Source organism: Undibacterium sp. 5I1 (assembly GCF_034314085.1).
GTDB lineage: Bacteria > Pseudomonadota > Gammaproteobacteria > Burkholderiales > Burkholderiaceae_D > Undibacterium.
In genome coordinates, this window is record NZ_JAVIWI010000001.1 from 3056591 (window position 1) to 3114089 (window position 57499).

The following is a 57499-nucleotide window of genomic DNA, read 5'->3' on the forward strand; positions in this document are numbered from 1 at the left end:
GCGCTGTGCCATTTCAAACAAGGCAGTGCCAGCGACCGAACCCACCGCCATTTGACGAATAAAATCACGGCGCGATTCAAAAATAGAGCGAGGTGTGATTTCGGATGAAAATGGCAAGTCGATGCCGTTTGGACTACGTTTGATCAACATGGTGACTCCCTATGCGACGAGATGAAAATGCAAGAACAACAATTTTTTATTACTGGTTTGAGTCTTTAGATTGCGAATAGTTTCTCATGAGTCGCCAGAGTCTGCTGAACCTTACATTTTTTACATAAACAAAGAAAAAAAGCCTCGCAAAATCAGTTTGCGAGGCTTTGAATTTGTGTAAGAGCTTTAGAAGCGAATTGTGCTCGTGGATTTATAAAGTTCCGTAAGAATGCAAGCCAGACAAAAACATATTCACACCGAGGAAAGCAAACGTCGTTACCAGCAAGCCAATCAAAGCCCACCATGCGGCAATCTGGCCACGCAAGCCTTTCATCAGGCGCATATGCAACCAGGCGGCATAGTTCAGCCATACAATCAGCGCCCAAGTTTCTTTCGGGTCCCAAGACCAGTAACCACCCCATGCTTCTGCTGCCCACAACGCGCCTAAAATCGTCGCAATTGTGAAGAAAGCAAAACCAACCGTAATAGCTTTATACATCACGTCGTCCAGCACTTCCAAAGAGGGCAAGCGGTCTTGCAAATAACCTTTAGATTTCAACAAATACGCCACCCCAACCATCGCTGCCAGCGAGAATGTACCGTAGCCGATAAAGTTGGCGGGTACGTGGATTTTCATCCACCAGCTTTGTAGCGCCGGAACCAGCGGCTGAATCTCTGCGGCGTCACGCTTAACCGTGTACCACAACAAAAATCCGACTGCCGCCGAAATCACGATCAATACAAACGGCCCCAACTGACGGGTTTTATATTGCTGCTCGTAATACAGGTAAAACAAAGCTGTGATCATCGAAAATAAAATGAACACTTCATACAAATTGGATACGGGAATATGGCCAATATCTGCACCGATCAGATACGACTCATACCAGCGCACCAGCATACCAGTAAACCCCATAATCACGGCAGCCCAACACAAACTCGAGCCAATGGAAGATCCAAAATCAGAGCGGGCAATCAAACCACCCCAATAAAATAGTGTCGATAAGAAGAACAAAGTGCTCATCCACAAAATCGCGGATTGACTAGAAAACAGATATTTGAGGAAAAACTTTTGATTCGCCATCTCCAGCGAACCTGCGTACAGGTGAATAGCAAACAGAGAAATCGCCGTCAGCACAACGAGCAGCCAGCGCACGGGCTTCCAATGCCAGCCTAGCCATGCAAATGCGGGCACGGCAAAGAGTAAAATCCCTTTTTCATAGCCATCCATATACATGCCAAAACGACTTAATGCGAATAAAGCACCTACGCTAAGAGCCAGGGCATAGAACCAGTCGATTGCACTTAGCCGCTTAAAGAAGCCTTGGTAGGGCGTATAGTTTTGTGTCATTTCCATCATATTTCCGATATCTAAACAATCTGCTGCTAAAGCACTTCAAAGAACAGTGTAGTCGATTACAACTGCGAAGGTTGATCGTTTGCTGGTTTAGTTACTTTTGGCAATTCTGCCTTCAACTGATCAAACTCTTTCTCAAAATCGAGGGTTTTGCGCTGAGAACTGAGGGCAATTAATATTTTGGTTGCTGGCTTGCCCCCAGGATCAGCACCAACATCGGCATCTTTCAACCAAATCCAAAGACGGCGTTCACGAATATAAAACATCGAAAACACACCAATCACTAAAAACAGGCAGCCCAGATAGACGATGTTTTTTCCGGGTGAGCGAGTCACTTGTAAGATAGAAGCTTTTACCTCGTCAAAACCGCTCAATTGTAAATAAAATGGAGCGCCATAGAAAAACGAATCCGACAAAGCACTGGTCGCCAATTGCAAAAACTTTACATGCTTTTCATTTAGCTCAATATCTGGCTGTCCCGCTTTTTCGCGCGCAACTTGCCACAGATCCCACATGCTGCCATTTAAAATTTTCATAAATACATCGGCAGCCTTGGCTTGCTCAGCCGCAGGAATTTGTTCCAAAAATTGAGAAATAGCGACAAACCCCGACGGTTGATTTGATTTCTGATTTACTTTACCAGCGTCACCAGGTTGGCCTGCAAAAATCGATAAGCCTTTGAAGGCAGACATACCTAGTTGCTCTTGTAACTTTGCGTCATTATTGGGCAAAGCGCGTTTAGCATAGCGCTGTGCCGCTATTTGGCGCCATTCAGGATTGGCCAATGCTGCCCGCAAACGCATCCACTCAATGACGGTGTCATCATCATCCGCTGGAATCCGCAGGTAGCGAAAAGCATCATCAGGATTATCACGCATGCCTGCTAAAAAAATCGACGCGCCATCCAACTCTACCGGTTGCATATAGTTGGAGAACTCTTTAGCCTGACCATTTTTATCGCGCAATTTGTATTGCACACTAGGACCAACATTTTTCAGATTTTTGCTGTTGGCACTTTTTCCTGCTGATCCAGTATGTTTATCCAGATCGGAGGCCAGTTGCTGATTAAAACTCTGATTCAAATTGACGGCACGGACGTCCTGCGCGTTGTTAGCCATATTCTCTACATTAGCCACGCGAAAACCAGTCCACTCTACTGTGTAGTCATTACCGCTGGCAGATGGCAAAGGTGTCGTGCCATTGACATCACCAGATATGGCAATACTCGTCATTGCATCACCGGACATGGGATATGCGGCCAGCGACAAATGACTACCGCCGTCCTCAATACCGGACTGGTAAACCGCAACGCCTTTATAAATCAGCGGCTCATTCACTTTGATGGTGGCTGAAAAAGTTTTACCTGTCTCATGATCTTTTACCATCACTTCGCTGGCAAAAAGTTTGGGCATGCCCGTTGAGTAGTAGTCGATGATGAATTTATTCAGTTTGATCGTAAGTGGCAAATCCTGAATCAGTACACCTGTTTGTTGCTGAATAATTGCAGTACTGCTTGTAGCGCCTTCTGGAATAGTGGTATTACCGCGGAAGGTGGGAGTGCCTAGCGCCAGTCGGTGTTGTGCCGGAATTTTGGCAATGATGCCACTGCCATCAAAAGGAACTTTGCCCATAAACCATTGCTGATAACGGATAGATAAATCAGAATCAAGTAAGCCACCCACCATGATGATCACGATTGCACTGTGCGCAAAAATATATCCCCACTTATTTGCTGCACCTTGTTTAGCTGCGATCAAAGTCGCATGATCTTTTTCTACTACTTTGAACTTGTAGCCAAGGCGAGTGATATGCGCCGTTACTTGTTGCACAGTTAAAGGTCGCGTATTGGTCGCTTGCCATTCTGCCTTGTGATGAAAATTACGCAGAGATTGCTCGCGTACATTCTCGCGCCAGCTACGCATGTCTTTTAGCATCTTCGGCGCATTACGAATTAAGCATAAGCTGGTGGACAGTACCAAAAACGCCATAATCAATAAAAACCACCAAGCGGAATATAGCGAATACATGCCCATTTTATGAAACACGTCAAACCAGAACGGTCCGAATTGATTCACATAATTCGGCATAGGCTCGTTTTGCTTTAATACCGTACCGATAATAGAAGTGACTGCAATCAATACCAACAAACTAATGGCAAATCGCATAGATGAGAGCAATTCTATGCTATCGGCTAACCAGCGGCGCTCGGTCTGGAGTTGCAATCCGGCGGTATCAGTTTCCACAATTATTTCCATAATTAATTTGTTCTAAAAATAAAAAAGGGGATGGCTTTTGCCACCCCCTCCGTTTATTCTTTAATTTGTTTCTTTTGTTGTATCTCTGTATTTATTTCAGGCCAGCGATGTAATCAGAAACTGCTTTCATTTCATCATCTGACATACGTTTGGCGATGGTTGTCATTTGTATGCCGTTTTTACGTGTACCAGTACGGAAATTAGTCAACTGGGCAACCGTGTAGTCCTGATGCTGACCCGCAATACGTGGGAATTGCGCAGGTATACCAGCGCCGTTAGGGCTATGGCAACCAGCACAGGCGGGTACGTTTTTCTCAGCGATACCGCCACGATAAATTTGTTTACCGAGCTCGACGATGTCTTTATTTTTGGCCGCGCCTGGTTTTGGTTTCTGTGCGCTTAAGTAGGCCGCGACGTTTTTCATATCGTCTTCTGTCATTGCTTTTGCAAATGTGGTCATGACTGGATTATTGCGGTCTGGACCAGTGAAATTTGACAACTGCTTAGCGATGTAAGCCTCATGTTGTCCAGCTAACTTTGGATTGACCGAAATAGTCGAATTACCCGCTGCGCCGTGGCAAGATACGCAAGCGACAATCCCACGTGCTGCATCACCGTTCGTAAAAAGCGCCTCACCTTTGGCTGCGTCCGCTTTTGCAGGCGCCTTCGCTTCTTGGTTGGCATATGCCACAGAGGTGATTGCAGACATCGCTAACATGGCGACGCAGATGGACTTTAAAAAAGGTAAAAAAGCACGGTTCATTCAAACACCTTGAGACTAATTTATGGAATCTGCCCTATTGGCAACGCACGTTTGCTACGCCTAAAACCCAGATCAAACCTAAGTCAAGCGCACAAGCAAAACACAGGTAAAACAATAAGCACAAAATACAGGATTGGAAACATGCAGCCCAATACCTAACCCCTTATTGTACAATAGCTTTAAGCGATTCTCTTTCTTCTGTTGCATTTTTCCATGCAATTTCCATGTACCGAGCACGTAGGCATGTAAGCACCTAAGCAATAATTAAGCACTTATTTAGTACTTATCAAGCACTCACTCACCTTTACAAGCAACTTCTATGTCTATCCTTTGGCAAGCCCGTTTTTTTACAACGGTCAATCATTTACGCGATTTGCCCAATTCATCCGTGCCGGAAATCGCCTTTGCAGGCCGTTCCAACGCAGGCAAATCAACTGCCATTAACATTCTGTGTAATCAGAAAAAATTATGCTTTGCTTCTAAAACACCAGGGCGTACACAGCATATTAATTACTTCTCCATCGGTGGTGCGCATGTCGGCCAACACCGTAAGGATGAAACCCGTGCCGATGAAATCCGCGCCATGATGGTCGATCTGCCGGGTTACGGCTATGCCGAGGTACCTGGCGCAGCCAAGCATCACTGGAACCAGCTGTTGGGATCCTATGTGCAAAACCGCGACCAGTTATCTGCACTAGTTTTGATTATGGATGCGCGCCGCCCTTTTACTGATCTGGATACGCAAATGCTGCAATGGTTCGCACCGACCGGCCGTCCTGTGCATTGCCTGCTGACGAAAGCCGATAAACTCAATCGCAACGATTCCACCAACGCCTTGCGTCTGACACAAACCGTGCTGGCTAGCTACACCGATGCGGAAGGTAAGCCCTTCCCGTTTACTGCACAACTATTCTCGTCGTTAAAACGCACTGGCATTGAAGAAGCGGACGCAAAACTGCAATCTTTATTAGGTTTGGATTTGCCTTATACGCCACCATCGCGTCTTGCTAATGACAACGATAATAATGAGGGTGACGATGGTAGCGTCTCGGCTCAGCAACATCAGTCACAACAGTCATAATAAGTACACGAATAAAAAAGCCCCGGCAGAACTAAATCATGCCGAGGCAATAACGCCCGTCATATAGGACAACAGGCGCCCGCTCAGGGATGAGAAGCGGTAAGCTGAAGATGAGTTTGACGCTGGGATTTACAATTTTAATTACACTTTCAAATTAAAATTGAACATCCCAGAGCAGAACACAATTTACAACCTGCTTGTCTGAGCCTGCATCTGGCGAAAAGTTTCACTAACCTGAATATAAATTTTGGTGACCATCATGCCTAATTCAATCAAACCGTTCCAATTTCCCGCTGTTCGTATGCGTCGCATGCGTAAAGATGTGTTCTCCCGCGCACTGATGCGCGAAAACAGTGTGACGGTATCCGATTTAATTTATCCCGTGTTTGTGATTGAAGGCACTAATCAATCAGAAAAAGTTGCATCGATGCCCGGTGTCGAACGCGTTACAGTCGATGTATTACTTGGTGTAGCAGAGGATTGCGTAGCGCTTGGCATCCCCGTATTAGCATTGTTTCCAGCGATCAGCCCAAGTTTAAAAACCGCTGACGGCATTGAAGCGACTAATCCCAAAGGTTTAATTCCGCGCGCTATCCGCGAATTAAAAAGCCGCTTTCCTGAATTGGGCATTTTGACCGACGTCGCGCTCGATCCCTATACCAGCCATGGTCAAGATGGTTTGCTGGATGCGAATGGTTATGTACTCAATGATGAAACCACCACGATGCTTGTACGCCAGGCCTTGACTCAGGCGGAGGCCGGAGCCGATATCGTCGCACCAAGCGACATGATGGATGGCCGTATTGGCGCCATCCGTCAGGCGCTGGAATCGAATGGCTACATCCATACCCGCATCATGGCCTACTCAGCCAAATATGCGTCAGCATTTTATGGCCCTTTCCGCGACGCGGTTGGCTCAGCCAGCAATCTGGGGAAAAGTGATAAAGCCAATTATCAGATGGACCCCGCAAATAGCGACGAAGCCTTACGTGAAGTCGCTCTCGATTTAGCCGAAGGTGCCGACATGGTGATGGTCAAACCCGGCATGCCTTACCTGGACATCGTCCGTCGTGTCAAAGATGAATTTAAAGTCCCTACTTTCGCCTATCAGGTCAGCGGTGAGTACGCGATGATCAAAGCTGCCGCACAAAATGGCTGGCTCGATCACAACAAAACCATGATGGAAACCATGCTGTCTTTCAAGCGCGCTGGTGCTGATGGGATTCTCACTTACTTTGCCCGTGACGTTGCCCGTCTGCTCAAGCACAATGCATAAAGTCTTATGCTGAAGCTGTCTCTCATCGTCCTTGCCGCAGCGCTAGCCATATTTGGCGCTGCGGAACAAATTACAGGCCAAACAGACCATCTGATCTGGCTGCACTATGCGTTTAAACCGCTCACCACTTTACTGATTTTTTGGGTCGCTTTTGGTGTCCGGCATTTTAATGTCAGATACCGCAAAGCGATTTTGATCGGCATCCTCTTTTCACTCATGGGTGATGTTTTTCTGATGCTGCCACTGACGCTGTTCAAGTCTGGATTTTTACTCGGTCTGGCCAGCTTCTTATTAGCGCATCTATGTTTTTTACGGGCGTTTATCAGCGACACACGGCTGGTATCACGGCCCTGGATTTTTTTAGTCATCGGCATGATCGGTGTAATTAATCTCATTATTTTATGGCCAGGTATTCCGGGTGAGTTACGCGTCCCCGTGGTCGTCTATGTTGTCTGCTTGCTCTGCATGACATCGCAAGCACTGGCGCGGCATTTGGTCTTAAAAACCAAGGCCAGTAAGCTTGCTATGGCTGGCGGTCTGGCATTTATGTTGTCTGACACGCTGTTGGCATACAATAAGTTTAATGCCCCGTTGCCGCATGCCGCCCTACTGATACTGGCGACCTATTATCTGGCGCTTTACCTGATCGCACGCTCGGTTAAAACTTACTAAATCCTGCATCAAACTAAAACTACCTGCAAACTACCTACCATCATGCAAGAAAAAATCATTACCTTTGCGAGTCCTGTTTTTTTCTTGCTAATCGCAATTGAATTTATCGTCGCACGACGCCGGCAACGACACCTGTACCGTATTAATGATGCGATCAATAGTCTGAGTCTGGGCGTGATGAGCCAAATCATCGGTGTGTTTTTAAAAGTCCTGGCAATCGGCATTTATGCCTGGGTAGCGCAACATTTTGCACTTTTTGACTTATCCGATAACAGTGTATGGGTGTGGGTTTCTGGCCTGCTACTGTATGACTTTTTGTACTACTGGCTACACAGAATGGGACACGAAACCAATCTACTCTGGGCCGCACATGTGGTACACCATCAAAGCGAATCCTACAATCTGACGACCGCGCTGCGGCAAACCAGTAGTGGCGCTTTATTTGGCTGGATTTTTTATTTGCCGATGGCTGTACTCGGTTTTCCTGTTCATGTATTTATCATCATTGCGCTGATCGATTTGTTATACCAATTTTGGATACATACCGAGCAAATCGATAAGATGGGCTGGTTTGATCGAGTGTTCGTGTCACCATCCAATCACCGCGCACATCACGGTGTGAACGATCTGTATCTGGATAAAAACTATGGTGGTATTTTAATTTTATGGGATCGCTTGTTCGGTACATTTATTGAAGAACAAGATGCACATCCTGTCGTCTTTGGTACCCGTAGCCCGCTGCGTAGCTGGAATCCTTTATGGGCAAATGTAGAGGTGTACAAAGCCGTCGCCTCAGATGCGTGGCATACACAAAATTGGTGGGATAAATGTCGCATCTGGTTTATGCCACCCGGCTGGCGTCCCGCCGATATTGTCGCAACATCACCTGCCAAATCATTCGACCTGCAACGCCCTGAATTTAACCCGCCGTTGACTGGCACAAAGATGTGGTATTGCCTGGTGCAGTTTGTTATTACGCTGCAAGCAGGTACACATTTTTTGACGATTGCTCCCAACACAGCATTTAGTAGCTTGCTACCGTATGCGATCTGGCTGGTCGCTGGATTATGGATCGTTGGTGGTTTAATGGAGCAGCAAAAACTCTATATCAAACTGGAAGCGGTTCGCCTTCTGGCGACGCTGCTGATGGTACTCATTGGCGGTACTTGGTTTGCGCTTGTCAGCTTAACTTTCATTGCGCAAATAGCGATAGCATCGACCTGTATTATTTCTCTTGCCGCGCTGTGGCTGATTTTTAAAAAGTAATCATTCGTATGGATATTTTTCACATCAATGACACGCAAGTTTTACTTAATCCTGATGCCTCCATTAAGCCGGCAGGATTTGTCTGGCTAGATGCGACGCATGATGAAGTGAACCTTGATCCCGAAGCCTGGCGCGAAGAAGTCACTCGCATCACCGGCACGCAAATTTATGATTTGCATTTAAAAGACGCTGTCAACCTGACGCATCCGTCCTACTTCGATGCGACACAAGATTATGAGATGGTGGTATTCCGCAAACTTGCACTGAATGGTGAAGCAGCAGCAATCCCTAACGCAGAAACAAACGAGATTCAAAAGCGAAAAATCCCTGCTGTACTCAACAAGCTATTGACGGTGCCAGTATCGTTTTTTTGATGGGAAATGCCTTGGTCACCGTGCGCTCAGTCAAAAGTCGCACCATCGACAATGCCCGTAGCCGTTTGCTTAATTACAAACATAAGGCAGAAGGTAATGGTCACTCCAGCCGCCTGCCTTGCTCGCCAGAAGATTTAATGCTGCGCATACTCAATGCGATGGTTGATCAATATCTGGAACTGCGTCAACCGCTGACCCAACAGCTTGACCGCTGGCAGCATGCCTTGCTCGATCCGCGCCGGCCTTTTAAGAATTGGTTTGCCTTGTTGGATTCACGCATTGAATTGCGCAAGCTCGACAGCCTGTACGAGGAGCAGCGTGACGCCCTGCAAGAGCTGCGCGATCACATTGTAGATACGCATGACGGCAGCGATAGTGGCGACGGTCGTGCCAAAGATTTGCTACTGGTGCGCACCAACGACGTGATGGAACACATCAGCCGTGTTCTGAACCATGCGCGGCGGCTGGAGGCATCTTTAGAGTCAGCAGTGCAAATCCACTTCTCGGCAATGGCCCACCGCACCAGCGAAATCATGCGCACGCTGACCGTCATCACCGCCTTGTTTATGCCGTTGACCTTAATCACCGGCATTTTTGGGATGAACTTTGTTGAGATGCCTTTGCTGAAACATGCTGCAGGATTCTGGATCACCATGGGTATGATGCTAGCGATTGTGATTATTTTATTGCTGTATTTCCGTAGCCAGCGCTACCTGGAAGACAAAGCCAGCAAACGGCGAGATTAATCCAATTGGCGTACTATAGCCATATACTGGGTAGGTGTACATCGATAATATGCTCTATTGTCCAGACTTTCTCTGGACAATAAAATATACTCCCCTTATTTTTAATTTTTGTTTACATTTTTTGTACAGATAAAAACGACCAATGCAAGAAACCACCTTCCTCTGGCACGATTACGAAACCTTTGGCGCGCAAGCAAGGCGTGATCGTCCTGCCCAATTTGCCGCAATCCGCACCGATGCTGAGTTGAACGAAATTGGTCAGCCCATGATGTGGTACTGCCAGCCAGCGAATGATTTTTTACCCGACCCGCAGTCCTGCCTGATCACTCATATCACCCCGCAAACCTGTCTGGAACGCGGCATCCCTGAATACGAGTTTGCAGCAAAAATAGAGGCAGAACTCGCGCACACTGGCACCATCGGTGTTGGCTATAACACGATCCGTTTTGATGACGAGATCACGCGCTTTATGTTCTGGCGCAATCTGATCGATCCTTATGCGCGGGAATGGCAAAACCAGTGCGGGCGCTGGGACATTATGGATATGCTGCGCACGACCTATGCGCTGCGACCAGAGGGCATACATTGGCCGACGAATGACGATGGCAAGCCGAGTTTCCGCTTAGAACACCTGACCGCTGCGAATGGCATTGCGCATGAATCAGCGCATGATGCCTTATCCGATGTGCGTGCAACCATTGCCCTCGCCCGCCTGGTGCGCCAGCATCAGCCTAAGTTATTTGAGTTTTGTCTGGCGCTGCATAAAAAAGAAAAAGCGGCGAATGAGATCGGCGTACCGCTGCTAGGCAAACCTTTTCTGCACGTATCCGGCATGTTTCCTACCGAGCGCGGTTGCCTTGCTGTGATGTGGCCGTTAACGATCCATCCCAAAAATAAAAATGAAGTGATCGCCTGGGATCTGGCGCATGATCCGTCTGAATTGGCGACGCTCGATGCAGCCAGCATACAACTACGCATGTTCAGCAAAACTGACGATCTGCCTGAGGGCGTCACACGCTTGCCAGTCAAGACAATTCACCTGAACAAATCCCCCATCGTGATCGGCAACTTAAAAACTTTATCCGCGCCAATGGCAGAGCGCTGGCAAATCGATCTGACGCAAGTCCACCAGCATGCACAAAAAGCGGCTACGTTAATGGCAGATCAAGCTGATGCCATGCGTACGCTGTGGGAGCAAGTCTATGCACGCCCACAGCACGAGGCGGCGGATGTTGATGAGGATCTTTATGGCGGATTTATAGGCGCGGGTGACAGGCGCCTGCTGAATGAACTACGTAATATGAGTCCTGCACAACTCGCTAAGACACATCCTGATTTTCAAGATAGTCGTTTAGCAGAATTAGTATTTCGTTATCGCGCCCGCAATTTCCCGGATAGCTTAAGCGAAGCTGAACAAGCACAGTGGGAAGAACACCGCATCGCCCGTATGTTAGACGGTGCTGGCAAAGCACGGACGGTGGATGATTTTTTCAATCAGATTGATCAGTTGTCCGACACTGCTAGTGAAAGTGATGAAGAAATTCTAGGTGCCTTATACGATTACGCGGAGATGGTTGTGCCAGTAAGATAGTAGCGCTATCAGCGCAAACCACTATAAAAAATGCCCCGCAATAACGGGGCATTTTCGTTGAGAGTATCGACACAATTACTTATTCGGCTGCGGCGTAATCCGTAAATACGGCACTGGCGATGTGTATCCTTTTGGATATTTTTGCTTAATCACTTCTTCATCTTTAATCGATAAAGGGATGATGACATCATCGCCGTCACGCCAATTACCAGGCGTTGCTACGGTATAGCCATCAGTCAATTGCAAGGCATCAATCACACGCAAAACTTCGTCAAAGTTGCGACCCGTCGTCAGCGGATAGGTGATGATCAGACGAACTTTTTTCTTAGGATCGATGACGAACAATGAGCGCACAGTGACCGTTTCAGATTGATTCGGATGAATCATGTCGTATAGCGCCGCAACTTTGCGATCCGCATCGGCAACGATAGGAAAGCCGACGACCGTCTTTTGCGTCTCTTCAATATCCTTGATCCATTTCAAATGAGATTCTGCGCCATCTACTGATAAGGCAATCGCTTTTACGTTGCGCTTATCAAACTCAGGCTTCAGCTTGGCGGTTAGTCCTAGTTCGGTAGTGCAGACAGGGGTGAAATCGGCAGGGTGTGAAAAAAGTACCACCCAAGAATCACCTGCCCAGGCATGGAAATTCAATTTCCCTATCGAAGAATCTTGCTCAAAATCGGGAGCGGTATCACCTAAACGTAAAGTCATTTCATTCTCCATTCAACTGTTAAGTTAAAGACTATAGAACTTGTACGCTCCCGTTTCAAGGACAGAGTAGTTGCTTGCTTATATCTTAGCTGTTATATCGACGTTATATCGCCGTTATTCAAAGGCATTACCTTGCTCTAAAGACTTAACGCGATGCTTCAAAAGCAGTAATCGATTTTAGAAATTTCTCAGCATTCTGGTAACCAATCACACGTCCACCAGTAATTTCTTCTCCGCGCTGATTAAAGAAAATAATCCCAGGCGGACCAAACAAACCAAAGCGTTTCAGTAATACTTTGTCATCTGCATTATTGGCGGTGACGTCGACTTGCAGCAATAACATCTGGTCCATTTTTGCCTTCACTTTATCATCGGTGAAAGTCAATTTTTCCATCTCTTTACAAGAGACGCACCAGTCAGCATAAAAATCTAATAGCGCCGCTTTACCTTTTGATTGCGCCAGGGCAGCATCTAATTCTGCGACAGAGCGCACACGGGTGAAAGTCACGCCATGCTTTTCGCTACCGGTCAAATGCGACAATGGCGCAAACACGTCACGACCACCTGTGAGCACACCAACCAACTGAATTAGCCCCAGAACAGCAAAGATCACAGCGAATCCTTTGGAATACAAATTACCTTTGTGCAAGAACAATAGGAAAATTGCATAGCCAAGCACCAGCACCGCCCACGCAATCATCTGCACCCATACTGGGATCACAGGCGAAACCATCCACAATGCCATCGCCAGCATCAGCACGCCGAAGAAACGCTTGATGCTTTCCATCCACGCACCCGCGCGTGGCAATAAACTACCTGCGGATAAGCCAACAAGCAATAGTGGGACACTCATACCAATTGCCATTGCAAACAGAGCAAAACCGCCCACCACGACGTCGCGGGTCTGGCTAATATAAACCAAGGCACCTGCCAGCGGCGCAGCCACACAAGGGCCAACGATCAATGCAGAAATTGCCCCCATGACGAATACACCAAATAACTTACCGTTACGCTGACCCTCAGAAGCAACGGTGAGCTTGGTTTGTAAAGCCGCCGGTACTTGCAATTGATAAACCCCAAACATCGACAAAGACAAAACTACCATCAGCAATGCAAACGTACCTAGCACCCAAGGATTCTGCAGTGTTGCCGCAAGACCTTCGCCTACCAAACCAGCACCAATACCTAATGCGGTGTAAACCAGAGCCATCCCCAATGAATACACTAAGGATAGCAAAAAGCCACGGCTGCGGCGGACTGAGGTACCCTCGCCGACAATAATGAACGACAAAATTGGCACCATAGGCAATACGCAAGGCGTAAATGAGAGACCAAGCCCAAGTAATAAAAATAAAGGAAGGATAACGATCAGCTTGCCACTTTTTAATGCTGCACTAATGCTGTGGATTTCAGTATCAGCGCTATGATCATCTGCGGTATTTGCGACGTCCGATTTGGCTGGAGCATCGGCGATCGACAACTTAATTAAAGCATCTTGCGGTGGATAACACAGACCTTGGTCAGCACAACCTTGGCTAGTGACTTTGAGTGTGAAGTCACCTGAAGCTTGTACGGGAACTTTGACGACTAAGCTATGACGATAAGTTTCAACCTCTTTTTGAAAGGTCTCATCAAACTTAACTTTACCTTTAGGTATCACGACATCGCCCAGCTTTGCATTATCCGACGCAAACTTGAAGCGTTCGCGGTACAGGTAATATCCATCAGCAATGTTGAAGTTGATTTCTGCTACGCCAGGCTCGATCATCTTACCGCTGACTTTGAAGGCGACTTCGGGATCTAAAAAATCATCCGCAACCGCAACAGATGAAAAACCAAAGAAAAGCAATATCATCGCCGCAACACAAGCAAATTGAATACGTAACTGATTAAGATAGCGATTGAACGTGTTTTTCTCGTTGGAATATTGAATCTTCATGCAAGTCCTATTTCTTGGATGATCCGTCGCACACAAACAGGTGATTCGTGCGCAATTGAAGGTGGTGATAATTTGCGGTATTTCCTGCTGATGCGATCTTTAAATAATCGCTAATAACTCATCGCAATCTGCATTGGTTAATTTGATCAAAAATCCAAACACAATGGATAATTGTTGTGCCAAATACTGACGATGTCCAAATAGTATTTTTGATATGAGGTTCACAGATACTACCTTCATATTTATAAACACAAAATATTTGGTGTTACCGCTCTCTCATCAAAAACTGGGTAATCACCAGCAAGACGATCGTTTCTATTTCTCAAAATAAAAATTAGTCTTGCATTTTAACAAGCAATGAGAATATCTGCCCAAATCGATAGAGACAATAAAAAAGCCAGGCTTAGCCTGGCTTTCTATATTTTGATGCAAACAACAAATTATTCTGCTGTTGGAGCTGCATCTACGTCCGTGACTTCTGGACGATCTAACAATTCTACGTAGGCCATAGGCGCGTTGTCGCCAACACGGAAACCCATTTTCAAAATACGCAGATAGCCACCATTACGATTTGCATAACGTGGGCCTAATTCAGCAAACAATTTCAAGACCATTTCGCGATCGCGCAAACGAGAAAACGCCAGACGCTTGTTCGCTAATGTATCTGTTTTACCCAAAGTCAGAATCGGCTCGATAACGCGGCGCAGTTCTTTTGCTTTTGGCAAAGTTGTTTTGATGGCTTCGTGGCGCAGCAACGATACTGTCATGTTGCGCAACATAGCCAAACGGTGGGAAGAAGTACGATTCAGCTTACGTAAGCCGTGACGATGACGCATGATATTTCCTTTCAGATTTTTAAAAAAATTCCAGCTCTTCTATCACTGCATTGTGCAGCGCGGGCCGGTAATTGCTTGGCACTTCAAATTACAAAAACTATCTATTACAGTTAGTCTACTAATACGACTGCGCGGCAAAATATTAATTAAACATTTGCCACACAGCCGTTACAACCAATTATTTTTCCAAGCCAGCAGGTGGCCAGTTTTCCAGCTTCATTCCTAAAGACAAGCCACGAGACGCCAATACTTCTTTGATTTCGTTCAAAGATTTGCGACCCAGATTTGGCGTCTTCAACAGTTCGTTTTCGCTACGTTGGATCAAATCGCCAATGTAGTAAATATTTTCTGCTTTAAGGCAATTTGCTGAACGAACCGTCAATTCCAAATCATCAACTGGGCGCAACAATACTGGATCAACAGCCGGCGCACGGGATGGCGCTTCAGCAGCAGCTTCGGTACCTTCCAGAGCTGCGAATACATTCAATTGGTCAACCAGAACACGTGCAGACTGACGAATCGCTTCTTCAGGTGTAATGACACCGTTGGTCTCAATGTTAATGACCAGTTTATCCAAATCGGTACGCTGCTCAACACGAGCTGACTCTACTGCGTAAGAAACGCGGCGCACTGGCGAAAACGATGCGTCCAGAATCATACGACCAATTGTTTTATTCGCATCTTCGGACAAACGGCGAACGTTACCTGGCACATAACCACGGCCTTTTTCAACTTTGATTTGCATCTCTAACTTGCCACCGGCAGTCAGGTTCGCAATAACGTGATCTGGATTAATCAGCTCTACATCATGTGGCAAATCGATATCCGAAGCCAATACAGCGCCTTCAGTATCCTTCTTTAATGTCAGCGTAACTTCATCACGATTATGCAATTTGAAGACGATACCCTTCAAATTCAACAACATATCAACTACGTCTTCTTGAACGCCATCCAAAGATGAATATTCATGAACTACGCCAGCGATAGTTACTTCAGTTGGGGCATAACCAACCATAGAAGATAACAAAACACGACGCAATGAATTACCCAATGTATGACCATAACCACGTTCAAACGGCTCCATAGTCACTTTTGCATGACCAGCGCCCAACATTTCCACATCAATAATACGTGGCTTCAACAGATTGTTTTGCATTGCAATGTCCTTGTCAATACCCTCGGCTCGTTACACCGATAAGGCTGATGGCATTAAAGAAAAAAGCCTGCCTATCAAAAATAGGCAGGCAGTGAAACTTGAATATTAGCGTGAATACAATTCAACGATCAAAGATTCATTAACGTCGTGAGCGATGTCGCTACGATCTGGCATGGACTTGAAAGTGCCTTCCATTTTCTTGGAATCAACCGCAACCCAAGAAGGCATAGTATTTTGTTCTGCTAAAGACAAAGCTTCGGCAATACGCACTTGCTTTTTCGCTTTTTCACGAACAGCAACAACGTCACCAGCTTTAACTTGATAAGAAGCAATGTTAACGACGATATTATTAACAGTGAATGCTTTATGGCTGACCAATTGACGCGCTTCAGCACGGGTAGAACCAAAACCCATACGATAAGCGACGTTATCCAAGCGAGACTCCAGCAACTTAAGCAGAGTTTCACCAGTGTTACCTTTTTGACGGTCAGCTTCAGCGAAGTAACGGCGGAACTGACGTTCCAAAATACCGTACATACGTTTAACTTTTTGCTTTTCACGCAATTGATTACCGTAGTCAGAGGTACGAGCACCAGAAGTGCGACCATGTTGACCTGGTTTTGCGTCTAACTTACATTTTGAATCCAAAGAGCGACGAGCGCTTTTAAGAAACAAATCCGTACCTTCACGGCGGGATAATTTTGCTTTTGGTCCGATGTAACGTGCCACGGTAATTTCCTTTGTTTAATGACGCAGAGCAGAGACATTACTCCGCTGCGCTAGTCTGATCTGCTGACAACCAGACGGTGGTCTTAAAATAATAATCGATACAACACAAAACCCACCAATTTCATTGGCGGGCTGTATTTTAACGGCTAAACCGATAAAAAGCTAGCAGCGATATCTTTCGATATCTTAGCTATTAGATGCGACGACGTTTAGGAGGACGGCAACCATTGTGTGGGACTGGTGTAACGTCTTGAATCAAGGAAATTTTAATTCCAAGGTTATTCAAAGCGCGTACTGAAGATTCACGTCCTGGACCAGGGCCCTTGATACGAACTTCCAGATTTTTGATACCGCATTCAACAGCGACTTTACCAGCTGCTTCCGCTGCAACCTGAGCTGCAAACGGTGTAGATTTACGCGAACCTTTAAAACCCGCACCACCAGCAGTTGCCCAAGAAAGCGCATTGCCTTGACGATCAGTGATCGTGATGATTGTATTATTAAAAGAGGCGTGCACGTGAGCTATACCCTCTGCAACGTTCTTTTTAACTTTTTTACGAGCGCGGGCTGCGGCTGCGTTATTTTGTGCTTTTGCCATAATATTTCCTTGAATCTAGTTTCCTAGATTATTTCTTCAAAGATTGCGCTGCTTTACGTGGACCCTTACGTGTACGAGCATTCGTACGTGTACGTTGACCACGGCAAGGCAAGCCCTTACGATGACGCAGGCCGCGGTAGCAACCTAAGTCCATCAAACGCTTGATATTCATCGAGAGTTCACGACGTAAGTCACCCTCTACGACGAATTTTGCAATTTCGTCACGGAGTTTCTCTAGTTCGTTGTCGTCCAGATCTTTAACCTTTTTACTGGTCAAAACACCGGTAGCCACACAAATATCTTGTGCGCGCGGGCGGCCAATACCATAGATAGCAGTTAAGCCAATTACGGTATGTTGATGATTTGGGATATTAACCCCTGCGATACGTGCCATTCGTTATTCCTCGTCAAATAACGTCAATTAACCTTGACGCTGTTTATGGCGTGGTTCTGTGCAAATCACACGAACTACACCTTTGCGCTTGATGATCTTGCAGTTGCGGCAAATCCGCTTTACTGATGCGAGAACTTTCATTTTTGCCCTCTTTCCTTCTAGTTACTTGTTTACTTAGTACGGAACACTATTCGCGCCCGGCTCAAATCATAAGGCGTCAATTCTACTGTCACCTTATCGCCAGGCAAGATGCGAATATAATTCATACGCATTTTTCCTGAGATATGGCCAAGTACAACATGCCCGTTTTCCAACTTAACTCGAAATGTTGCATTTGGAAGATTCTCTAAAATCTCACCCTGCATTTGTATAACGTCGTCTTTTGCCATTCGATCTGCTGTTCCTCTGGGCGTTACCTAGAAGGAATTCCGCCCTTGAAATTTGCTTTACGAAGAAGCGATTCGTATTGCTGTGACATCACATAGTTTTGTACTTGAGCCATAAAATCCATCGTAACTACTACGATAATTAATAAGGATGTACCACCAAACGAAAATGGTACTTTCCAACGCGCTATTAAAAATTCTGGTAACAAGCATACTAAAGTAATGTAAACCGCCCCAGCTAAAGTCAAGCGCATCAAAATCTTATCGATATAACGAGCAGTCTGATCACCTGGACGTATACCCGGCACAAACGCACCACTCTTTTTCAGGTTATCTGCTGTTTCTTTACTGTTGAAAACTAGAGCAGTATAGAAAAAACAAAAGAAGATAATAGCTACTGCGTACAACAATGCATGAATAGGTTCGCCAGGTGCCATTGAAGCTGACAAATCTTTCAAAAAGCGTATGAAACCACTCTCTGAAGAATCCATACCCTTAGTGAACCAGCTAGTAATCGTTGCCGGGAATAAGATGATAGAAGAAGCAAATATTGGAGGAATAACCCCTGCCATATTCAACTTCAAAGGCAGATGACTACTCTGCCCACCGTAAACTTTATTTCCAACCTGACGCTTAGCATAATTGACTAATATCTTACGTTGACCACGCTCGATAAAAACAACAAGAAAAGTAACAGCGCCTGCGATTAAGCATATCAGCATAGCGGATACATAATGCATTGATCCAGTACGAACTAATTCAAATAGACTAGCCACCGCATTTGGCAATCCAGAGGCAATACCAGCAAAAATAATAATTGATATACCGTTGCCGAGTCCACGTTCAGTAATCTGCTCACCCAACCACATCAAAAACATGGTTCCAGTAACCAAAGTCACTGTAGTAGTGAATCGAAATGCCATTCCAGGATCAATTACCAACCCAGGTTGTGCCTCTAATCCAAAAGCGATGAAGTATGCCTGTATCGTTGCTAACAACAAAGTACCATAACGTGTATATTGTGTAATCTTCCGACGTCCAGATTCGCCTTCTTTTTTCAAGGCCTCTAGCTGTGGTGAAACTATTGACATTAACTGCATAATGATCGATGCAGAAATATACGGCATGATGCCTAAGGCAAATATCGTAAAACGTGATAAAGCCCCACCGGAGAACATATTAAACATTCCAAGAATACCACCTTGGTTTTGTTTAAACAATTCAGCCAGAGACGTTGGATCTATACCAGGGACTGGTATGTGAGCGCCAACCCTATATACGACAAGTGCACCTAGTAAAAACCATAGTCTTCCCCAAGGAAAACCGCTAGCTGCACTTTTAGCCTGCTGTGGAGATGTTGCCAATTATTGCTCCAGTGTCCGCACTGATTAAGCGACTGTGCCGCCAGCAGCTTCGATTGCGGCTCTTGCGCCTTTAGTGGCGATCAAACCGTTCAAAGTTACTTTTTTAGTGATTGTTCCCGCCATAATCACGCGAACTACGCGTGCGAGCTCAGAAACTACACCGGCTTGTTTCAAAGCTAGGATATCGATCTCAGAAACTGGTAAATTCTCCAGATCTGTCAATCTAACTTCCGCCTTATATGGAGTAGCCAAGGATTTAAAACCACGCTTAGGCAATCGACGTTGCAAAGGCATTTGACCGCCTTCGAAGCCAACTTTGTGAAAACCGCCTGAACGAGATTTTTGACCTTTATGACCACGGCCTGCTGTCTTACCCAAACCAGAACCGATACCACGACCCACACGACGTTTGTAGTGTTTAGCGCCATCAGCCGGCTGTATTGTATTTAATTCCATAATTTGCTCCGATCATAAGCCTGAGAGCTTACGATACAACCTTCACAAGATACGAGACTTTGTTGATCATGCCGCGTACTGATGGTGTATCTTGTAATTCAGAAACTGAATTCACACGACGCAAGCCCAAACCGCGAACTGTAGCACGATGGGACTCACGAGTCCCGATCAGACCTTTGACTAAAGTTATTTTTACTGTATTTGTCATTTCAATCACCTTAGCCCAGAATTTCTTCTAGGGTCTTGCCACGTTTAGCAGCAATTTCTGATGGCGTGCTCATCTTGGACAAACCATCCAAAGTTGCACGAACCATATTATAGGGATTAGTAGAGCCGTTGGATTTAGCAACAACATTTACTACACCTAACACTTCAAAAATCGCGCGCATTGGACCACCAGCAATCACGCCAGTACCCTCTTTAGCAGGCATGATCATCACTTTCGACGCACCATGCTGTCCAGTGACAGCGTGCTGCAATGTGCCATTTTTGAGAGTGACTTTTATCATTTTACGGCGAGCTTCTTCCATCGCTTTTTGTACGGCTACAGGAACTTCTTTCGATTTTCCTTTACCCATACCGATACGGCCATCACCATCGCCAACTACTGTCAGTGCAGCGAAACCCATGATACGACCACCTTTAACCACTTTGGTTACTCGGTTAATCGCGATCATTTTTTCGCGCATGCCATCATCGGGCTTATCAGCCGCCATCTTCGCTTGCATTTTTGCCATGACGAATTTTCCTTAGAACTTCAAGCCAGCTTCACGCGCAGCTTCCGCCAACGCCTTGATGCGACCATGGTAACGGAAACCGGAGCGATCAAACGCGACTTCGGTAACCCCTGCTTTTAACGCTTTTTCTGCAACACGCTTACCAACCAAAGTTGCAGCTGCTGCGTTACCGCCATTGCCAGATACTGCTGCCAACTCTGCGCGCACTTCAGCCTCTAAAGTAGATGCCGATGCTAACACCTTGGCATCAGGGCCAATGATGTTCGCATAGATATGCAGATTTGTGCGATGCACTGCAAGGCGAATAACCTTGAGCTCTGCGATCTTGGCACGGGTTTGAGTCGCGCGGCGCAGACGTGATTGTTTCTTATCCATCGTCAACCCCTATTACTTCTTCTTGGTTTCTTTAATCACAACCACTTCGTCCGCGTAGCGGACACCCTTGCCTTTGTACGGCTCTGGGCTGCGGTATGCACGGACTTCAGCTGCCACTTGACCTACCTGTTGCTTATTAACCCCTTTAATCAGGATTTCGGTAGGCGTTGGTGTAGCACACGTTACGCCTTCTGGCATTTGGTGCACAACTGGATGAGAAAACCCCAAGGACAAATTTAATTTATCGCCTTGTGCTTGGGCTTTATAACCAACTCCAACCAGGTTGAGTTTTCTTTCAAATCCTTTAGTAACGCCGCTGACCATGTTGTTGACTAGAGCACGCAAAGTACCCGTCATTGCATTGGCTTCACGACCGTCATTAGCGGGTGAAAAACTCAAAGTTCCGTTGTCATTAACTACTTTCACCAAACCGTTTAAGTTCTGTGTAAGCGCACCCATCGGGCCTTTTACTATAATCTGCTCTGCTGAAATCTTAACTTCAGATCCTGCTGGCAAAGCGATTGGCATTTTACCTACTCGAGACATCTTGCACTCCTTAGGCGACGTAGCAAATAACTTCGCCACCGACACCGGTTGCGCGTGCTTTGCGGTCAGTCATAACGCCTTTTGGTGTCGAAACAATCGCCACCCCCAAACCGTTCATAACACTTGGAATCTCGTCTTTACCCTTGTAAATACGAAGACCAGGGCGAGAAACACGCTCCAAGCGCTCAATAACAGGACGTCCTGCGTAATATTTCAAACCGATTTTTAATTCGGACTTACCCGCAGCTTCAATAACTGCGAAATCCTCAATGTAACCTTCATCTTTAAGTACGCTTGCTATTGCAATCTTTACTTTGGAAGATGGCATAGCAACTGCAGTTTTTTGAACAACTTGCGCGTTACGGATGCGGGTCAGCATATCGGCGATAGGATCGCTCATACTCATTGCATATTCTCCTATTACCAGCTGGCTTTAGTCATACCCGGAATTTCGCCACGCATAGCGAACTCACGGATCTTAATACGGCCCAAACCGAATTTACGGAATGTGCCACGTGGGCGACCTGTCAAGGCGCAGCGATTGCGCTGACGAGTCGGATTAGAGTTACGTGGCAATGCCTGCAATTTAAGGCGAGCTTCATACCGCTCTTCCTCAGATTTTGATTGGTCATCAATGATGGCCTTCAATTCGGCGCGTTTACCAGCAAATTTCTTCACAAGGTCTGCACGCTTTTGCTCACGATTAATCAGTGCCAATTTTGCCATGGCGACCTCAGTTTCTGAACGGAAATTTAAATGCGGCGAGAAGAGCTTTCGCTTCTTCGTCGGTCTTTGCTGTCGTCGTGATACTAATATTCATACCACGCAGCACGTCGATCTTGTCGTACTCAATCTCAGGGAAAATAATTTGCTCCTTGACACCGATATTATAATTACCACGACCATCAAACGCACGACCAGACACACCACGGAAATCACGTACACGCGGCAAAGCCACAGTTACGAAACGATCTAGGAATTCATACATTTGAGCGCCACGCAAGGTCACCATACAACCGATTGGATAACCTTCGCGAATTTTAAAACCAGCTATCGCTTTACGCGCCTTAGTTACCACTGGCTTTTGACCAGCAATCTTAGTCAAATCACCAACAGCGTGCTCAATAATCTTTTTATCAGCAATTGCTTCTGATAAACCCATATTTAGGGTGATTTTTAATATCCGAGGCACTTCCATTGGAGACTTGTAAGAAAACTTCTCTGTCAAATCTGCAACAACTTTTTCTTTATAAAATGCTTGTAGACGAGCCATGATGTTACGCCTTCACAACTTCACCGGTAGACTTATAGATACGGATTTTTTTACCATCCACTACCTTGAAGCCTACACGATCTGCTTTACCAGATGCCGCATTAAATACTGCAACATTGGAAACATGAATCGGCATCAATTTATCAACGATGCCACCAACTGCCCCAGTCATTGGATTATGCTTAGTCGCTTTTTTTGCAACATTGACACCTGCCACAACTATGTAATTCGCGTCTACGCATTGCTGCACTTGACCGCGCTTACCTTTGTCTTTACCTGTCAAGACAATGACTTCATCGTTTTTACGAATTTTGTTCATCACAACCCCTTACAGCACTTCTGGAGCTAGCGAAACGATTTTCATAAAGCGCTCAGTACGCAATTCACGTGTCACTGGGCCGAAAATACGAGTTCCTATAGGCTCTAACTTTGCATTTAACAAAACTGCAGCATTGCTATCGAACTTAACCAAGGAACCATCTTGACGACGAACACCCTTAGCAGTTCTCACAACAACAGCATTGTAAATTTCACCTTTTTTTACACGACCACGAGGCGCAGCAGATTTAACAGTGACTTTAATTACATCACCTATACCCGCATAACGACGCTTAGAGCCACCCAATACCTTAATGCACAAAACTTCGCGCGCACCAGTATTATCAGCCACTTCAAGCCGGCTTTCTGTTTGAATCATAATGTTCTCTTTCCCAACTTAATCCACACAATCCGCACGATGCAAATCTGTAGTCAGTTTTGGTCCTGCCAGCCAACCCAATACACAACAAACAATGCACGAGCCAACTGATTAGGTGGACGAATTTTTAATTACTCTCACAAACGTTTTTCATTCTGCGAAAGGCATTTAGGCTGCCACATACATAATTTGCAAATGACAGCCAACTATTATTACATCAAAAAACAAATTGTGCAATAACTTTATAAAACTTGTGCGACTTGAACCACACGCGTCACAGTCCAAGCTTTAGTCTTGGAAATAGGACGACCCTCTTGAATTTCAACGGTATCCCCAGCCTTAGCTTGGTTTGCTTCATCATGAGCGTGGTACTTGTTAGTACGAACGATGATTTTACCGTACAAAGGATGTTTGACATGACGTTCAACGACTACTGTTACAGTCTTGTCCATCTTGTCAGAAACAACCTTACCAATCAATGTGCGCTTCAATGCCACTTTTGTTTGAACACTAACTTGATCGTTCATTATTTGGCATCCTTCTGATTCATGACAGTTTTTACGCGTGCGATATCGCGGCGAACCTTTTTGAGCTGAGAAGTATTGTTCAATTGCTGCGTTGCAATTTGCATACGCAGACTAAATTGAGCTTTCAACAGTTCATTCAGTTCTTTTGCCAACGCCGCCGGATCTTTACCTTGGAGTTCAGATACTTTCATTTACAACCCCTATTATTGGCCGACTTGACGCACGACGAACGTAGTCAATAACGGCAGTTTAGCTGCAGCTAAGCGGAACGCTTCGCGTGCGAGCGCTTCATCAACGCCATCCATTTCGTACAACATTTTACCTGGTTGAATCTCGGCAACATAGTACTCAGGATTACCCTTACCATTACCCATACGAACTTCTGCAGGCTTCTGAGAGATTGGCTTATCTGGGAAAATACGGATCCAGATACGGCCACCACGTTTAATGTGACGAGTCATAGCACGACGTGCTGCTTCGATTTGTCGAGCAGTAATACGACCACGACCTATTGCCTTAAGACCAAACTCACCAAAAGAAACAGCAGTACCACGGGAATGAGAAATCCCCTTGTTACGACCTTTTTGTTCTTTACGGTACTTTCTACGTGCTGGTTGCAGCATGATTATTCTCCTGCTTTCTCAGCCGGTGCCGCAACTGTTGCGCCATTTACTTTCGTGCGAGCACGCTTGGCTGCAGGTGCTGCTGCGATACCGGTTGTTTGACCTTCTGGACGCTTAGTGCGAGGACGGCTACTTGGCTTGCCATCGTCACGGCGAGGACCACGACGCTTCTTATCGTCTTCTGGAGTAGATTCTATAACTGGCGCATCACCATTAGCTAAGCGATCACCTTTATAAACCCAAACCTTAACACCGATGATTCCGTAAGTAGTAGATGCTTCGCTAAAACCGTAATCGATGTCGGCACGCAATGTGTGCAGCGGCACGCGGCCTTCACGATACCATTCCTTACGAGCAATTTCGATACCGTTCAAGCGACCACTAGACATAATCTTAATGCCTTTAGCGCCTAAACGCATCGCATTTTGCATAGCACGTTTCATCGCGCGACGAAACATAATACGTTTTTCAAGTTGCTGAGCAATAGAATCGGAAATTAATTGCGCGTCAATCTCTGGCTTACGAATTTCCTCGATATTGACATGAACTGGCACGCCCATCAACTTGGCCAAATCCGCCTTCAACAGTTCAATATCTTCACCTTTTTTACCGATTACAACACCCGGACGGGAGCTATAAATGGTAATACGGGCATTTTTTGCTGGACGCTCAATAGTAATACGACCTACTGATGCATTCTTCAGTTTTTTCTTCAGATACGCACGTACTTTAAGATCTTCCCCAAGCATAGAAGCAAAATTACCATTGCCTGCATACCAACGAGATGACCAGTTACGCGTTACCGCAAGACGAAAACCGGTTGGATGTATCTTCTGTCCCATCGCGACTCCTTAATTACCGACAGTCACGTATATGTGACAGGATTGTTTAGAGATACGATCGCCACGACCTTTTGCACGCGCTGTAAAACGCTTCAAAATCGTGCCTTTTTCAACATAGATAGTCTTTACTTTCAACTCATCGATATCAGCGCCATCATTATGCTCAGCATTTGCAATTGCAGATTCCAAGACTTTTTTAATGATTGTTGCACCTTTTTTCGGGCTGAAAGCCAAGATATTCAATGCCTGATCTACTTTTTTACCGCGAATCAGATCTGCCACTAGGCGACCTTTTTGCTCAGACAGACGCACACCGCGCAGAATTGCTTTAGTTTCCATCATTGCACCTATCTCTTAGCCTTTTTATCGGCGGCGTGACCTTTGAACGTACGAGTCAACGCAAATTCGCCAAGTTTATGACCGACCATATTTTCGGACACATAAACTGGTACGTGCTGCTTACCGTTATGCACCGCGATTGTCAGGCCAATAAAGTCCGGCATAATTGTCGAACGACGTGACCATGTTTTAATTGGCTTTTTGTCTTTAATTGCTTGCGCAGTTTCAACTTTTTTCACCAAGTGGGCGTCGCAAAACGGCCCTTTTTTCGCTGAACGTGTCATGTATTACCCCTTATTTCTTGCCGCGGCGTGAGACGATCATCGAGGTCGTGCGCTTGTTGCGACGAGTCTTTTTACCCTTGGTTTGCTGACCCCATGGAGATACTGGATGACGACCTGCTGCTGTTTTACCCTCACCACCACCATGCGGGTGATCAACAGGATTCATAACAACACCGCGAACGGTAGGTCGAACACCACGCCAACGCATAGCACCAGCCTTACCAATCTTACGCAGATTGTGCTCTCCATTACCAACTTCACCGATTGTTGCACGACATTCAATATGGATACGGCGAACTTCACCTGAACGCAAACGAACCTGCGCATAAGTACCATCACGCGCCATCAGAACGACACCAGCACCAGCAGTACGAGCGATTTGAGCGCCCTTACCAGGCAACATTTCGACGCAATGCATTGTCGTACCTACCGGAATATTGCGAATAGGCAAACAATTACCGGATTTAATCGGCGCTTGGGAACCATTCATTAACTGATCACCAACGGCCATTCCCTTAGTAGCAATAATATATTGACGCTCACCATCTGCATAACACAACAACGCGATGTGTGCAGTACGATTAGGATCGTATTCAATACGCTCTACTTTTGCAGGAATACCGTCTTTATTACGCTTGAAATCAACTAAACGATAATGCTGTTTGTGACCACCACCGATGTGACGAGTAGTGATATGGCCATTATTATTACGGCCAGCAGTTTTAGATTTCTTTTCCAACAATGCGGCAAACGGACGACCTTTATAAAGACCCTCTGTTACCACTTTTACCATACCACGACGACCTGGCGAGGTTGGCTTCATCTTAACGAGTGCCATGCTTATGCCCCTTCAGTGAAGTTGATTTCTTGGCCTGGCTTTAAACACACAAAAGCTCGTTTTGTATGATTTCTGCGACCATTAAATCTACCAGTACGTTTTTGTTTACCTAGACGATTTGCTACTTGAACAGATTCAACCTGAACCTTAAACAGCAATTCTACGGCAGCTTTAATTTCTGGCTTTGTAGCATCTGGCATAACCAAAAATACTACCTGCTCATTTTTCTCAGCAACCATAGTCGCCTTTTCCGAAATCACAGGAGCCAGCAACACCTTCATCAGGCGCTCTTCGCTATGTTTAACTAATGCGTTCATGCCAGCATCTCCTCAATCTTGATCAATGCAGACTTGGTAATCAATACTTTCTTGTAGAAAACCAAAGAAACTGGATCAGCATAACGAGGCTCTACAACCAAAACATTTACCAAGTTGCGAGCAGCAAGCATCAAGTTTTCATTGAATTCTTCAGTAATAATTAACACTGAATCCAAACATCCCATTGTCTTCAACTTTTCAGACAGCAATTTCGTTTTCGGCGCATCAACAGCAATACTATCTACAATACTCAGGCGACCCTCACGAGCCAACTGAGACAATATCGAGCAAATACCAGCGCGATACATCTTTTTGTTAACCTTGTGTGAAAAATTTTCATCCGGTGAGTTTGGAAATATACGACCACCACCACGCCAGAGTGGCGAAGATGACATACCAGCACGAGCACGGCCAGTACCTTTTTGACGCCAAGGCTTCTTCGTAGTGTGATGAACTTCTTCACGATCTTTTTGCTTGCGATTACCGCTACGCGCATTTGCCTGAAAAGCAACGACGACTTGGTGAATCAAAGCCTCGTTATAGTCACGAGCAAAAATAGTATCCGGAGCAACAACATTAGAAGCAGATTGACCATCTGCATTTAGGAGCTTCAGTTCCATAATTAAGCTCCGTTCTTCGTTTTAACTTTAATAGCCGGCAATACAATTACCTGACCATTTTTTGCGCCTGGCACGGCACCCTTAACAATCAATAATTGACGATCAGCATCTACACGTGCGATCACCAAATTTTGCACCGTACGATTATCATCACCAAGATGACCCGTCATACGTTTACCAGGAAACACACGACCTGGATCTTGCGCCATACCGATTGAACCAGGAACATTATGGGAACGCGAGTTACCATGTGTTGCACGACCGGAAGAGAAATGATAGCGCTTGATAACGCCGGCATAACCCTTACCAATTGTCACACCCTGAACGTCGACCTTCTGACCAACCTCAAACAATCCAACAGGCACAACATCGCCCGCCTTCATCTCAGAAGCTTTAACAGCATCAACACGGAATTCTTTTAATACAGTACCAGCTTCAACACCCGCTTTTGCAAGATGACCGGCAGCCGCCTTAGTTACACGGGATGCGCGGCGCTGGCCGAAAGTTACCTGAACAGCGGAATAACCATCTGTTTCAGGAGTTTTAATTTGTGTCACGCGGTTGTTGGATACGTCTAGCACAGTAACTGGAATTGAATCACCATCATCTGTAAAAATACGCATCATGCCAACCTTGCGACCTACAAGGCCCAAGCTCATTTTTTTCTCCATTCTCACCTACGATTGGGTGAGGCTGACTATTAAAAAACTTAAACAAATAGATCGACACATGTCGATCTACAGCTAAGCCTTCGATTATAGCTTGCTAAATTTTATTTCACAAGACTATTTATTTGAAAATGCTAAAAATTATGGTATGTAGCATTTTCTATTTGCGACTATAAAATTTATTGCAACTTGATTTCTACATCCACACCAGCTGGCAAGTCTAACTTCATCAAGGCATCAACCGTTTTATCAGTTGGATCAACGATGTCCATCAGGCGTTGATGAGTACGGATTTCAAATTGATCGCGAGAAGTTTTGTTCACGTGTGGCGAGCGCAAAACGTCAAAACGCTGAATCCGTGTTGGCAAAGGCACTGGCCCTTTAACAACAGCGCCAGTACGTTTAGCTGTTTCCACGATTTCAAGAGCAGACTGATCGATCAATTTGTAATCGAAAGCCTTTAGACGAATACGGATTTTTTGATTAGTAGACATAACATTTCCTAAAAAGAACGAGCCACGGATATTAAATTCATATCCGTAGCATTTTTTCAAACAAAGAACAAAATTACGATTAGGTCAAAACAAGTTCATGCTTAATGAAGTCACGAACTCTGACTGAATTAATCGGCCAAGATTTTAGCAACAACACCCGCACCAACTGTACGACCGCCTTCGCGAATCGCGAAGCGCAAGCCTTCTTCCATCGCAATCGGGTTGATCAGCTTGACTGTAATAGAGACGTTGTCACCTGGCATGACCATTTCTTTATCCTTCGGCAACTCGATCGAGCCAGTTACGTCCGTTGTGCGGAAGTAGAACTGTGGACGGTAGTTGTTGAAGAATGGTGTGTGACGACCACCTTCGTCCTTGGACAAGACGTAGATTTCACCTGTGAAGTGGGCGTGCGGCTTAATGGAACCTGGCTTTGCCAACACTTGACCGCGTTGTACGTCTTCACGCTTAGTGCCGCGCAACAATACACCAACGTTGTCGCCTGCTTGACCTTGGTCGAGCAATTTGCGGAACATTTCAACGCCTGTGCAAGTTGTAACTGCAGTGTCGCTGATGCCGATGATTTCTAATGATTCGCCAACTTTGACGATACCGCGTTCGATACGGCCTGTTACGACAGTACCGCGACCGGAGATGGAGAAGACGTCTTCTACTGGCAACAGGAAGGCGCCGTCAACAGCACGTTCTGGTGTTGGGATGTAGCTGTCTAGTGCATCAGCGAGTTTCATGATGGCTTCTTCGCCCAGTGGACCTTTGTCGCCTTCGAGCGCCAATTTTGCGGAGCCTTGGATGATTGGCAGGTCGTCGCCTGGGAATTCGTATTTGGAGAGCAATTCGCGCACTTCCATTTCAACGAGTTCTAACAGTTCAGCGTCATCGACCATGTCGCATTTGTTCAGGAATACGATGATGTAGGGAACGCCAACTTGGCGTGCCAACAGGATGTGTTCACGAGTTTGTGGCATTGGACCATCTGCTGCGGAGCAAACCAAGATCGCGCCGTCCATTTGTGCTGCGCCGGTGATCATGTTTTTAACATAATCGGCATGGCCTGGGCAGTCTACGTGGGCGTAGTGACGATTGGCTGTTTCGTATTCTACGTGGGCTGTGTTGATCGTGATGCCGCGTGCTTTTTCTTCTGGCGCTGCGTCAATTTGATCGTAGGCTTTGGCTTCGCCGCCAAACTTCTTGGACAATACTGTCGCGATCGCTGCCGTCAATGTGGTTTTACCGTGATCTACGTGACCAATTGTGCCTACGTTGACGTGCGGCTTGGTGCGCTCAAACTTACCTTTTGCCATTTTATTCTTCCTTCAAAAAGAACGATTTATCAATAATGAACCCACTTCGGCATGAAGTGGGCTTGTCAGATGCTTTAAAGCTTTTTAATGAACTGAAATCAGATTATTTTGATTTCGAAGTCACGATTGCGTCGATAACGTTTTTCGGCGCTTCTGCATAATGCTTAAATTCCATAGTGTATGTTGCACGACCTTGCGTTGCAGAACGCAAAGAAGTCGAGTAACCAAACATTTCGGACAAAGGCACTTCAGCCTTAATGATCTTACCGCCACCACCAGGAATCTCATCCATACCTTGAACCATACCGCGACGTGAAGACAAATCGCCCATCACTGTACCAGCGTAATCTTCTGGCGTTTCAACTTCAACCGCCATCATTGGCTCGAGAATAACTGGACTCGCCTTGCGACAACCATCTTTAAATGCCATCGAACCCGCCATACGGAATGCGTTTTCGTTGGAATCGACATCATGGTAAGAACCGAAGAACAATGTGACTTTAACGTCAACGACTGGATAACCAGCAAGTACGCCTGAAGCAAGAGTTTCAATCACGCCTTTTTCTACCGCAGGGATATATTCACGAGGAACGGTACCACCTTTGATCGCATCAACGAATTCAAAACCTTTACCCGGTTCTTGCGGTTCGATTTTCAGAACTACGTGACCATATTGGCCACGACCACCAGATTGCTTAACAAATTTACCTTCGATTTCTTCGCAAGTCTTGCGAATAGTTTCACGATATGCAACTTGTGGCTTACCGACGGTCGCTTCAACGCCGAATTCACGGCGCATACGATCAACAATAATTTCCAGATGAAGCTCACCCATACCGCCTATGATAGTCTGACCAGATTCTTCATCAGTCTTCACGCGGAAAGAAGGATCTTCTTGCGCCAAGCGATTCAACGCCAGGCCCATTTTTTCCTGATCTTGTTTAGTTTTCGGCTCAACTGCCTGAGAAATAACTGGCTCAGGGAATACCATACGCTCCAAAGTAATGATGGAAGATGGATCGCACAAAGTCTCACCGGTAGTAGCATCTTTCAGACCAACAGCAGCAGCAATATCACCCGCATGTACTTCTTTGATTTCTTCACGCTGGTTTGCATGCATCTGCAAAATACGACCAAGACGTTCTTTCTTATTCTTGTTCGGGTTGAATACTGTATCACCCGACTTAACCATACCAGAATAGACGCGGAAAAAAATCAACTGACCAACAAACGGATCAGTCATGATTTTAAAGGCCAAAGCTGAAAACTTCTCAGTATCTTCTGGCTTGCGCGAAGTCGGCTCGTCGTACTCATCCAATCCTGTGACTGGCGGAATATCAACCGGTGAAGGCAAGTATTCAATAACCGCATCTAACATGGCTTGTACGCCTTTGTTTTTAAATGCAGTACCGCACATCATAGGAACAATTTCAGCCGCAATAGTGCGTGCACGAATTGCTGTTTTGATGTCTTCCTCAGACAAATCGCCTTCTTCAAGGTATTTATTCATCAACTCTTCTGTTGATTCTGCAGCAGCATCCAACATTTTTTCGCGCCATTCTTGAGCTGAAGCAGCAAGTTCAGCAGGAATTTCGCGATAGTCAAATTTCATACCTTGAGAGGCTTCATCCCAATAGATTGCCTTCATCTTGACCAGATCAACTACGCCCAAGAAGTTTTCTTCTGCGCCGATAGGGATTTGCATCAAAATTGGATTTGCTTTCAAACGTGTACGCATTTGCTCATACACTTTGAAGAAGTTTGCGCCAGTACGATCCATTTTATTGACGAAAGCCAAACGTGGAACTTTGTACTTATTAGCCTGACGCCATACAGTTTCAGACTGAGGCTGCACACCACCAACCGCACAGTAAACCATGCAGGCGCCATCAAGAACACGCATGGAACGCTCAACTTCGATCGTGAAGTCAACGTGACCAGGAGTATCAATAATATTAATGTGATGCTCAAGAAAATTATTCGCCATGCCTTTCCAGAAGCATGTTGTCGCAGCAGAGGTGATAGTAATACCACGTTCCTGCTCTTGTTCCATCCAGTCCATGGTAGCCGCGCCATCATGCACTTCACCGATTTTGTGGTTTACACCGGTATAAAACAAAACGCGCTCAGTTGTCGTCGTTTTACCAGCATCAATGTGAGCCGAAATACCGATATTGCGGTAGCGCTCAATGGGGGTCTTACGGGCCATAGCTAATCCTAAATCTTTTAATGGACAAAACCGAGCGCAATTTTTTTTGAAAATTACGCCCGGCCTGATTCAAATTACCTGCCAGAACCATTGCATAAAAAATACACAATAGCCCTTTACTTTTACTCTTAGAAACGGAAGTGGGAGAAAGCCTTGTTAGCTTCTGCCATACGATGAACTTCATCACGTTTCTTCATTGCGCCGCCACGACCTTCTGCAGCCTCAAGCAATTCGCCACCCAAACGTTGTGGCATAGATTTTTCACTGCGCTTATTAGCTGCTTCACGCAACCAACGCATAGACAAAGCCAAACGGCGAACTGGACGAACTTCAACTGGCACTTGATAGTTAGCACCACCAACGCGGCGAGACTTAACCTCAACCAATGGTTTAGCATTACTGATTGCCAGTGCAAACACTTCCAATGGATCTTTACCAGATTTTTGCTGGATGTGATTAAACGCACCGTAAATAATGCCCTCAGCAACAGACTTCTTGCCTGACAACATCAATACGTTTACAAATTTTGCTACTTCTACATTGCCGAACTTTGGGTCCGGCAGAATATCCCGTTTCGGGACTTCACGACGACGTGGCATTTCGATTCCTTTTCAATCTTCAGTTGAGTCGCAGATAACATTTCATCTACTTCTCGCGGCAAGCCATCATAACCTGCCACTTACTCAGCCCATTAGGAGCCGACACTGCTCCATTTTATGGAGATTAATTTACAAGAGTATTACTTCTTAACGGCCTTAGCGCGCTTCGTACCGTATTTGGAACGAGCTTGCTTACGGTCTTTAACGCCTTGAGTATCCAAAGCACCGCGAACCATATGGTAACGCACACCCGGCAAATCCTTTACACGACCACCGCGCAACAGCACTACGCTATGTTCTTGCAAGTTATGGCCTTCACCACCGATATACGAAATTACTTCGAAACCGTTAGTCAGACGTACTTTGGCAACTTTACGCAAAGCCGAGTTAGGCTTTTTTGGAGTTGTCGTATAAACGCGGGTACAAACGCCACGTTTTTGCGGGCTGTTTTCCAGCGCCGGTGATTTGCTTTTGACGCGTACAGAGACACGTGGCTGGCGAATCAGTTGATTGATGGTTGGCATCGTTTTTAATCCAACAAAATACAACGTTAAACACAAACCCGGAAACGGTTGCCCGGGGACTTAAATCTTTATTGGCATCGAACTTTCATCCGACACACCCGATTTTTGCTGAATAAACCAATCATATTTTTGGGAAAATATGCAAGCTATAGACCATCCAAAATCGAGAACTCGCAAGTTTAAACCCTAGATCTTGCCGCTGTCAATCTGTTTGTGTCGGCGTAAGCTACACCAAATCAAGTAGTTAGCGCGGCATGATCATAAGTTTGGGCTTACAGAATAGCCCGTTTGCGCTGGAATACAAGGCAAGCATTTAGGGTCGCATTCGCAAACAGCTTGAAAATAAATTGCAACATAGTTTTTCTCATCAGCACCAAGCCATCTTAAATCCTTTATATTTACGCGCTTTACGCTGTATTCACGATTCACTGCGCTTGGCGCATGTCTGGGCATTGCGCCTGGCAGACCACACCGGACCACCATCACCATGCCGCCTTTGTTGCAGCCCGCCGCTATTTATATTGTTGTCAGCTATTTTTTACTGTCGGCATTACCATTCTTCTCATTGTTGCTAGATAAGCCCGTAGAACAGGCTTGGCAGATTGTGGTGATGGAAGTAATCACCTGGCTTGCCTTATGGGCAACCATGAAGCGGCCGCGCTGGTTTCACTGGTTGCTGCTCCCTGCTTTTTTTGCAGTACCGACGGAAATCTATTTACGCCTGTTTTTTGGGCAAGGTATCTCAACGCATCATCTGGGCATCATCGCAGAAACCAGCCCAAAAGAAGCGCTTGAATTTTTAGGCAATAAAGTCTGGCTATTGCTAGCCGTATCGATCACCGTCATTGCCTGGTGGTGGAGTATTTTAAAGTTAAGCAAACGAACTCAGGCTCTGGATTGGACGCATAAGTCTCGCTGGTTGGTCATTATCTTAGTGCTGTGCGGCGCGGCCACATGGACTTACGGCGAGCAAATTGGCATTGCATCTGCATCCGCCAAAGCCAGCGCAAAGGCGTCAACTAGCTTAAGCGCTAGCACCTCTGTCAGCGAGGAAGAAGATGAGGATGAAGACGACGACAGCAGTACCTCGGCACCAACAGCAGCATCAATATCAGTGCCAGCATCTGTCTCAGCACCATCAGTGGCAGGTAAAAAGATCACTTTCTATGAGAAAGCCTGGAATCAGCTACTGCCGACGCTCCCCAAACTACCTCATTGGGCAAAGATCCCTTACGACGAGGAAACCTTCGCCCGCACCTGGCCGTTCGGCCTGGTTATCCGGGGCAAGGATTTTTGGAATGAGCGCAGTTATTTGTCGCAACTCGCAGAAAAGAGTAGTGAATTCCACTTTAAAGCGAGTCTGACTGGCGATAAAAACCAGCCCCAAATCGTCGTCATGGTGATTGGAGAATCCTCACGCTATGACCGCTGGAGTCTCAACGGCTATGAGCGCGCTACCAATCCACTGTTAAAGCAGGAAAGCAAGCTCGTCAGTTTTACCGATGTAGTCACTGCCGTCTCTGCTACCCGTTTGTCGGTACCTATCATCGTCTCGCGCAAGCCTGCGGCACAGAGTTTAAAAGCGGGTTTTGCTGAAAAGTCGTTTATCAGCGCGTTCAAAGAAGCGGGTTTTAAAACATTTTGGTTGTCAAATCAAATGAGCTTTGGGCAATTTGATACGCCGACCTCTGTGTTTGCCAAAGAAGCCGATGTCACACAGTTTTTAAATCTAGGCGGCTTTACGAATAACTCCAGTCTGGATCAAATTTTGTTGTCGCCGATGGAAAATGCCATGCACGACCCAGCAGTTAAAAAACTGATTGTGCTGCACACCTTGGGTAATCATTGGAATTACAGTCATCGCCATCCTAAAGAATTCGACCAGTGGAAGCCATCATTATTTGGCATCAACAATCCGGCCTATACCGATCTAAAAAACAAGCAAGCGCTCAATAATAGCTATGACAATTCCGTGCTGTATGTTGACTGGATGTTGTCTGAGGTAATCAAGCGACTCAAAACGAGTCAGCAGCTGACCTCGATGCTGTATGTATCTGATCACGGACAAACCTTGTATGACGGCAGTTGCAACCTCGCCTTTCATGGCCATAACACGCAGTATGAATTCCATATTCCGGCTTTCATGTGGTACTCGGACGCGTATCAAACCCAGTATCCCGACAAGATCAAACAATTGTACAAACACCAGAACGCCAGACTGTCCACAGAGAACGTATTTCATTCTTTATTAGACATGGCGAATATCCATTACCCGGGCGAGCGCCTTGAATGGAGTTTTCTAAATCCGAAGTTGCAAACCCATATTCGCTATGTTGATAGCTATGGCTGGACCAACTATGACAATGCCACATTCAAAGGTGATTGCCGTGAGGTGATGGATAAAAAGACACCGCTGACGCAAGAGAAATAAAAAAAACAGGGGAGTATGTGAATTGAAAGCCGTATTGTCCAATCATTCTCTGGACAATACCACCTAATTACTTCATACACCCTCATGTATATAAATTAAACTACCCAAAACTAACCAAAACTCGTTAGATAAGAAAGCGACGATTAATTCCCGCTTTCTTTAGACATCGTCCGAAATAAAGACCACGCCATTCCGCCGAGCAGGAGTAAACCTGCTGCCAGCGCTGCCCATAACCAGATTTTGTTGGACGCACTTTTGTTCTCTTTTGTCGCTGGTGGCTGCGAATTTGCTGCTACGGATTCGACTGGTGCTGTAGCAGCTGAGATGTTCACGCTTGCCGCATCCATTTTAAATACCTGATCTTTACGGTAAGCAGGTAGCAATGTCGCTAGCGGCAGCGCGCTGCTGTCTTTTTGATCCACGCCCCATTGCAGGCTAAACGGTGGATTTCCTCGCGCTAAAAAGGCCAGATTACGTGGAATACTGGCAATTTCTATTGTCGGCGGCGTCGCCCCAAGCAAACTAATCGCACCTGCTGTTTGCAAGCGCAAACGTGTATAAATACCACCGTTCATAGGCAGATTTTCTGACTCGACCTCATACTCACCTTGCTTTAAGCGATACAAGACGCTCTGAGTTAATCCAATGAAATTGTCTACCGGCGCGGCATCTGCCTGGCGCTTATGGCGCAAAGCATGCAAGGCGTACAGCGGCGAGTGATATAGGCGATGCTCTCCATAGCTTGTATCATCCGGATTACCCGATGTATTCGCTGGCAACTCGCCCAAAATCTGCACATCTGCCAATGTATTAATCTCTGCAAGCCGAATCCGCAGGTTATCGATCGGCGTATTCTTGGGTAACAGGTAGTCGCAATAATGAATCTCGCAGCTTATCGCCGAAATACGGCTAGACCATTGCAAGGGCGACAGCGTTTCTAACTGCTTCACACTATCCAGCGTGAACGACCGTATCGCCGCACTGCGGGCTGAATCAAGCCAGTGCAGGCGTACAAACCGGGCATGGGCGCCATATAAATCCAGGGTTAGTCGTTCTATCGCCGCGCCCTGTTGCTTGAGTATCGCCAGTTGCTGTTCACCACCTATGCTGCGCCATTGATGCAAATCATCGCTCGCTTCCAGCGTCAAGGGAAACAAACCTTCCGCATTGTCTGCCAAGCTCACACGCGCTTGCAAAAACTGTCCCTGAACCTGGCTGGCGTCGATAATCCAATCGCCGGCCGATGCTGGCGTTTGCGCAGCAAGCTTGCCCGTACTGATGGAAATCAAAGAGCCATCCGGTTTCTGCGTAAAGCTGAGTTGCACATCATTACGGGAAGCAGATTGATCAGCGACGGCCGTTTTCAAAGGAAACACAGGGAGTTTGTTTGATATGAATTCGGGCGCAGTTGCATCTTGCTGCGCTTGCTGAAGCCATGCATACGGCACCGCGGCGCCGCTGGCATTGAGGATACGAACATCGCGCAAATCGGTATGAGCGGCAGAAGGATAAATCGTCGTGGGCAAACTCAATTGATAAAATGGTCCGTCACCACTGAGGGCGATGGTAGCTTGTTGAACGGGCTTTGGCTTAGGCACATCGGCAGCAGCAATATTGGCGGCCTGTGTAGCAAAAGAAACCGCCATGCACCCAAGCACGCTGAAGAGATTGCGCGACGTCATATGGCGGCTCCAGAGTTGGGCTTTGAAGCGGGCTCTGTATCTGGCTTCAGATCAGATTTCTCCGCATGCGACGACTCTTTTTTTACTGGCACAGGCGCAAAATATCCGACGACCAACAACAGCACGCCCACTCCGATAAACGAGACGATGCGATACAAACCACCACGATCGGCTAATTCAACAATAAACAATTTCAACACCACAACCGCAAGCAAGCCTGCACCCGCCATCCACACAGAGCGTGAGCCACGGCGGTTGCCAAACAACATCGCTGCGACACCGGCAATTGCCCAGGTAATTGACACCGCAGCTTGCGCTAGCCATGAGGCAAATAAGCTGTCGAACTGCCACTCCACACCCGCCCAATGATGGATGGTACGCAGTACCATGCCGGTAATCAATGCCAGTGCTAACGCAGCAACCAGTTTGCTGATGGCAGATTTTAATTGTTCATCATAGGCTTTGACTGGCAACGCTCTCCACCAGGCAACTAGCGACGCTAATACTAGCCATTGTCCCAACTCCAGAGGATTGATCAGGGGAATGTAAGGCAGAGGTGCAGCACTGCCAGCACTGACAACATTACTGATACAGCACCATAAAAACAGATAGGCGGCAACCGGTGTGCCCGCGATCTCCACATAGGCCTGACGGAATTCGCTTAGCGGCCAGCGACGCAATACAAACTGTGATCGGACCAGCCACAAACTGAGTGCTGGTACCAAAATCCAGCCCAGCATAGGCCACGCCGACCAAGGCTGAGAAATACTACTCATATGCCATTGCACTTCACGTGCTCCCAGCAAAACAAAGAACCAGAAACCGCACACATGAAACAGTTTGCGGAAAAAATGTTCACTCCAGCGCGCTTGCACGAATAACAAACGTAGATGCCACGCCAAGGCAATTGGCCAGAGCAACCAGCCCAAGGCTTGCGAGGGTATAAATACGCTGGTGCCGTAAGCAGCTCTAAATAACTCGATCAAGCCAATCAGCATCAAAGCAGGTAAGGTGAAAAAAGTCGCCTGTCCCATTTGTGACCAGTTGCGCCAACGCGCCAGTACTGACATGACGATAGACAGCATCAGCACAATCGCAATTCTGCTGGCGGGGATAAAACTAAACAAATCGGGATTTAAAAGACGATATGCTGCCTCATCAAACAGCGCACGCAAAAGCCATAACAAGCCCCAGACCACCGGTGCCCAAAGTAAAACATCCAAAGAAAGCCATGACTTGGCTGATCTTGTGGCATCGTGATCAACTGATTGCTTAGCCGCCATTTGTAAACGATCACCACTAAACCATGCCGCCAGACCAAATACCAGAGGCGTCCAGAAATTGAATGAATTGCTCATCAAAGATCCGGAGTCGGCCAAAGCATCCAACTGGGCTAACGCTGGCGCATCGGTTTGGTACAGTAAAAATAAAGGCACGGAGAACACTTGCAATAACAAGGCAAATGCGGCCAATGCACTATGTGACATTCTCAATGCCACCCACAAAGCAAGACAAGCTGTGATCGGCCAGATCAACGCGGCTTGCTGAAAATTAATCGCAAACAACATCGCCAGATGCAGCAATCCTACGCCCGCAACCACCGCGACTGAATTGGCCAAGGACCAGTTTGGTGCCTGATTATTTTGTTTGGCTTCACGCAAGATTGCCGCCATGCGCCATCCTGCAGTGAATAAAATACATGCTGCAATCACCAGCGCAGTGAGTAAGCCTTGCGAACCGCTTTCTAAAGCGCTGTTTGCGGGAGCAAAGCCGCTGGCAGAGCGATGCAAACCTGCGATAAAACTGACCACAGCGACTACTTGCAAAGTGCCTACGACAGGCAGCAAAGGCTTTAAGCGCCAGCGGTTAGCAACTCCAAATGTGACGACCGACAATACCGCCGTGGCTGCGGCGGCGACAGAAGGAACAAACCATTGCCACGGCAACACAGTCAATGCTGCCATACCCAGCCAAGGTAGCAGTGAACCTGGAATCGCTTCCCAATGGTCTGTCGTGTTTAACGCTGCACGACGATGTTGTAACCACATTGCGAACGCGCTGGCCGCTAGCAAGATCGGGCCAATGCTGGAACCATGCAAGAAGTGACCAACAGCAGTCGCGTCTATCGTGATGGTGTTGAGTAATTTATAGGATGCCCCCAGCAATACCAGATACGCAAACCCGCGTGCATACGGGCGACGTTGCCGCACACCCAGCCAGTGCATACCAGCGCCCTCCACCGCCCAAGCCGCGCCAGTCCAGACGCCTTCCAATCCCAGCGGAATGGCGAGCGTACCGAAGATCACGCCAACAATCGCATATGCCTCAGCCAATAACGCCAGCCCGGCTTTCTCTTTAGAAAAAACTATGCGTGCCAGCAATAAATAAAACCCACTGAGCGCCAATGCCGAAAAGGCGGCGCCGAATTCCCAAGGCTTCATCAGCAGATATTGCAAGCTAAACGCAGTAAGCGGCGTACCAAATACGAGGGCACTATCGACCCGGCCAACTTGCGCCAAGGCTGCGCCGGCTTGTTTTGCCAAGCTGTCAGACTCAACTAACTTCGCATCTAATAGCGTACGGCGTGCGAATAGCAATCCGACCGCCGTAAACAATAAAAAGAATACGATCAAAAATGCCTGCACTGTCGGGTATTGCGCATCGCTGTAATACTGATTGGCCCAGCCCGAGGCGAGGGTGAATGTGCCGACAAAACCGATCACATTCAACACACGCCAGGCATTAAACCAAGCAATCAATACAATCCCGATATCCAGAATCGTCAGGTAAGTGAACAGACCGACCATGTGATTACCACCAGTCGAAGTCAATACCGGTGTCGCAAAACCCTCCAGCGCGGCGATGATGGCAAGTGCTGGCGCCTTCTGGAAAATCGCCAATGCAGCACCCAGCAAGGACACCGCCAACATAAATCCAAATCCTGCTTCGGCCGGAATTAATCCATGAAATTTAATCGCTGCTAGCGTCGTCAGATAAAACACGCCAACGCCCATGCCCTGCAAAATCAAGCCGTAATCCCGACGCTTATGTCGCAAAAGCCACCCCAGTCCCAATAAGACCATGCCAACCAATGCGACACCGGCGTAGCGCAACTCAATCGGTACCGTAACGCGTTCAGCGGTGTAACGTAATAAGAAGGCTAGCCCAAGGAATAAAATCAGTACGCCAGTTTTCACCAGCGCGTTGCCGCCATAGATCAAGTTGCGGACAGGTTCTGGCAAACGATCGCGGAACGGAATCTGCGGCACCGGCGGTCGTCGTGGTGCGATCGTCGGGCGTGCTGTCGCTGCTGGTGTAGTTGCCGATGTCGATGCAGTTACTGAAATTTGCGCGTTGTTTGTATTGGCCTTGATCGCGGCGGCTTGTGTTGGCTTCGCTGCTAGCTCCGTTACCGCCGGGTCTGCTGTAACAGCAACGGATTCTGGCTTCAGAATTGCCGCCATCTCATTGATCGCCTCGGCCAGCGAACTTGCGGAACTTGTCGAACTTGTTTTAGATATAGGAGCAGAAGGAACCATAGGTACGGTAGCCACAGGACTCATCACAGGCTCTGCAATCACATCAAGCGCTAGCACCTGATCGGTTTCAACTTCACTGATATGGGATTGTTTGCTGACGATGCTTGATGCAGCCAGTTGCTGCTCTACCGTCTGCAAACGTCGCTCCAATACTGCGACCTGTCCCCGGAGTTCCACCAGTTCTGCATTCTGGTTTTTGCCGTCATCAGATTTTTTATTCCGACTGTTCTGACTGAGCACTTGCTTTAAAACATGCGCCGCAAAACCACCAACGATGGCATATAACACCGCGGCATTGGTTGATGAGGTCGCTATACCAAGGATCAAACCAATAATGGCGCCCAATATCCACATACTGCATCCTTTAGATCAATACCCCCAAAACGAGGGAAATAGTCGGGCGATAGTAAACCAGGAATGATGTTATTTCTACAAAATTAAAACAATCACAAGAAAATGCCCTTCTTTTGCCAGACCTTTAAAACGCGTGAGACCACTCAAAGATATTAAAATTGGGGGAGTATTGCCATCTACAGCCTTGATGTCCATACTTTATATGGACACTTATAAGAAAAGTTATCATACTCACCCAAGTATGATAATTAAATCAATGTCACAAACAAGACGCACAGCGCGATGCCAACACAGATCAGATACAGTCCCATTAACATCAGCGCCCGCAGTATTTGCGCCAGCCATCGACCGTGATAGACCTGCCGTAATGCGATGACAAAATAAACCGGGAACCCAATCGTCAACAATTCAGACGGCACAAACGGAATCATCAAGAGCAAGAACAATAAAAATGTGAAAGCATGCAAATGAAACGCCAATACCAGGTGAATGCCGTACACCAGATGGCGGCGGAAATACACCAGCCATAACAAGAACGCAAATACAGGCATCAGCACGAACACCGCATACGGGGCTTTATGCAAGGCCTCTTTGCCTAGTTCTTTTCTGGTTTCTTCAGGATGAAGCTGATACTCCTTAAAACGTTTACCCGCTCGTTTGACCCATGCAATGGCCGCAGGACTGCCACCTAGCTGTGATTTGACTTTGGGTGGCACGGAAGCATCGCTTTTTTCCACTACCTCAGATGCCGCAGATTCCTCAGACGCCTCCTGCAATACTCCACTCTCCCCGATAGATTGCCCAGCCTTACGGGTGTCACTATTCTTTTTTATATTTGCTTTTAATGGATCAAGGACATTGCCGATGCCGATACCAATGCCGGTAGCTGCAGCGGCGACATCTTCGTCCGGGTCATCCATCAACTCCTTCATGACATTCTCTTTATTAGCCGTCTGTGCTTTCTCAATATCGCCACCACTGACAGGCAGATGTCCGAACAGCCCAAACAGCACAAAAAATATAAAGCTCATCGTCAGATATAGCTGCAAGGGCTTGATATAACGTTGTCGTCTTCCTGCCACGTATTCCGCAGTCAGCCTGCCGGGATGAGCGATTAACATCCACAAAGTACGAGTTAAGGTGCCTTCCAGCGCGATATAGTGATGCAGATATTCGTGAATAAATTCCCACAAGGTCGGAGTTTCTATATGCGTTTTTTGGCCGCATGCAGGACAAAAATTCTTCGGTGCTGGGTGATCACAATTGGCACAGTAGCCAGTGGAATGATGGTGACTGGAAGTCATACTGGGGGATAGTCAATAAGTTAAAAAGCAAATGAGATAGCGTCGAAATTGGCGGCTAGATAAAGCGACAAGCGTAAAAATAAGTTGCAGTGAAACATGATCAGATTGCAAATGCAAGCATGGCAAACTCATGCTGATTTTGGGTCAGGATGATTGCCGCTCAATTCAATCTCCCTTACACTGCGGGTATGCCCCGTGACACACCTCCCTCGCTGACCAGACACTCATCCAACCCGAATACCATCCATCTGGCAGGATCGTGGCGGGCGCACACCCTGAGCAATCAAGCGCTGATGCAAACCTTGACCGCGCAATTGCAAGCGCTGCGCACACCGTTGGAGTTGCCGAATAATTTGCACTGGGATTTGCGCGACATTACCGCACTTGACCATATTGGCGCACAAATTTTGTGGCAGATCTGGGGCAAAAAGCGCCCTGCTGATTTGCAATTGCAGACATATCACGAAGGCTTATTTGTCAGACTGGAAGAAGTCTGCCAGCTACCAGTGCCGCACTTACCAAAAGAACGGTGGGAGCGGGTCAGCCAATTGGGTACATTTGTACTAAGTTTTGTCGAGCATGGAAAAGGTCTGACCATTTTATTGGGGCAGCTCATCCTGGATTTATTCCGCCTGATCCGTCATCCGCTGCAAGGCCCCTGGAAAGAAATTTCTGCCAACCTGTACCGTACTGGTTTTCAGGCATTGGGGATTACGGCGCTAGTTGGTTTTTTGATCGGGATTGTGCTGTCTTATTTGTCGGCGCAACAGTTGCGCGCTTTTGGCGGCGAGTTATATATCGTAAATATTTTGGGTATGAGCATCGTCCGCGAACTAGGACCTTTGCTGGCAGCGATCTTGGTTGCAGGTCGATCAGGGTCAGCGATCACCGCGCAGCTCGGTGTGATGCGGGTGACGGAAGAGCTAGACGCCATGCGGGTGATGGGAATACCACATGGTTATAGACTGATTATGCCGCGAGTAATTGCCTTGGCGATTGCGATGCCTTTGCTGGTGATCTGGACCGATGTGATGGCATTAGCCGGTGGCATGCTGGCAGCGCAATCCCGGCTGGGGATGTCACCGACATTTTTTCTGTATAAATTGCCAGAAGCCGTCGCTTTGATTAATTACTGGATTGGCATGCTCAAAGGTGTCACCTTTGGCATATTGATTGCGCTGGTCGCCTGCCATTTTGGTTTGCGCATTAAGCCCAATACCGAAAGTCTGGGTCAAGGCACAACCAGCTCGGTTGTGATCTCGATTACGATTGTAATTATTGCTGATGCGATATTTGCGATCTTGTTTAGCAAGTCAGGATATTACTGATGACTACTACCTCGATTGCCTCGGTTGCACCCACTGCCTCCAATTCCATCATCGATGTCCAGCATCTGCGTACCCAGTTTGGTCACGCGGTTGTGCATGACAATTTAAATTTACAAGTGCAGCAAGGCGAGATTTTATCGATCGTCGGTGGTTCCGGCTCGGGCAAAACGGTCTTAATGCGCCAGATGCTGGGCTTGGAGACACCGGCGCAAGGCAACATTCGCGTGTTTGATGAAGACATCCATGCGCCCAGCACCAACAATCTGGATTTTTTACGACGCCGCTCTGGCATGCTGTTTCAGCATGGTGCTTTGTATTCTGCACTCAGCGTGTTTGACAACGTCGCCCAACCGATGCGGGAACTCCGTACCTTATCGGAGAGTCTGATTGCCGACATGGTGTATCTCAAACTACACATGGCGGGGATTGGGTTTGAACATGCGAAAAAAATGCCCGCCGATTTGTCCGGCGGCATGATCAAACGAATCGCGCTGGCACGTGCGTTGGCACTTGATCCCGAATTATTATTTTTGGACGAGCCAACGGCAGGACTAGACCCTGATCGATCAGACAGTTTCGTCAAGCTGATTCAATCACTGCGTCAGCAATTACATTTGACAGTCGTGATGGTGACGCATGATCTGGATACCTTATTCGCCTTATCCAGCAGGATCGCCGTGTTAGCAGAGAAAAAAGTCGTTACCATCGGCACACCGCAAGAAGTGGTGGCGTTTCAGCATCCGTTTATTCAGACTTTCTTTCTGGGTGGACGTGGCTGCAGAGCGATGGAAGTATTCACGTCACCTGATGTCAAAGATAGCAGTGATCATAGTCATAGTAAGAGCAACAGCGGTAGCGTGGACGATGCGCACGGCAAAGGAGTTAATACCTGATGGAAAACAGATCTCACGCACTGATGGCAGGTTTTTTTACGATTGCCTTATTGGTTTTGGCGGCGGTCTTTGCGCTCTGGCTGGGCAAAGATAAAATCAAGCGTACACCGTACGAAATTGCGACCAAATTGTCGGTCGCCGGACTAAATATGCAAGCCGCCGTGCGCTACAAAGGCATACGGGTTGGCAATGTCAGCAACATCAGCTTTGACCCCACTACACCCGGTCAGATTTTATTGCATTTAGATGTGATGTCAGACACGCCTGTGACCAAATCCACCTATGCCACACTGGCTTACCAAGGCGTGACCGGTATTGCGTTTGTGCAGTTGGATGAAGACAATATTCATGCAGATCACGCACCACTGCTGGCCTCGACTCAAAACGATGTAATTCCACGGATTCCGCTGCGCCCGGGCATGATGCAAAATCTGGAGCAACGTGGCGTCGCTATCCTGAACCAGACCGAAGAGCTGACTAAGCGCCTGAACCTGCTGCTCGACCCAAATAATCGCCAATCCATCGCCACCGCAGTAGAAAACATCGGCAAAGCCGCCGCAGCCTGGCAAACAGTCCCGGAAAAACTCGGCCCCGCTTTAGACAAACTACCCGCGCTGGCCGAGCAAACCCAAAGCACCCTGATCGCCATCAAAACCTTGTCGGGCGACGCCAGCAAACTCAGCAACAACATCAACCAGTTCACGGTCAGCATGCAAGCGCCAGACGGCCCTTTAGCCAGGCTCAACCAGTCAGTAGAACAAATCAGTGCCGGCATCAGTCAGGAAACCCTGCCTAAAATCAATGCCATCACCAACGACGCCCGCAGCAGTTTGCGCGCGATCAACCGTACCACCGATGCACTCAATGAGCGGCCGCAAAGTCTGTTATTTGGCAATGCAGCGCCGGCACCAGGGCCGGGTGAGCCGGGCTTTGTCGCACCGAAGTAATCGCGTATAGAAACTAAGGAATTTTCATGAATCACAAGCAGATTTATCCATCACGTTCTGGTGTCGTACGGACGTATAGCTTGATGTTAATTGCACTGGCAATAGCTTTAACAGGCTGCTCAAGCGCTCCGGCACAGAAGCAAAGTTATGACTTTGGGCCTTTATCTGCGCCGGCGTCTACGTCGACTTCGATTACTCCCATATTGGCTATCAGTCTGGCAGACATCAATGCCCCTGCATCGCTAGACAGCACAGCGATGCTATACCGGCTGCAATACGATAACGCGCAACAAGCGCGTCCATATGCGCAACATCGCTGGAGCATGCCTCCGGCGCAATTGCTGACACAGCGATTAAAAACCAGAATCGCCGCGGCTGGCGGTACCGTGATCGCCAGCCGGGATGCAGTAAGCAGTTTGTCGGTCTTGCAAATGGATCTAGATGAGTTTTCACAAGTGTTTTCCTCCGCTAGCAGCAGCACTGTGCAAATCCAAATCCGCGCTACCGTCTTCAAAGGACGTAATCTACTGGCGCAGCGAAGTTTTCAGCAGCAGGTCGTAACGCCAACCGCGGATGCGCCGGGCGGTGCAAAAGCCATGGTCACCGCCAGCGATGCGCTGATCAGCGATGTGATGGCGTGGATGCAGACCTTGAGGTTGAACTAGAGAGAATTTGTTGTGCTCACATTGCTAGAAATAGAAATAAAATCGAAGTTACTTTTACTCCCTCTGCGGTAAGCGGGAGAGGGTAATAAAGTCAGGAACAAAACGTAAAAGAATATAGTGCGCTTAACATACTGGTAGTAGGTATATATTGAGTGTCCATACAATACTTGGACAATCCAGTATATTTATAAAAAATAATGGGGAGTATATTGATTCAACCCTCATTCTCGATCATCGCAATGCAGAATACGTCGTCAAAAAATATCGAGCCGCAGATTGAAACGCCACTTGAAATCCAGCGCCAGGCCTCGCCATTTGCGCGGGTCGCTTTGCTTGCGTATGCCTTCCTGATTGTTTATGCCAGTCTTTATCCTTTCTCCGGCTGGCAAAACGATAATCTGGCAGCACTGACCGATGTGATAAAGCAGTGGCCACGCTATTGGACTGGCTTTGATGCGGTTACCAATGTGATCGGCTACATGCCACTGGGTATGCTGATTGTATTTGCGCTATATCCGGTGTGCAGGCGGCGCTGGTCTGTGTTGATTGCCTCGTTTTCTGGCGCTGTACTCTCGGCCAGTATGGAAACGACGCAGTATTTTTTACCCAGCCGCGTGACCTCTTTACTAGACTTTTTGACTAACTCTGGCGGCGCTATTCTGGGGTCCATACTCGGTGCGCTGCTAATCCCTTTATTGCTAGAAAAAGGACGCTTGCGTTTACTCCGCAAGCAATGGCTGTATGGGGAAGCCAGCCGGGAAGTACTGGCGCTCGGCTTGTGGCCAATGGCGCAAATTTACCCGCAAGCCTACTTGTTTGGTCTGGGTCAAATCCTGCCGATTTTATCGTTTTGGCTGAGTGATTTTTTAGATATGCCAATTGATCTGGGTGGCATGCTACTCAACGGAATAGAACTCAGTCCAGAAAAATTCCTGCTGGCAGAAACCATTATCACTGCCTGCGGTTGTACCAGTGCGGTACTGATTTGCCTGTTTATTCTGAATCGCCATGCGCCCAAGGTCCGCTTATCAGGCTTACTTTTACTAGCGGCTATTGGCATCAAATCACTAGCAAGCGCCCTACTGTTTAAACCGGAATATGCCTTTGCCTGGCTTACCCCCGGCGCACAAGGCGGCCTATTGATCGCGCTGATTATGTTGTACGGATTTTCGTTCGCACCGCACCAGGTGCAGCGACGGCTAGCGATTTTGATGCTGGTGATTAGCTTAACGGTGATTAATCTGATCCCGAGCAATCCTTACTTTACGGTCACGCTGCAAACTTGGGTACAAGGTAAGTTTCTCAACTTTAACGGCGCTGCGCAATTTTTATGTCTGCTCTGGCCATTCATCAGCTTGTGGATATTGCTGAGCAGAAAAACATCCATCAAGAGTAAATAACGATCATCAATAAAAAACGTAACGAAGTGTTCCGATCTGCTTACGTTGAGCTTGATCCTAGTTTGAGCGTGTATCATAGTCGCCTATGCATTCGTCTACATCGAATGCGCTCACTCACCTCAGAACACGATAAATGATCATGGCTGATACTCTTAATAATCCCAAAACTCCCGACGCACCGTATTTTGAAAAGCATGTTTTTTTCTGCATGAACCAACGTGAAGATGGCCGCCCTTGCTGCGCTGATCGTGGTGCGCAGGCTGCGCAAGAACATACCAAGAAACGGATTAAGCAACTCAACCTCAGCGGTCACGGCAAAATTCGCATCAACAAGGCTGGATGCCTGGATCGCTGCGAAGAAGGTCCGGTGATGGTGATTTATCCTCAAGGCACCTGGTACACCTTTGTCGATCAATCCGACATCGATGAGATTATCGAAGTGGATCTGGTCGGTGGCGGTACGGTAGAACGCCTCAAAATTTAAGTTTGAAGACTTAAGATTGATATCAATATGAATGCCCAAACAGAACATTTTTTTACGCAAGGTGCGGTTGGTCAGCTGGAATGCGCACTGGATTTACCTGATGCAGAACATTTTCCAGCACCACGCGGGCTTGCCTTAGTTGCTCATCCGCATCCCTTGTTTGGAGGGACGATGGATAATAAAATCGCCCAAACACTGGCGCGTGCTTTTGTTACCTTGGGTTATGTCGCAGTCAGGATGAACTTTCGCGGCGTCGGCAAGTCAGAAGGTGTGCATGACAACGGCGTCGGGGAAACTGATGACATGGCTTTACTTCTGGCGCAAATGCGGACGCGTTATCCTGATCTACCGCTGGCCTTAGGCGGATTTTCGTTTGGTACCTTTGTGCAGGCACAATTGCAACAGAAGCTGATTGCGCAAGGCACGCCAGCAGAACGACTGGCATTGATCGGTACCGCAGCAGGCAAATGGCCGATGCCGGATGTGCCAGCCAATACGATTTTGATCCATGGCGAGCTCGACGATACAATCCCGCTGCAAGCCGTTTTTGATTGGGCACGACCACAAGATATCCCTGTCATTGTGATCCCCGGAGCAGATCATTTCTTCCATCGAAAACTGCAACATATAAAAAATTATGTCGTCAATTTGTGGGATGAGTCTGCCAATGCGAGCTAACCCACGCTAGACCAAACTTGTCCGCTAGACTATGAACGTCCTTACTGTTTTACTTTTCAATGCTACTTTTTTACTGATTCAATGAAAAAATTTCTCGCTACATTCCTCTCCGTCAACTCCTCCGCTGTCCTCGTACTTGCCAGCGCATTGTCAAGCCTGACTGTCAGTTCCATTGCCAATGCCCAAAGTCTGCCAGCGCCCACGATTGCCGCTAAATCCTGGATTTTAGTCGACACCACCAGCAATCAGGTCATCGCTTCACAAGATGCGACGCTGCGCATAGAACCTGCGTCGCTGACCAAGATCATGACAGCGTATCTGGTGTTTTCTGCGCTCAAAGATAAAAAGCTTGATCTGAATCAGTCTGTTAACGTATCGACTCACGCATGGAAGGTCGATGCCAGCAGCTCCAAAATGTTTATCGAGCCAAATAAGCCTGTCACCATCAACGAATTGCTATATGGACTGATCGTTCAGTCGGGTAACGACGCCGCTGTTGCGCTGGCGGAAACGGTAGCGGGCAGTGAAGAAGCCTTCGTCGTTCAAATGAACAAAGAAGCCGAGCGCATGGGGCTTAAGTCCAGCCACTTCGCCAATCCACATGGTTTGCCTAGCCCCGAGAATTATTCTACGGCACAAGATTTGTCGACTTTGGCTGCGCGCCTGATCAATGATCACCCACAGTTTTACAAAACCTATTACTCGACCAAAAGCTTCACGTATAACAAAATCACCCAACCAAACCGCAACCGCTTATTGTGGCTAGACCCAACCGTTGATGGGATGAAAACAGGCCACACCGAAGCGGCTGGTTTTTGCCTGATTGCCTCCGCGATTCGTCCTAATGGTAGCGGTCAGCGTCGCCTGATTTCTGTCGTCACAGGCACTGCCAGCGATCAGGTCAGAGCGCAAGAAAGTTTAAAACTGCTGAACTGGGGCTTCCTCAATTTTGATACTGTCAAGCTGTATGAAAAAGGTCAGGCTATTGCCACACCAGAAGTCTGGAAAGGTACACAAGCGCAAGTCAAAATCGGCTTCACCCGTGATCTGTATGTCACTTTGCCAAAAGGCGCTGCCGCTAAATTGAAACCCGCTCTGGAACGCAAAGATCCACTGGTCGCTCCTATCCCATTGAATAGTCAGGTTGGCACAGTCAAGATGATGTTGGACGGCAAACCGGTCGCAGAATTTCCAGTACTGGCGCTAGAGCAAGTCGAACAGGCAAGTATCTTTGGTCGCGCCTGGGACTCTTTACGCTTACTGTTTAAGTAAGCGATAGCTTTCAGATGCGCTGATGGATTGATTCATCAACGCATCCTCAAAAAAGGACAAGACTCATGCAGTTCTTGTCCTTTTTTTCTGATTGTTGACTGAGATTAAAATAGAGTTTTTCTGATCTGGCCTTCACAAAAATAATGACCTTAAAACCAATGAGCCGCACCTCCTTTACAATCCGCGCCGCAGAACCTGCAGATGCTGTCCGTCTGACAGCGCTCGGGATTCACGTCTGGTTGCACACGTATGCAAAAAATGGCATTTCTGATCCAATTGCCCGCTATATATTGGAAGAATTTACTGTCACAAAAATGCGCGCGCTGATCGCAGACAGCAAACAGCGCGTCTTGGTCGCTGAGAACAACGAAAACTTACTCGGCTATGCGACGTTGAATATGGGTCACCTGCTCTATGACCTCAAGGATCAATCCATGGCTGACCTCACCGACAAAGCCGCAAATCAACGGCGTGCCAAATTAGAAACCTTGTATGTACAAGAGCACTTCACGGGCCAGGGGATTGGCCAAGCTTTACTACAACGCGCCTTGCAAGAAATCACAGATAAATTCGATACGCTATGGCTGATGGCAAACGCGCAAAACCAGCGCGCAATTGATTTTTATCTTGCCATGGGTTTCATCGAAGAAGGCATTACGTATTTTGATCTGGAAGGTAGCCAGCATAAAAATCTGGTGCTGGCATACACTCTGAACATCTAAAGAGATTTCTAATTTTTGCGATCACCATCTCGCTATCGAGAATTGTTGACGATGGTGCAATCAGCAATCCCAGAGCAACATCAACCTACTCAACGATCACCCGCTCTTTACCCAGCGCAGAATGTGATCGTTTAGATTTAAACACTGGGAAAAACACTTCAATATACCAAGCCTCTTTCCCATATTGAACATCGTCCATCAGGCCAACTTGTTTGGGGTATTGGCGTGTGATCAATGCGCTTTTAAACAGGATGTCCCAGAAAAACAAGAAGTTACCAAAATTGCCTTTGTAATGACCTATACCGTCATCCATCGTAATCGCATGATGCGCATAGTGTGTGGCAGGTGTAGAGATGGTGCGCTCTAGCAGCCACATTAATGGTCTTGTCAGGCGGAAGCGATACAGAGGCTCATCCCAGCGTACTGCGCTGTGAGCACCGATAATGACCAAGAGTTTGAGCACAACATAGACTAAATACACCTTGGCAAATCCGAGAAAAATCAATGCAGAGGAAATCCAAATTCCCGGCATCATCGCGTAATAAAAAAAATTATTTCGATACACAACACGAACGCTCATATAGCTGGCGGAATGATGCACGCGATGCAGTGGCCACAGCAAAGGCGTGTGCGAAATCCGATGCCACCAGTATTGCGTCATATCATCAGCAACCAGCAGAATCAAAAACATCCCCCACCACGGCAAGAACGAAAGGCTATTTTTGTACTCAGGATAATAATGCTGCCCTATCCACAGAATGCCAAACAAGATGCCGGGCTGTATCAATACCAGTAGCAAGACAGGCACCAAAATCTCAATCTTCCAATCATCTTTGGCAACGTTGAGTTTTTTAAATCGACCAGTGAGGATCTCTAACATCAGGAAGATAACGAAAGCGAGTGTAATCAATAATGGCTGTAGCAAATCCATTTTGTCTCCTTAGGATGAATCAATTATTTTTATTATTCATAATAGTAACCGTAAATATAAGCTCATTCATTGTTCATGACTTCATTTGGTTTTAACTTTATACAAACTACTAGCCAGACTGATTAAAACATCACAATAGCCTGCAGAAATCGTTCGGCATAACCTAACTTGATTTCGCTAAACAGAATATGCAATAGCTTTTTATCACCCATAGATATGCTAACTTTGCATCGATCCTATCAGCAGCTTATGTAAGAATGAGGTTCCATCACTCACCCGGTATCCCATCATGAACGACCCACTTGTTTACCTCAACGGCAGCCTGACTCCGCTCTCTGAAGCCAAGATCCCTGTGCTGGACCGCGGCTTTATTTTTGGTGATGGTATTTATGAAGTCATTCCGGTGTACGGTCGAAAAATGTTCCGCGCTGATCAGCATCTGGCGCGCTTGTTCCGTAGCTTGGCAGCGATCGGCATTCCAAATCCGCATGACAAAGCAGGTTGGCTGGCATTGATTGCGCAGGTGATGGATACACATCCGGCGGATGATCAGATGGTGTATTTGCAAGTGACGCGTGGCGTGGCCAAGCGCGCGCATGCGTTTCCGCAAGAGATGGTGCCGACGATCTTCATCATGACCAACCCGATTGTGTTACCGTCCGACGCGGTGCGCGCCAAAGGTGTGGCTTGTGTCTCGATGGAAGACAAACGCTGGCTACGTTGCGAGATTAAATCCATTTCTTTGCTGGGTAACGTGCTGGCAGCGCAGAATGCAGCAGAACATGGCGTCACCGAGAGCATTCAGTTCCGCGATGGATTTTTGACCGAGGCATCGGCGTCGAATGTCTGGATTGTCAAAGATGGCGTACTGTCTGGTCCACCAAAAGATCATCTGATATTGGAAGGCATACGCTACGGACTAATTGAAGAATTGTGTGCCGCTGGCGGCATTCCGCTGCAAGCCCGCAAAATCACGCAAGAGGAGGTATTTGCAGCGGACGAGGTGTTGTTGTCCTCCGCGACCAAAGAAGTGCTTGCGGTCGTCAAGCTAGACGAGCAGACTATTGGAAACGGCGTGCCCGGCCCCATCTATCAGAAACTATATGCGGCCTACCAGCTTGCCAAAGCCGCTTAACACTTTCTGAATGTTGTGATCATGTCAAACCAAATGCTACCTCCTGTCGATCCTGCCGCAAGTCTGATCGAATACCCAAGCGACTTCCCCATCAAAATCATGGGGGCGATGCATGATGACTTTGCGCAGACGATGCTGGAGGTGGTGGTATCGCATGATCCCAGTTTTCATGCGGCCAAGATGGACATGCGTCCTTCATCGAAAGGCAATTATCTGGCAATCACAGTGACGGTGGTAGCCACAAGTCGTGAGCAACTGGATAATTTATACCGCGCTTTGTCCGGTCATCCTATGGTGAAAATGGTGTTGTAGGCAAAGCTGTTCTACGTCAAATCTTTACGTCGTTACTGGGTTAATGTTATTTCAACCCAGCCTGACGACATCGCTGCATAGCCCTCTTCAATAAAACATACTTCCATATACTCAGACAGAGTATTTTTAATTGTCCATATAAAACCTGGACAGTAGGCCATTTTTATCAAAAATGGAGGGGAGTATATGTTTTTTAGCTATTCAGATTACATCTTGATGGCCGTCACATTGATGCGCAAAAGAGGTCGTGCGTCATTCCGGCGGGTTTCAGCCGGAATAACTTGCAAAGCACTATCCAGCGTTTAAAAATCAAACCCTCTGGCGTAATGGCGTCACATTATGATCCGGCTCTGGCATTGCTCTTCTGTCAAACACATGTCGCATGATGCTCTCGATATCGACAATTTGTATCATCCGGTTTTGCCCGCCGGTTTTAATTAAATTACTCACAAACCGCGGCTCGCTGCGGAACATGTCCAACGGCGGATCGATCTGATCACTGCCAAATTCCAATACATCATGCAAGCTGCTCACCAGCAAACCCAAGGTGCTTTTGCCCCGTCGGGTGATGATGATTTCACCCACATTCTCATCGTTTTGTTCGCTGCCCTGTCTACCTGCACGCAGCAGATTGCGCATGTCCACAACTGGCACAAAAATCGGCGGCGCTCCGCTATTGTCCTGATAATTCAGCACCCCAGCAATGAGCGGCTTTAATGTTGATGCCTGCCGCATACGTTTGATTTCGACCGCCTCAACCACATAATCGGTGGGCAAGGCGAATACCTCGCTGTCGATCATAAAAGTGGCATATTCCTTAGCGTCGTTGAGCTTACTTTTTTGATGCTCCGGTCGCTCATCGACATAGGTCCAGGCAGCATCCTGCTTGCTGATCTCTGTCGTCGCACCGATAGGCACAAACACGACGGACAACACATCGTTTTGATAGTCACCGGTATTTTTATATTCGCGATAGCCGAACGACGTGGTGTGCCCCAGCATCATGTACTGTTGGTCGTGTACCAAAACCTGTGCTGCGCTGATCCCGTTTTTTTCTTGCATGATCTGCGCTGGCAACAGCAATTGACTACTCGCCGGAAAATCCGTGTGCGTGCTAGAAATCACATATCCGGCACGGTCAATAAATGCTGCAAAAGCACCGCTGCGTTTGGGTAGTGAGGAACGCAAAATATTCTGAAATTCCGGCTCAGAATCAAACACAATCCCGATGCCGCCAACGGCACGATTGTCGTCAGGATGAAAAATCGCAGCACAATAAATGTAGGTCGGCCGGTCGCCATACAACCAGCTAGACTCAAAACCAGACACGCAATATGCCTGCCCGTCAGCTAATGCCAAAGTCTTGCGCGTGAGAGCCGGATCCATCAGGCGACCGATGGTTTGCAGGCCATCTTTATGCAAATCCGATGCGGCAACAATCTTACCCTTGGTATCAAACACGACCAGTCTGGAGTAAGCGGTATACAGTGCGTTAATCGATTCCAGAATGCGGGTAATTACTTGTGTATCGTCATCGCCCATCTCGCCATTGATGAACGCATCCGCCATCAATAACTGGATATCCGGCGTCAGCGCCCACCAGCGACAATCGTTAGCGCGCTCATATAAATTACGATCCATGATGTCGATCATCAGCCGCGAGATAAACTGCGCATCTTGCAAACCCGATGACACTACGGTGCCATACAGATCATGAATAGAGTCTTTAAAAACTCGGCTGGTTTCATCGCCGGTCTGACTAATTTCTTGCAAGATGGATTTGAGCCGTAACAAATCGCTGTCCTGTCCTGCCGACATATTTTTGCCATTCCACACCACGCGACGCAGCGCGAGATTGATCGCTTCTGCACTGACCGATACATCATGCAAAGGTGGACAAAAAGTTTTAGCATGCGACATGATGCCCGCCAGCGTGGCAGCATCTAAGGACGACAAAATATCTAACTCCTAACTGCGAAAAGCCGCCTCACACGGGATCATCACATGCCCAAGCCAGCCCGGACCGCTATAGCCCTGATAATTTTGCGCAGCGCAGGTTTTGGCAAAATAGTCGCGTCCCGCATAAGACACAATCTGATAGGCACCATCCAACGCGATCTGCATTTTTCGACCGGTCGGAATATGATACTCATCGCTGCTGGAAATCACCTCACCACTCGCGTCCAGCATCAACATCACCGAGCGATCCGCGGCTTTATGCAAGCCGGCAAACACGCCGCTCATCTCAACCGCATGCGGAAAACAAAGACACAGCACACCAATCGCACTGCCGTCTTCGGGATGGGTTATTTTGCGTGAATAAATCAGACTACGCTGCTGCGTTGCACGCAAGTCCGACTGCTGAAAACTCTCGACATAAGTGTCGCTATCCAGAGTCGCGGCAAGCAATAGATCGTAGGATTGTCTAACCAGATTACTCTGATCTAAGTTGGCCAATACCTCGCCGTGCGTATTGAGTATCAAAATCTCGTCATACACGGTGTACTTGTTGCGGTAGTCCTGCAGGCGGACACGGATGGCATCGACGTCTCGCTCGTCATCCAGAATGAAATCGCGGATCGCATCATCCATCGCCAAAAAGCCAACATCTGCGGTGCGTTCAAACAAATTGCGCACGACGATATCAATAATCACCTGTGCCTTGAACTGCATTTCCTGCACTGCTTTAGTGACGTTCTCTTGCGCCAGATTGGTGATCAACTTTTTTTCCAGCTGATTGAAACCTTCGCGCGTTGCCTTCATCGTCGGCAGGATGGTCTTGGCCTCTGTCGGACACACCATCTTGGCGGTTGATTCAATCAAGCGCCAGGCAAAGTTAAGGTCATGCAGAGAGCGCTCGCACTTGGAGACTGCTGGCATGTAAGGTAAAAATTCTTCCGCGAGTGTTGATGTTTGCGTCATTCTTTAGCCTTAAGCAATTCAATTACTGATCAAATGGTAGCCGGAATACGAAGCTCGGCCGATGATGATATCAAGCAATAATCTTGCCATTGAAGATGGGCGTTTTAGAATGATAGCAACTTGCTGCGTTATCGAATCGCTTTCTTTCTATGGATTATTTGTTGGATAACTGCAAACGAATAACAGACAACGTTCCAACTGAATCCGCCCAATTATTAACAACAAATTTAATATAGGTAGATAAATATACTCCCTGTATGTATATTTTAATTACCCATATAATGTTTGGACAATAAGGCATATTTAATTAAAAAATAGGGGAGTATATTAAATACAATATAAAAATAAGTCAAAAAAAACTATCCTAATCAGTTGTAGGTTTTATCCGCAGGCGCATACGCTGTATGCCCTAATAATGCGCGTTTCAGGCTGTCTTGTACGCTGTAACGCCCCAGCGCACTGAGTCCGCACTCAGTTCGATCTACGATATTAATTTGTGCTGGTAAGAACACGGGTAACAATAAACATCAGGGCCGGTCAACAAGCTGAAAGTTATTCAGCCG

General features: G+C 47.1%; 65 protein-coding genes (1 of these 65 only partly in view). 19 read left to right on the forward strand and 46 right to left on the reverse strand.

Features of this window, described 5'->3' with window-relative positions; genetic code table 11:
- From msrP to RGU72_RS13445, 4 genes are all read right to left on the reverse strand, one after another.
- Nucleotides 1–150: the 5' portion of a protein-methionine-sulfoxide reductase catalytic subunit MsrP gene (gene msrP, locus RGU72_RS13430; RefSeq protein WP_322120211.1), read on the reverse strand. It extends 831 nt beyond the left edge of the window; only the first 150 of its 981 coding nucleotides appear in the window; the start codon lies at nt 148–150; its stop codon lies beyond the left edge, outside the window.
- 211 nt (nt 151–361) lie between these two features.
- Nucleotides 362–1507, reverse strand: a complete 1146-nt coding sequence (ccsB, locus tag RGU72_RS13435) for a c-type cytochrome biogenesis protein CcsB (protein ID WP_322120212.1) — start codon at nt 1505–1507, stop codon at nt 362–364.
- A gap of 59 nt (nt 1508–1566) precedes the next feature.
- Nucleotides 1567–3750, reverse strand: a complete 2184-nt coding sequence (locus tag RGU72_RS13440; protein ID WP_322120213.1) for a cytochrome c biogenesis protein ResB — start codon at nt 3748–3750, stop codon at nt 1567–1569.
- Nucleotides 3751–3853: 103 nt separating this feature from the next.
- Complete coding sequence (locus RGU72_RS13445) at nt 3854–4525, reverse strand: c-type cytochrome (RefSeq protein WP_322120214.1); 672 nt, start codon at nt 4523–4525, stop codon at nt 3854–3856.
- A 319-nt stretch (nt 4526–4844) separates the two neighbouring features.
- Here RGU72_RS13445 and yihA point away from each other — a divergent pair, with 319 nt between their 5' ends.
- The 7 genes from yihA (at nt 4845) to sbcB (ending at nt 11531) form a co-directional block, all read left to right on the forward strand.
- Nucleotides 4845–5606 carry a ribosome biogenesis GTP-binding protein YihA/YsxC gene (yihA, locus tag RGU72_RS13450; RefSeq protein ID WP_322120215.1) on the forward strand — a complete coding sequence of 254 codons (762 nt, stop codon included), beginning with the start codon at nt 4845–4847 and terminating at the stop codon, nt 5604–5606.
- A 259-nt stretch (nt 5607–5865) separates the two neighbouring features.
- A complete protein-coding gene (hemB, locus tag RGU72_RS13455) occupies nt 5866–6882 on the forward strand; it encodes a porphobilinogen synthase (RefSeq protein WP_322120216.1) in 1017 nt (338 codons plus the stop codon).
- A gap of 6 nt (nt 6883–6888) precedes the next feature.
- Nucleotides 6889–7554 carry a lysoplasmalogenase gene (locus tag RGU72_RS13460; RefSeq protein WP_322120217.1) on the forward strand — a complete coding sequence of 222 codons (666 nt, stop codon included), beginning with the start codon at nt 6889–6891 and terminating at the stop codon, nt 7552–7554.
- A gap of 42 nt (nt 7555–7596) precedes the next feature.
- The gene (locus tag RGU72_RS13465) at nt 7597–8820 is read left to right on the forward strand and encodes a sterol desaturase family protein (RefSeq protein WP_322120218.1); all 1224 of its coding nucleotides are present in this window, start codon (nt 7597–7599) and stop codon (nt 8818–8820) included.
- Nucleotides 8821–8828: 8 nt separating this feature from the next.
- Complete coding sequence (locus tag RGU72_RS13470; RefSeq protein WP_322120219.1) at nt 8829–9194, forward strand: hypothetical protein; 366 nt, start codon at nt 8829–8831, stop codon at nt 9192–9194.
- Between the two features lie 20 nt (nt 9195–9214).
- The gene (locus tag RGU72_RS13475; protein ID WP_322121640.1) at nt 9215–9940 is read left to right on the forward strand and encodes a magnesium transporter CorA family protein; all 726 of its coding nucleotides are present in this window, start codon (nt 9215–9217) and stop codon (nt 9938–9940) included.
- A 142-nt stretch (nt 9941–10082) separates the two neighbouring features.
- Nucleotides 10083–11531: an exodeoxyribonuclease I gene (sbcB, locus tag RGU72_RS13480; RefSeq protein ID WP_322120220.1), complete on the forward strand. Its 1449-nt coding sequence runs from the start codon at nt 10083–10085 to the stop codon at nt 11529–11531.
- A gap of 75 nt (nt 11532–11606) precedes the next feature.
- Here sbcB and RGU72_RS13485 read toward each other — a convergent pair whose 3' ends face one another.
- The 36 genes from RGU72_RS13485 to rpsL all read right to left on the reverse strand — a co-directional run bounded on the left by RGU72_RS13485 (nt 11607) and on the right by rpsL (nt 33937).
- Nucleotides 11607–12245: a peroxiredoxin gene (locus RGU72_RS13485; protein ID WP_322120221.1), complete on the reverse strand. Its 639-nt coding sequence runs from the start codon at nt 12243–12245 to the stop codon at nt 11607–11609.
- A 145-nt stretch (nt 12246–12390) separates the two neighbouring features.
- Nucleotides 12391–14184, reverse strand: coding sequence for a protein-disulfide reductase DsbD (dsbD, locus tag RGU72_RS13490; RefSeq protein WP_416200125.1), 1794 nt, complete (start codon nt 14182–14184; stop codon nt 12391–12393).
- A gap of 99 nt (nt 14185–14283) precedes the next feature.
- On the reverse strand, nt 14284–14409 hold the full coding sequence (locus RGU72_RS13495; protein ID WP_322120222.1) for a hypothetical protein: 126 nt from the start codon (nt 14407–14409) through the stop codon (nt 14284–14286).
- Between the two features lie 215 nt (nt 14410–14624).
- The gene (gene rplQ, locus RGU72_RS13500) at nt 14625–15020 is read right to left on the reverse strand and encodes a 50S ribosomal protein L17 (RefSeq protein WP_262835016.1); all 396 of its coding nucleotides are present in this window, start codon (nt 15018–15020) and stop codon (nt 14625–14627) included.
- A 178-nt stretch (nt 15021–15198) separates the two neighbouring features.
- Entirely contained in the window at nt 15199–16176 is a 978-nt protein-coding gene (locus RGU72_RS13505) for a DNA-directed RNA polymerase subunit alpha (protein WP_322120223.1), read from the reverse strand.
- Between the two features lie 105 nt (nt 16177–16281).
- Nucleotides 16282–16905, reverse strand: coding sequence for a 30S ribosomal protein S4 (rpsD, locus tag RGU72_RS13510; RefSeq protein ID WP_322120224.1), 624 nt, complete (start codon nt 16903–16905; stop codon nt 16282–16284).
- Nucleotides 16906–17098: 193 nt separating this feature from the next.
- Nucleotides 17099–17503, reverse strand: a complete 405-nt coding sequence (rpsK, locus tag RGU72_RS13515) for a 30S ribosomal protein S11 (RefSeq protein ID WP_110255932.1) — start codon at nt 17501–17503, stop codon at nt 17099–17101.
- 28 nt (nt 17504–17531) lie between these two features.
- Entirely contained in the window at nt 17532–17897 is a 366-nt protein-coding gene (rpsM, locus tag RGU72_RS13520) for a 30S ribosomal protein S13 (protein WP_322120225.1), read from the reverse strand.
- A 27-nt stretch (nt 17898–17924) separates the two neighbouring features.
- Nucleotides 17925–18038: a 50S ribosomal protein L36 gene (rpmJ, locus tag RGU72_RS13525; protein WP_014004415.1), complete on the reverse strand. Its 114-nt coding sequence runs from the start codon at nt 18036–18038 to the stop codon at nt 17925–17927.
- A 29-nt stretch (nt 18039–18067) separates the two neighbouring features.
- Nucleotides 18068–18286: a translation initiation factor IF-1 gene (gene infA, locus RGU72_RS13530; RefSeq protein WP_005663428.1), complete on the reverse strand. Its 219-nt coding sequence runs from the start codon at nt 18284–18286 to the stop codon at nt 18068–18070.
- A 23-nt stretch (nt 18287–18309) separates the two neighbouring features.
- Nucleotides 18310–19647, reverse strand: a complete 1338-nt coding sequence (secY, locus tag RGU72_RS13535; RefSeq protein ID WP_322120226.1) for a preprotein translocase subunit SecY — start codon at nt 19645–19647, stop codon at nt 18310–18312.
- Nucleotides 19648–19671: 24 nt separating this feature from the next.
- A complete protein-coding gene (gene rplO / locus RGU72_RS13540; protein WP_322120227.1) occupies nt 19672–20103 on the reverse strand; it encodes a 50S ribosomal protein L15 in 432 nt (143 codons plus the stop codon).
- 28 nt (nt 20104–20131) lie between these two features.
- On the reverse strand, nt 20132–20311 hold the full coding sequence (gene rpmD, locus RGU72_RS13545) for a 50S ribosomal protein L30 (protein ID WP_322120228.1): 180 nt from the start codon (nt 20309–20311) through the stop codon (nt 20132–20134).
- Between the two features lie 10 nt (nt 20312–20321).
- Complete coding sequence (gene rpsE, locus RGU72_RS13550; RefSeq protein ID WP_322120229.1) at nt 20322–20840, reverse strand: 30S ribosomal protein S5; 519 nt, start codon at nt 20838–20840, stop codon at nt 20322–20324.
- Between the two features lie 12 nt (nt 20841–20852).
- The gene (gene rplR, locus RGU72_RS13555) at nt 20853–21215 is read right to left on the reverse strand and encodes a 50S ribosomal protein L18 (protein ID WP_322120230.1); all 363 of its coding nucleotides are present in this window, start codon (nt 21213–21215) and stop codon (nt 20853–20855) included.
- Nucleotides 21216–21227: 12 nt separating this feature from the next.
- The gene (rplF, locus tag RGU72_RS13560) at nt 21228–21761 is read right to left on the reverse strand and encodes a 50S ribosomal protein L6 (RefSeq protein WP_322120231.1); all 534 of its coding nucleotides are present in this window, start codon (nt 21759–21761) and stop codon (nt 21228–21230) included.
- A gap of 10 nt (nt 21762–21771) precedes the next feature.
- Complete coding sequence (gene rpsH / locus RGU72_RS13565; protein WP_322120232.1) at nt 21772–22167, reverse strand: 30S ribosomal protein S8; 396 nt, start codon at nt 22165–22167, stop codon at nt 21772–21774.
- Nucleotides 22168–22181: 14 nt separating this feature from the next.
- Nucleotides 22182–22487 (reverse strand): 30S ribosomal protein S14, encoded by a 306-nt coding sequence (gene rpsN / locus RGU72_RS13570; protein ID WP_322120233.1) that lies wholly within the window; start codon nt 22485–22487, stop codon nt 22182–22184.
- 7 nt (nt 22488–22494) lie between these two features.
- Nucleotides 22495–23034, reverse strand: a complete 540-nt coding sequence (gene rplE / locus RGU72_RS13575; RefSeq protein WP_322120234.1) for a 50S ribosomal protein L5 — start codon at nt 23032–23034, stop codon at nt 22495–22497.
- Between the two features lie 4 nt (nt 23035–23038).
- Nucleotides 23039–23353, reverse strand: coding sequence for a 50S ribosomal protein L24 (gene rplX, locus RGU72_RS13580; protein ID WP_322120235.1), 315 nt, complete (start codon nt 23351–23353; stop codon nt 23039–23041).
- 9 nt (nt 23354–23362) lie between these two features.
- On the reverse strand, nt 23363–23731 hold the full coding sequence (rplN, locus tag RGU72_RS13585) for a 50S ribosomal protein L14 (protein WP_016836029.1): 369 nt from the start codon (nt 23729–23731) through the stop codon (nt 23363–23365).
- Nucleotides 23732–23973: 242 nt separating this feature from the next.
- Nucleotides 23974–24258 (reverse strand): 30S ribosomal protein S17, encoded by a 285-nt coding sequence (gene rpsQ / locus RGU72_RS13590; RefSeq protein ID WP_322120236.1) that lies wholly within the window; start codon nt 24256–24258, stop codon nt 23974–23976.
- A complete protein-coding gene (rpmC, locus tag RGU72_RS13595; RefSeq protein WP_322120237.1) occupies nt 24258–24449 on the reverse strand; it encodes a 50S ribosomal protein L29 in 192 nt (63 codons plus the stop codon). Before rpmC ends, rpsQ begins: the two co-directional genes overlap by 1 nt.
- A gap of 12 nt (nt 24450–24461) precedes the next feature.
- Nucleotides 24462–24881 (reverse strand): 50S ribosomal protein L16, encoded by a 420-nt coding sequence (gene rplP, locus RGU72_RS13600; protein ID WP_133330579.1) that lies wholly within the window; start codon nt 24879–24881, stop codon nt 24462–24464.
- 2 nt (nt 24882–24883) lie between these two features.
- Complete coding sequence (gene rpsC / locus RGU72_RS13605) at nt 24884–25723, reverse strand: 30S ribosomal protein S3 (protein ID WP_322120238.1); 840 nt, start codon at nt 25721–25723, stop codon at nt 24884–24886.
- Nucleotides 25724–25732: 9 nt separating this feature from the next.
- Nucleotides 25733–26065, reverse strand: coding sequence for a 50S ribosomal protein L22 (rplV, locus tag RGU72_RS13610; RefSeq protein ID WP_262834995.1), 333 nt, complete (start codon nt 26063–26065; stop codon nt 25733–25735).
- Nucleotides 26066–26070: 5 nt separating this feature from the next.
- A complete protein-coding gene (rpsS, locus tag RGU72_RS13615; protein WP_322120239.1) occupies nt 26071–26346 on the reverse strand; it encodes a 30S ribosomal protein S19 in 276 nt (91 codons plus the stop codon).
- Between the two features lie 10 nt (nt 26347–26356).
- Nucleotides 26357–27184 (reverse strand): 50S ribosomal protein L2, encoded by an 828-nt coding sequence (gene rplB, locus RGU72_RS13620; protein WP_322120240.1) that lies wholly within the window; start codon nt 27182–27184, stop codon nt 26357–26359.
- Between the two features lie 2 nt (nt 27185–27186).
- The gene (rplW, locus tag RGU72_RS13625) at nt 27187–27501 is read right to left on the reverse strand and encodes a 50S ribosomal protein L23 (RefSeq protein ID WP_322120241.1); all 315 of its coding nucleotides are present in this window, start codon (nt 27499–27501) and stop codon (nt 27187–27189) included.
- Entirely contained in the window at nt 27498–28121 is a 624-nt protein-coding gene (rplD, locus tag RGU72_RS13630) for a 50S ribosomal protein L4 (protein ID WP_322120242.1), read from the reverse strand. Before rplD ends, rplW begins: the two co-directional genes overlap by 4 nt.
- Nucleotides 28122–28123: 2 nt before the next feature.
- Nucleotides 28124–28780 carry a 50S ribosomal protein L3 gene (gene rplC / locus RGU72_RS13635; RefSeq protein ID WP_322120243.1) on the reverse strand — a complete coding sequence of 219 codons (657 nt, stop codon included), beginning with the start codon at nt 28778–28780 and terminating at the stop codon, nt 28124–28126.
- Nucleotides 28781–28968: 188 nt separating this feature from the next.
- Nucleotides 28969–29283 carry a 30S ribosomal protein S10 gene (gene rpsJ / locus RGU72_RS13640; protein ID WP_262834989.1) on the reverse strand — a complete coding sequence of 105 codons (315 nt, stop codon included), beginning with the start codon at nt 29281–29283 and terminating at the stop codon, nt 28969–28971.
- Between the two features lie 128 nt (nt 29284–29411).
- Nucleotides 29412–30605, reverse strand: a complete 1194-nt coding sequence (tuf, locus tag RGU72_RS13645; protein ID WP_322120244.1) for an elongation factor Tu — start codon at nt 30603–30605, stop codon at nt 29412–29414.
- Nucleotides 30606–30708: 103 nt separating this feature from the next.
- Nucleotides 30709–32814: an elongation factor G gene (fusA, locus tag RGU72_RS13650; RefSeq protein ID WP_322120245.1), complete on the reverse strand. Its 2106-nt coding sequence runs from the start codon at nt 32812–32814 to the stop codon at nt 30709–30711.
- A 128-nt stretch (nt 32815–32942) separates the two neighbouring features.
- Complete coding sequence (rpsG, locus tag RGU72_RS13655; protein ID WP_322120246.1) at nt 32943–33413, reverse strand: 30S ribosomal protein S7; 471 nt, start codon at nt 33411–33413, stop codon at nt 32943–32945.
- 140 nt (nt 33414–33553) lie between these two features.
- Entirely contained in the window at nt 33554–33937 is a 384-nt protein-coding gene (rpsL, locus tag RGU72_RS13660) for a 30S ribosomal protein S12 (protein WP_322120247.1), read from the reverse strand.
- A gap of 487 nt (nt 33938–34424) precedes the next feature.
- Here rpsL and RGU72_RS13665 point away from each other — a divergent pair, with 487 nt between their 5' ends.
- A complete protein-coding gene (locus tag RGU72_RS13665; RefSeq protein ID WP_322120248.1) occupies nt 34425–36368 on the forward strand; it encodes a phosphoethanolamine transferase in 1944 nt (647 codons plus the stop codon).
- A 143-nt stretch (nt 36369–36511) separates the two neighbouring features.
- Here the strand turns inward: RGU72_RS13665 and RGU72_RS13670 are convergent, their stop codons facing one another.
- From RGU72_RS13670 to RGU72_RS13680, 3 genes are all read right to left on the reverse strand, one after another.
- A complete protein-coding gene (locus tag RGU72_RS13670) occupies nt 36512–38050 on the reverse strand; it encodes a DUF3999 domain-containing protein (protein ID WP_322120249.1) in 1539 nt (512 codons plus the stop codon).
- Nucleotides 38047–41943, reverse strand: a complete 3897-nt coding sequence (locus tag RGU72_RS13675; RefSeq protein WP_322120250.1) for a DUF2339 domain-containing protein — start codon at nt 41941–41943, stop codon at nt 38047–38049. The genes RGU72_RS13670 and RGU72_RS13675 overlap by 4 nt, the downstream gene beginning before the upstream one ends.
- 248 nt (nt 41944–42191) lie before the next feature.
- The gene (locus tag RGU72_RS13680) at nt 42192–43247 is read right to left on the reverse strand and encodes a DUF3667 domain-containing protein (RefSeq protein ID WP_322120251.1); all 1056 of its coding nucleotides are present in this window, start codon (nt 43245–43247) and stop codon (nt 42192–42194) included.
- 188 nt (nt 43248–43435) lie between these two features.
- Between RGU72_RS13680 and RGU72_RS13685 the strand changes: the two genes are divergently transcribed.
- The 9 genes from RGU72_RS13685 (at nt 43436) to RGU72_RS13725 (ending at nt 51636) form a co-directional block, all read left to right on the forward strand.
- Nucleotides 43436–44575 (forward strand): ABC transporter permease, encoded by a 1140-nt coding sequence (locus RGU72_RS13685; protein ID WP_322120252.1) that lies wholly within the window; start codon nt 43436–43438, stop codon nt 44573–44575.
- Nucleotides 44575–45468 (forward strand): ABC transporter ATP-binding protein, encoded by an 894-nt coding sequence (locus RGU72_RS13690; protein ID WP_322120253.1) that lies wholly within the window; start codon nt 44575–44577, stop codon nt 45466–45468. The genes RGU72_RS13685 and RGU72_RS13690 overlap by 1 nt, the downstream gene beginning before the upstream one ends.
- Nucleotides 45468–46415 (forward strand): MlaD family protein, encoded by a 948-nt coding sequence (locus RGU72_RS13695; protein ID WP_322120254.1) that lies wholly within the window; start codon nt 45468–45470, stop codon nt 46413–46415. The genes RGU72_RS13690 and RGU72_RS13695 overlap by 1 nt, the downstream gene beginning before the upstream one ends.
- Nucleotides 46416–46441: 26 nt before the next feature.
- On the forward strand, nt 46442–47080 hold the full coding sequence (locus RGU72_RS13700) for an ABC-type transport auxiliary lipoprotein family protein (protein ID WP_322120255.1): 639 nt from the start codon (nt 46442–46444) through the stop codon (nt 47078–47080).
- Between the two features lie 239 nt (nt 47081–47319).
- Nucleotides 47320–48480 (forward strand): VanZ family protein, encoded by a 1161-nt coding sequence (locus RGU72_RS13705; RefSeq protein ID WP_322120256.1) that lies wholly within the window; start codon nt 47320–47322, stop codon nt 48478–48480.
- 139 nt (nt 48481–48619) lie between these two features.
- The gene (locus RGU72_RS13710; RefSeq protein ID WP_322120257.1) at nt 48620–48964 is read left to right on the forward strand and encodes a (2Fe-2S) ferredoxin domain-containing protein; all 345 of its coding nucleotides are present in this window, start codon (nt 48620–48622) and stop codon (nt 48962–48964) included.
- A gap of 27 nt (nt 48965–48991) precedes the next feature.
- Nucleotides 48992–49642: an alpha/beta hydrolase gene (locus RGU72_RS13715; RefSeq protein WP_322120258.1), complete on the forward strand. Its 651-nt coding sequence runs from the start codon at nt 48992–48994 to the stop codon at nt 49640–49642.
- An 81-nt stretch (nt 49643–49723) separates the two neighbouring features.
- Nucleotides 49724–50914, forward strand: coding sequence for a D-alanyl-D-alanine carboxypeptidase family protein (locus tag RGU72_RS13720; RefSeq protein WP_322120259.1), 1191 nt, complete (start codon nt 49724–49726; stop codon nt 50912–50914).
- Between the two features lie 143 nt (nt 50915–51057).
- A complete protein-coding gene (locus RGU72_RS13725; protein WP_322120260.1) occupies nt 51058–51636 on the forward strand; it encodes a GNAT family N-acetyltransferase in 579 nt (192 codons plus the stop codon).
- Between the two features lie 85 nt (nt 51637–51721).
- Here the strand turns inward: RGU72_RS13725 and RGU72_RS13730 are convergent, their stop codons facing one another.
- Nucleotides 51722–52567 (reverse strand): sterol desaturase family protein, encoded by an 846-nt coding sequence (locus RGU72_RS13730; protein WP_322120261.1) that lies wholly within the window; start codon nt 52565–52567, stop codon nt 51722–51724.
- A gap of 289 nt (nt 52568–52856) precedes the next feature.
- Between RGU72_RS13730 and RGU72_RS13735 the strand changes: the two genes are divergently transcribed.
- Nucleotides 52857–53702: a D-amino acid aminotransferase gene (locus RGU72_RS13735; RefSeq protein WP_322120262.1), complete on the forward strand. Its 846-nt coding sequence runs from the start codon at nt 52857–52859 to the stop codon at nt 53700–53702.
- Between the two features lie 21 nt (nt 53703–53723).
- A complete protein-coding gene (locus tag RGU72_RS13740) occupies nt 53724–54014 on the forward strand; it encodes a DUF493 family protein (protein ID WP_322120263.1) in 291 nt (96 codons plus the stop codon).
- Nucleotides 54015–54323: 309 nt separating this feature from the next.
- Here the strand turns inward: RGU72_RS13740 and RGU72_RS13745 are convergent, their stop codons facing one another.
- Both RGU72_RS13745 and RGU72_RS13750 read right to left on the reverse strand, forming a co-directional pair.
- Complete coding sequence (locus RGU72_RS13745) at nt 54324–55970, reverse strand: chemotaxis protein CheW (protein ID WP_322120264.1); 1647 nt, start codon at nt 55968–55970, stop codon at nt 54324–54326.
- Between the two features lie 12 nt (nt 55971–55982).
- Complete coding sequence (locus tag RGU72_RS13750; RefSeq protein ID WP_322120265.1) at nt 55983–56936, reverse strand: hypothetical protein; 954 nt, start codon at nt 56934–56936, stop codon at nt 55983–55985.
- Nucleotides 56937–57499: the final 563 nt, after the last annotated feature.

Excerpts from the sequence above, each read along its gene's own strand:
- RGU72_RS13685 (WP_322120252.1), top strand. The coding sequence starts at position 43,436 with ATGCCCCGTGACACACCTCCCTCGCTGACCAGACACTCATCCAACCCG.
- rpsM (WP_322120225.1), bottom strand. The coding sequence starts at position 17,897 with ATGGCACGTATCGCAGGGGTTAATATCCCAAATCATCAACATACCGTA.
- rplP (WP_133330579.1), bottom strand. The coding sequence starts at position 24,881 with ATGCTGCAACCAGCACGTAGAAAGTACCGTAAAGAACAAAAAGGTCGT.
- rpsL (WP_322120247.1), bottom strand. The coding sequence starts at position 33,937 with ATGCCAACCATCAATCAACTGATTCGCCAGCCACGTGTCTCTGTACGC.
- RGU72_RS13665 (WP_322120248.1), top strand. The coding sequence starts at position 34,425 with ATGCCGCCTTTGTTGCAGCCCGCCGCTATTTATATTGTTGTCAGCTAT.
- rplN (WP_016836029.1), bottom strand. The coding sequence starts at position 23,731 with ATGATTCAAACAGAAAGCCGGCTTGAAGTGGCTGATAATACTGGTGCG.
- rplD (WP_322120242.1), bottom strand. The coding sequence starts at position 28,121 with ATGGAACTGAAGCTCCTAAATGCAGATGGTCAATCTGCTTCTAATGTT.
- yihA (WP_322120215.1), top strand. The coding sequence starts at position 4,845 with ATGTCTATCCTTTGGCAAGCCCGTTTTTTTACAACGGTCAATCATTTA.
- RGU72_RS13730 (WP_322120261.1), bottom strand. The coding sequence starts at position 52,567 with ATGGATTTGCTACAGCCATTATTGATTACACTCGCTTTCGTTATCTTC.
- RGU72_RS13465 (WP_322120218.1), top strand. The coding sequence starts at position 7,597 with ATGCAAGAAAAAATCATTACCTTTGCGAGTCCTGTTTTTTTCTTGCTA.
- rplQ (WP_262835016.1), bottom strand. The coding sequence starts at position 15,020 with ATGCGTCATCGTCACGGCTTACGTAAGCTGAATCGTACTTCTTCCCAC.
- rplO (WP_322120227.1), bottom strand. The coding sequence starts at position 20,103 with ATGGAATTAAATACAATACAGCCGGCTGATGGCGCTAAACACTACAAA.
- rpsH (WP_322120232.1), bottom strand. The coding sequence starts at position 22,167 with ATGAGTATGAGCGATCCTATCGCCGATATGCTGACCCGCATCCGTAAC.
- dsbD (WP_416200125.1), bottom strand. The coding sequence starts at position 14,184 with ATGAAGATTCAATATTCCAACGAGAAAAACACGTTCAATCGCTATCTT.
- RGU72_RS13705 (WP_322120256.1), top strand. The coding sequence starts at position 47,320 with ATGCAGAATACGTCGTCAAAAAATATCGAGCCGCAGATTGAAACGCCA.
- rpsS (WP_322120239.1), bottom strand. The coding sequence starts at position 26,346 with ATGACACGTTCAGCGAAAAAAGGGCCGTTTTGCGACGCCCACTTGGTG.
- RGU72_RS13690 (WP_322120253.1), top strand. The coding sequence starts at position 44,575 with ATGACTACTACCTCGATTGCCTCGGTTGCACCCACTGCCTCCAATTCC.
- rpmJ (WP_014004415.1), bottom strand. The coding sequence starts at position 18,038 with ATGAAAGTTCTCGCATCAGTAAAGCGGATTTGCCGCAACTGCAAGATC.
- RGU72_RS13715 (WP_322120258.1), top strand. The coding sequence starts at position 48,992 with ATGAATGCCCAAACAGAACATTTTTTTACGCAAGGTGCGGTTGGTCAG.
- RGU72_RS13445 (WP_322120214.1), bottom strand. The coding sequence starts at position 4,525 with ATGAACCGTGCTTTTTTACCTTTTTTAAAGTCCATCTGCGTCGCCATG.
- rpsK (WP_110255932.1), bottom strand. The coding sequence starts at position 17,503 with ATGGCAAAAGCACAAAATAACGCAGCCGCAGCCCGCGCTCGTAAAAAA.
- rplE (WP_322120234.1), bottom strand. The coding sequence starts at position 23,034 with ATGGCTCGTCTACAAGCATTTTATAAAGAAAAAGTTGTTGCAGATTTG.
- RGU72_RS13720 (WP_322120259.1), top strand. The coding sequence starts at position 49,724 with ATGAAAAAATTTCTCGCTACATTCCTCTCCGTCAACTCCTCCGCTGTC.
- rplR (WP_322120230.1), bottom strand. The coding sequence starts at position 21,215 with ATGGATAAGAAACAATCACGTCTGCGCCGCGCGACTCAAACCCGTGCC.
- ccsB (WP_322120212.1), bottom strand. The coding sequence starts at position 1,507 with ATGGAAATGACACAAAACTATACGCCCTACCAAGGCTTCTTTAAGCGG.
- RGU72_RS13680 (WP_322120251.1), bottom strand. The coding sequence starts at position 43,247 with ATGACTTCCAGTCACCATCATTCCACTGGCTACTGTGCCAATTGTGAT.
- RGU72_RS13470 (WP_322120219.1), top strand. The coding sequence starts at position 8,829 with ATGGATATTTTTCACATCAATGACACGCAAGTTTTACTTAATCCTGAT.
- rpsJ (WP_262834989.1), bottom strand. The coding sequence starts at position 29,283 with ATGTCTACTAATCAAAAAATCCGTATTCGTCTAAAGGCTTTCGATTAC.
- rplF (WP_322120231.1), bottom strand. The coding sequence starts at position 21,761 with ATGTCTCGAGTAGGTAAAATGCCAATCGCTTTGCCAGCAGGATCTGAA.
- rplV (WP_262834995.1), bottom strand. The coding sequence starts at position 26,065 with ATGATGGAAACTAAAGCAATTCTGCGCGGTGTGCGTCTGTCTGAGCAA.
- rplB (WP_322120240.1), bottom strand. The coding sequence starts at position 27,184 with ATGGCACTCGTTAAGATGAAGCCAACCTCGCCAGGTCGTCGTGGTATG.
- rpsE (WP_322120229.1), bottom strand. The coding sequence starts at position 20,840 with ATGGCAAAAATGCAAGCGAAGATGGCGGCTGATAAGCCCGATGATGGC.
- hemB (WP_322120216.1), top strand. The coding sequence starts at position 5,866 with ATGCCTAATTCAATCAAACCGTTCCAATTTCCCGCTGTTCGTATGCGT.
- rplW (WP_322120241.1), bottom strand. The coding sequence starts at position 27,501 with ATGAACGCATTAGTTAAACATAGCGAAGAGCGCCTGATGAAGGTGTTG.
- RGU72_RS13460 (WP_322120217.1), top strand. The coding sequence starts at position 6,889 with ATGCTGAAGCTGTCTCTCATCGTCCTTGCCGCAGCGCTAGCCATATTT.
- RGU72_RS13675 (WP_322120250.1), bottom strand. The coding sequence starts at position 41,943 with ATGTGGATATTGGGCGCCATTATTGGTTTGATCCTTGGTATAGCGACC.
- RGU72_RS13695 (WP_322120254.1), top strand. The coding sequence starts at position 45,468 with ATGGAAAACAGATCTCACGCACTGATGGCAGGTTTTTTTACGATTGCC.
- infA (WP_005663428.1), bottom strand. The coding sequence starts at position 18,286 with ATGGCAAAAGACGACGTTATACAAATGCAGGGTGAGATTTTAGAGAAT.
- rplX (WP_322120235.1), bottom strand. The coding sequence starts at position 23,353 with ATGAACAAAATTCGTAAAAACGATGAAGTCATTGTCTTGACAGGTAAA.
- rpsC (WP_322120238.1), bottom strand. The coding sequence starts at position 25,723 with ATGGGACAGAAGATACATCCAACCGGTTTTCGTCTTGCGGTAACGCGT.
- rpmC (WP_322120237.1), bottom strand. The coding sequence starts at position 24,449 with ATGAAAGTATCTGAACTCCAAGGTAAAGATCCGGCGGCGTTGGCAAAA.
- RGU72_RS13725 (WP_322120260.1), top strand. The coding sequence starts at position 51,058 with ATGACCTTAAAACCAATGAGCCGCACCTCCTTTACAATCCGCGCCGCA.
- rpsG (WP_322120246.1), bottom strand. The coding sequence starts at position 33,413 with ATGCCACGTCGTCGTGAAGTCCCGAAACGGGATATTCTGCCGGACCCA.
- RGU72_RS13740 (WP_322120263.1), top strand. The coding sequence starts at position 53,724 with ATGTCAAACCAAATGCTACCTCCTGTCGATCCTGCCGCAAGTCTGATC.
- rpmD (WP_322120228.1), bottom strand. The coding sequence starts at position 20,311 with ATGACAAATACAGTAAAAATAACTTTAGTCAAAGGTCTGATCGGGACT.
- rpsQ (WP_322120236.1), bottom strand. The coding sequence starts at position 24,258 with ATGAACGATCAAGTTAGTGTTCAAACAAAAGTGGCATTGAAGCGCACA.
- RGU72_RS13670 (WP_322120249.1), bottom strand. The coding sequence starts at position 38,050 with ATGACGTCGCGCAATCTCTTCAGCGTGCTTGGGTGCATGGCGGTTTCT.
- rplC (WP_322120243.1), bottom strand. The coding sequence starts at position 28,780 with ATGAGCTTGGGCCTTGTAGGTCGCAAGGTTGGCATGATGCGTATTTTT.
- fusA (WP_322120245.1), bottom strand. The coding sequence starts at position 32,814 with ATGGCCCGTAAGACCCCCATTGAGCGCTACCGCAATATCGGTATTTCG.
- rpsN (WP_322120233.1), bottom strand. The coding sequence starts at position 22,487 with ATGGCAAAATTGGCACTGATTAATCGTGAGCAAAAGCGTGCAGACCTT.
- RGU72_RS13485 (WP_322120221.1), bottom strand. The coding sequence starts at position 12,245 with ATGACTTTACGTTTAGGTGATACCGCTCCCGATTTTGAGCAAGATTCT.
- RGU72_RS13750 (WP_322120265.1), bottom strand. The coding sequence starts at position 56,936 with ATGACGCAAACATCAACACTCGCGGAAGAATTTTTACCTTACATGCCA.
- RGU72_RS13735 (WP_322120262.1), top strand. The coding sequence starts at position 52,857 with ATGAACGACCCACTTGTTTACCTCAACGGCAGCCTGACTCCGCTCTCT.
- tuf (WP_322120244.1), bottom strand. The coding sequence starts at position 30,605 with ATGGCAAAAGGTAAGTTTGAGCGCACCAAGCCGCACGTCAACGTAGGC.
- RGU72_RS13505 (WP_322120223.1), bottom strand. The coding sequence starts at position 16,176 with ATGCAAAACAATCTGTTGAAGCCACGTATTATTGATGTGGAAATGTTG.
- RGU72_RS13700 (WP_322120255.1), top strand. The coding sequence starts at position 46,442 with ATGAATCACAAGCAGATTTATCCATCACGTTCTGGTGTCGTACGGACG.
- RGU72_RS13710 (WP_322120257.1), top strand. The coding sequence starts at position 48,620 with ATGGCTGATACTCTTAATAATCCCAAAACTCCCGACGCACCGTATTTT.
- sbcB (WP_322120220.1), top strand. The coding sequence starts at position 10,083 with ATGCAAGAAACCACCTTCCTCTGGCACGATTACGAAACCTTTGGCGCG.